Consider the following 45,123-nt stretch of genomic DNA (forward strand, 5'->3'; position numbering starts at 1 on the left):
GGATTCGATTGTATTACCGATCAGCATATACTGTCCTCCTCCAAGAAGCTTTGGAATAACGAAAGAGGAAATAGCCAGAAGAAATACCATCATGATCCCATTTACAACGCCTGGAAGGGAAAGCTTCCAGATCACTTTCCAGAAAGTCTGAATCTTGTTGGCGCCCAGATCATAAGCAGCCTCGATCAGTGATTTATCCATTTTGGTCAGAGATGTATGGATAGGAATGATCATAAATGGCATAAAGTTACATACCAGGCCTACCATAACGGAAAAATCTGTGTACATCATAGACACCGGCCCAAGCCCTATCATGGAAAGCAGATGATTGATGATCCCGTTGTCGGAAAGCAGATTCATCCATGCATACGTGCGGAGAAGCATATTGATCCACATAGGAATGGTTACAAGAAGGATCAGCATACTCTGCACTTTTTCCGGGAATTTTGAAATCATGTAAGCCAGTGGATATCCCAGCACCAGGCAAATAACTGTAGTTAGTAAACCAAGCCAGAAGGATTTCAGGATCACATTCAGGTATGTTGCTTCCAGGAATTTTGCAAAGTTTCCCCAAGTAAAAGGTAACAGTAAGGACTTCATTTCCTTCTTTTGTGACAGCGTACAGGGCAATCAGAAAAAGCGGTATCAGTAAAATGACCACTGCCCAGATAAAATACGGTATGATCAATCTTTTTTAAACTGTTTCATCAGTATGCCCCCATCCTGTACATGACATGAATATCCTCAGGACCGAATTTCAGCCCTACTTCCCGTCCTGCTTCTGCGTAATCGGTCGTCTGCACCTTATAGATCCTCTGCTCGGTTTCTACCAGGATCTCATAATGCACACCTTTAAAGGTAATGTTTTTCACAACTCCTGTGATCTTTGCATCCTGTGGTTCCACAATATCCAGATCCTCCGGACGAAGGACTACTTCGATCTCTTCATTGTCTTCAAACCCTTTATCTACACACTCAAACTGGAATCCATCAAATTCCACCAGATAATCACGGATCATAATTCCTTCAATAATGTTTGATTCGCCAATAAAGCCTGCAACGAAACGGTTTTCCGGCTCGTTGTAAATGTCTGTGGGCTGAGCCGATCTGCTGGATCTCTCCATTATTCATAACTACCACTGTATCTGACATCAAGAAAGAGCCTCTTCCTGATCATGGGTAACATAGATAAAGGTGATCCCCACTTCCTGCTGGATCTTTTTCAGCTCGATCTGCATCTGCTTGCGGATCTTCGCATCAAGAGCACCTAAAGGCTCGTCCAGAAGCAGCACCTTAGGTTCATTTACCAGTGCCCTGGCAATGGCCACCCTTTGCTGCTGACCGCCGGACAGAAGGGTTACGTCCCTTTTTTCAAATCCTTCCAGACCTACCATTTTCAGCATTTTGCCTACTTTCTGATCGATCACGGATTTTTCCACCTTTTTCAGATTTAATCCAAAGGCTATATTTTCAGCTACATTGAGATGGGGAAACAGGGCATACTTCTGGAAAACTGTATTTACCTCCCTTTTGTAGGGCGGAAGCTTGGAAATCTCAATTCCGTCAAACAGTACTTCCCCGCCACTTGGCTCCTCAAACCCTGCTATGATACGCAAAGTGGTTGTTTTTCCACACCCGCTGGGTCCTAAAAGGGTGAGAAACTCATTTTCATAAATATCCAGGTTGATGCCTCGCAGTACCTGCTGGTCATCAAAATTTTTCGTAAGATTCTTAAGCTGGATCAGTTTGTTCATACTCTTTTCTCCTCAGTAAATGTAAATACTTGGTTCCATAGCAGGAATTCCTGCTGAAATTTCTTTATTACCGGTTCTTTTTCCTGCGTATGCTGCGGATCAGGCTGTACAGAAGCAGCACTATAACAGTAAAAGCAAGCATAATGGTACAAAGGGCATTTACCTCCGGTGTAACCCCTGTTTTTATCTGGGTATACACCTTGATGGGCAAAGTAGACAGCTTAGGACCATTAATAAAAATACTGATAACTACATCATCCATGGACATAGCAAACGCAAGCAAAGATCCGGATACAACTGCCGGCATGATCAAAGGCAGTGTAATATCAAAGAATGCCCGCATGGAGGATGCCCCCAGATCCCTGGCAGCCTCTTCCAGGGACGGATCCATCCCCACAAGTCTTGCTTTCACCTCCATTAGTATATAAGGCACACAAAATACAGTATGGCCGATCAGAAGGGTAAGCATGCCAAATGGCAGGTTCAGCATGTAAAAGAATGCCATCAGGACCATACCAAGAATGATCTCAGGGATCATCAACGGCAAAATGGAAATGTACTCCAGAATGCCTTTGGACTTCAGATGCAGCCTGGAAAGCCCTACAGCCCCGAATGTACCGATCACTGCAGATACAAAACAGCTGGCCACACCCAGGACCAGGCTGTTCACCAGCGCCTGAAGCATGGCACTGTCCCCCAGCAGTTCCTGATACCATTTCAGGGAGAATCCGGTAAATCTTACCGGAAGCTTTGCCTCATTAAATGAAAAAACGATCACTACCCCAATAGGCAGATACATCAGCAAAAATATAATAACAAGATAAAGATTTGCAAATTTTGAATTCTTTTTCATCCTACTCCCTCCAAACTCTTCGCATTTGTAAGCTTTCGGTATAACCAGATCATTAAAGTTGTAAGAATCATCATGACCACTGCCAGCGTAGCTGCAAACGGCCAGTTATTTCCTCTTGTCATCTGATCCTGGATCAGGCTTCCTACAAGCACGATCTTATTTCCACCCAAAATGTCTGCTATAAAGAACAGCCCCATAGAGGGTACGAAAGTAAGGATCACTCCCGACAACAGGCCTGGCAGGGTAAGCCTCCAGGTGATCGTCCAGAATGCTTTGATCCTTCCTGCGCCCAGATCTCTGGCTGCTTCTACCAATGACCAATCCATCTTTTCTGCACTGGAATACACAGACAGGATCATAAAAGGAAGAAGCACGTATACCATACCTACTACAATGGCTGGATAGCTGTACAGAAGCTTTAATGGCTTGTCAATGATCCCCAGCTTTTTCAATATAAAATTCAAAATTCCTTTTTTCTGAAGGATAATGATCCATCCATACAGACGAATCAAAGAATTCACCCAAAAAGGAAGCATCAGGATCAGCATGGCCTTTTTCTTTTTTCCTGCAGGCAGCTTTGCCATAAAATAACCAAAGGGATAGCCTACCAGTCCAATGATCAGAGTACTTGTCACAGCCAGCTTAAAAGACTGTACAAAGGTATTCAGATATACCGGTTCCAGGATCTTTTTATAATTATCAAGGGTAAATATCCATTCTACCCCATGTACGGCTCCAGGTGTAGCAAAGCTTAACGCAACCATATAGATCAAGGGACATGCTACAAACAGGATGGTAAAGATATATAATGGCAGGATCATGCCTACAGAATGGCTTTTCACCTTGTGTTTCTTTTTCTCAGTATTATAATTGCTCATCCTGATCCTCCCTGTCTACGATCACTCCGTCTCCAGGTTCAAAGCTCCAGCCAACCTTCTGTCCGATCTTAACATCTGCATCAATTCCGTATCTGCTGGCTGTAATCTCACTTCCATCCGGCAATTCAAGAAGCATACGCAGCTGACCGCCTGCAAAAGACTTTTCTTTCACAGTAGCTGTCAGGCTTCCTGTCCCACTTTCATCCACATGAATGCTTTCGCTGCGAAGTGCAAAAGTAACCTTTTCTCCTTTTTCCAGGGATATGCCTTCTGCTGTCACCAGCAGCTTCTGTCCTCCTGTAAGCAGTACCGCCTGTGTCCCTTCCATTCCCTGACAGATTCCTTCCAGGATATTGGCGTTTCCTACGAAATCTGCCACATAACTGGTTTTGGGATGATTGTAGATCTGATCCGGTGTACCGATCTGTTCAAAATGTCCTTCCCGCATCACAGCGATCCGGTCGGACATGTTAATGGCCTCTTCCTGGTCGTGGGTAATATAGATAAACGTAATACCCAGCTTTTTCTGAAGACGTTTCAGTTCTGTCTGCATAGCCCGACGAAGCTTCAGATCCAATGCCCCTAAAGGCTCATCCAAAAGCAGCACCTGTGGATTATTGATCAGCGCCCTGGCGATGGCCACCCTTTGTCTCTGTCCGCCGGAAAGCTGATCCGGTTTCCGTTTTTCAAAACCGGAAAGCTGTACCAGTTCCAACATGTCTGATACTCTTTTCTTTATTTCCTGCTTTGGTACTTTTTTCAGCTTCAGTCCATAGCCTACATTATCAGCTACAGTCATGTGAGGAAACAGGGCATAGTTCTGGAAAATGGTATTTACACCTCTCTGGTTTGGCTCCAGGTCTGTAACATCTTTGCCATCCAGATATACATTTCCGCTATCCGGTGCTTCCAGTCCTGCTATGATCCTTAATGTGGTAGTCTTTCCACATCCGGACGCTCCAAGCAATGTGATAAACTCACCTTTTTCAATGGAAAGGCTGATCCCTCTTAACACGTCTTCGTCCTTGCCGAAGCTTTTGGTAATATTTTTTAATTCCAGAGAATAAACTGACATGTAACTTTTTCCTTTCTTCTATAGTAAGCTGTCCGCCTTTGCAAACAAGTCTTTTTAGACAAAAAAAGATACGGCACCTGCTGCCAGTTATGAAACAGCTATGGTATCCGTATACTTTCTGCATCTATATTTAATTGTACGCCAAGCGAGAGCAGGTCCGTCCTGCTCCATCCAGTCTGCACGTACGCCAGTGCTTCCAAGGCATGTATCAATTGCAGATTCCAGAGTACGCAAAAAAGCCGCTGCTTTTGCTGCGGTTCTCTCGTCATAATAAAAAGCGTATCCTGCTGCGTACTGATTCATCTCTTTTATCACCTTTCATTGTGGCGTAACTGCTCATGTGTAACCTGTGCCTTTTGTTCTTAACCGGCACATGCTGCGTAATTTTCATAATACTATCATAGTTTTTTCTTTTTGGGAATATGTTTTATAAAAAAATCCTGCATCGTCATCATCGACGCAGGATCTTCTTATAAGCTGGAAATGAGACTCGAACTCACGACCCCTTCATTACGAGTGAAGTGCTCTACCGACTGAGCTATTCCAGCATGTTGTTCTTACAACTCTTGTAATTACTGGGATTCTAGTAAATATGCGGTGTTCCGAGCATATTATAACTGTCAGACAATTCCCTGATAGTCTTTCTTTCTACCTTAGTTTCTTTTTTAAACTAGGGTAGAAACTATGGTAAAAACTATGGTAAAAAGTAAATCACAATTTCTACCCTAGTTTTTTGTATAATAGTCACAGTAGAATTATAAAACAAATCTAGGTAACTGTCATCCCAAACTGCTGTTTAGTTTAAATGCTTTTGTCTTGTTTGTCAAGTTGTTTTTTACTTGAGTTTCCGTACTGTTTTTTATGTTTTTTATTATGGAAAAAACGGACTATGTATACCTTATTTATTTTTATAAAAAGCTCATAATCATATCCTTCGCTTCTTCCCATATATCCTCTGGACATTTTTCCTTATATTGTGCATTGCGTGCTCTTACGTCCAACATTTTTGCCTGATCACACAATATAACACCTGTGGTTTCTGTTCTGTCATCTAATGGGATGTGAAATGGATGTTCTTTATTCGTATTTGTAATTGGACAAACAAGAATCAAGGAACTGTGGTTGTTCAGAACATCATTGCTTAAAACAAGGGCTGGTCTTCGTCCCATTTGCTCATGCCCCTGTTGTGGATTAAAATCCATTACAATAATGTCACCCTGGTTAATCTTTACCAAATTTCATCACCTTTTGGAAATCCTGTATCTACCTCTTGAATACGATCTACATAGATTTCTTCAATAGGTTTTTTATAGAATGCCTCCAGCCTTTCTGTCAGATTAGAGTATTTCGGCTTATTGATTTTTTCAATAATCATTTTTCCGTTATCTATACTTATTCCAACTTCGTCATTTTCCTTTAAGTTCATTCTGTTAATAATTTCTTTTGATAATCTTATACCCTGGCTATTTCCCCATCTTCTTATCGCCGTTTGAAATGTTAACACATTTTTATCTGTAGTTACTGTTATATTTGCCATATTCTTTCCTCCTAGCAGGAAGTATATACAACGGATATACTCTTATGTTTAGTATATACACGGTATATCCCTGTGTCAATAGAAATATTATGATTTTGATAACAAAACGCCAAAATCCTGATTACACAGAATGTTCCATGCTTTGCACACACAGTTGACTTTTTTCTTTATTCTCAATATAATCCAATTACAGAATATCATGCATATTGTTTGACAATACCGCGAAATATTCACCACCAAATCAATCAAACAACGAGGTACCTTATGAAAAAGAAATCATCAATACCCCACGCTCCCAAAAAGAAACTGTCCAAATGGGTCAAGATCCCTCTTGGCGTCCTGGCTTCGATCCTGGTCATCCTTCTGGCTTATGTAATCTATCTTTACGCAGCCTACCACAGAATCCCTGACAACCAGGAACTGACTGTTGAAGCTCCTAAAGAACAGGCACAGGCAGCATCCCTGACCACAGGCCAGACCTATTCTGCCCTTACCTACAATGTTGGCTTTGGCGCTTATTCCCCTGATTTCAGCTTTTTTATGGATGGCGGTAAGTCCTCCTGGGCTAAAAGCAAGGAAAATGTCCAGGCAAACATCAACGGTGCCGGAAATTTTGCTGCATCCAAGGACCCTGACTTTATCCTCTTCCAGGAAGTAGATCTTAATTCTACAAGAAGCTACCATGTAAACCAATACGATATCCTGAAAGGCACATTTTCTGATTATTATTCCGTATTCGCCCAGAATTATGATTCACCCTTTCTTTTTTACCCGCTGACTCAGCCCCATGGCAAAAGCCAATCCGGTATCACCCTGTTTTCCAGATACCCGGTGACTTCCTCTTTAAGAAGAAGCTTTCCCATTGCTACAACCTTTAAGAAATTTTTTGATCTTGACAGGTGTTACAGCATTTCCAGGGTTCCGGTAGACAATGACAAGGAACTGGTGGTCTTTAACCTGCACATGTCTGCCTATGGAAACGATGACCAGATCCGCCAGGGACAGATCCGGATGCTGTGCCAGGACATGGAAAAAGAATATCAGGCCGGCAATTATGTACTATGCGGCGGAGATTTCAATCATGACCTGAAAGCCTCTGCGGATGATACTAGTGAGCACCATTCCTGGGCCTATCCTTTCCCAAGAGAAGAACTGCCGGAGCATTTTACCTTTGGTATGGATCTTTTATCTCAGCAGGAAAAAGCTGACCTGTGGAACACTTCCAGAAACACGGACATTCCATACGACCCGGATGCAAGCTATACAGTTACTCTGGATGGGTTTATTTTCTCAGATAACATCACCATGAACTCTTATGAGGATCTGAATACAGGCTATTCCTATTCTGACCATGATCCTGTTTATATGGAATTTTCACTGAATTAATTTTCCGGTTTTAGCAGTAACACCCCCGCTATTGTAAGGATCAAAAGTGAAAACCAAAAAAATCTTCTTCCCCATTTAAGAAACCTTGCTGTAGATTCCTGCTCCTTTTGGACTTCTGCACTTTCACTGTAGGAAATTCTCTCTCCACGGACAAGAAGACGGTGGGAATTAATTCCATATGGTGTACATGTTACAAGCGTCACATAATCTTTGTCTTTCCGGATTTTCAGCAGATTGATCCGATCCGGAAGGACCGTTTCTATCTGGTCTACCTGATAGGCAAGTTTTTCTCCCAGAACATTCAGAAAAAAAACATCTCCTGTTTTCATCTGATCCAGATCTGTAAACAGAACCCTGGATGCAAGTCCGGTATGGGCAGCAATAACTGCATGGCTTCCCATACCCCCTACCGGGAGGGAACTTCCATACAGATGTCCAGCCCCCTGCCGGATCCAGAAGTTCTTCATATTTCTCATACTCCTGATTCTCTGATTCTGTGTCCTCCTTTTCCTGAAATCCATCCTTCAGTTCCTGTCCCTGTTCACAGATTGTTTTATTGTAGGCAGAAGCTTCCGCAATAAGCTGCTCTTTTTTACTGTCAGACATTTCTTCCACTGCCTGGTCATAGCTGTAGATCACCTTGCTTTCGTTTTTCTGGTTTATCCACTGGCTCACATAAGGATAATTCAAAATACCCAAACCTACCAGCGTCAAAAAAAGGCACTACAATTACAAATCCTGTAACTGTAATGCCTTCTGTATTTTAACTTATAAATCCTTTATGATAATTTTTTCTTTATTGCTGTTGTCTTCTTTGCAGTCGGTTTTGTATCAGTTATTTTTGCTGTTGTCTTTTTTGCAGCTGGTTTTGTATTAGCTGATTTTACTGTTGTCTTCTTTGCAGTCGGTTTTGTATCAGCTGTTTTTGCTGTTGCCTTCTTTGCAGTCGGTTTTGTATCAGCTGCTTTTGCTGTTGCCTTTTTTGCAGCTGTAGTCTTTGATTCAGTTTTCTTTACTGCAGCTGTTTTTGCTTGGGTTTCCTTCTTCACAGGCTTCTTTTCTTCTTCAGGCGTGCAGGTCATGATCACTACACTAAGGGCTGGAAGGGTAAGCTTGATAGAATAATCCCTTTCATCACATTCCTCTTTTTTGGCACGTTTCATCCTAGGATTTGTTTTGCCCTCTCCGCCGTACTTCTTGTCATCGCTGTTAAAGATCTCTTTATATTTTCCGGCAAAGGGGACACCAGTCTGATAATCCTTATATGGAATTCCTGCAAAATTGCATACAGCCAGCAATGTTTCCTCAGACTTGTCGGTTTTACGGATAAAGGTAATCACATTCTCATCATATTTCATCAGCTGGATCCACTCAAATCCATCATAATCATTATCCATACGATACAGAGCAGGATGCTGTGTATAAACCTGATTGAGATCCCTGACACATGCCCGAAGTGCAGATGACATATCCGGATCCGGAGCATTCATCTTGCATCCCGGATGAAGCATCATGTAAGCATATGCCTCACGGACCTGTGCTTCCTTCTCCTGGTCAGAGCCTGGCAGGCGGTTCTTAAAGTCCTCCAGATCTCCCACATCCCGCAGACCAAGAGTAAGGATATAATGCTCAGAATATGCGTAAACACTGGAAAGAGTCAGCTGGTCATGACAATTCTTCCTACCTACCGGCGGTACAGCAAGATAATACAGGAAATCCCTTGTCCATCCACCGCTCCATTTATAATCAAATCCCAGATGATCGTTCTCCACACTATCCGTCAGCTCAGGCCATAATCCATCCTCCTGGGCAATAAGCAGCACACCTGGATTTCTCTTTCTTGTAATGGAATTCAGATGCTTCAGGAACTCAATTGCAGCAAGGTTCTCATTGGAACCGTACATATTTGGCTGCCACTCTCCTGGCTTCCGTCCAAAATCCAGATACAGCATAGCATCCACATCGTCCAGGCGAAGCCCATCCACATGATAATCTTCCATCCAGAAGCATGCATTGGAGATCAGGAAATCCTTCACCATAGGGCTTTCGTAATTGTAAAGCAGCGTGCCCCATATAAGGACGGACTGCTGCAGCAGGATCCTTTAATTCGTAAAGAGGTGTGCCATCAAAATTCTCCAGTCCGCCCTCATATCTGGGGAACTGGGGCAGGAGTCCAATCCAGGATCACACCAATGCCTTTCTGATGCAAGGCATCCACCAGCTTCTGAAAATCCTCAGGAGTGCCAAACCTGGAGGTAGGTGCAAAATAGGAAGAGGTAGAATATCCGTCTGTCTGATCCTCCATATATTCCATAACCGGATGAAGTTCTACATGGGTATAGCCAAGATCTGATACAAAATCCACCAGCTCTCCAGCTGTTTTCCATTTGGTCAGACTTGTCTCATAAATCGAAACCGGCTGGTCACGATCTGCATATTTCTTTCTGTCTGCCATCCATGCCTGGTCATTCCATACAAAATCATCTACTTTTGCTACCACAGATCCGCAGGCTCTTGGCTGCTCTGCTCTGTTGGCATATGGATCTGCCTTCAGATGTGTCCCTTTACCCTTAACCAGAATCTCAGATTCATGGACATCTCCCGGCTGAACCCCCGGAACAAACAATTCAAAAATACCAGACATGGGCATCCTGTGGATAGGAAGCCTGCGGCCATCCCAGTGATTAAAATCTCCTACTACGCTGACACGTACAGCATTAGGTGCCCATACTGCAAAGCTGGTGCCCTCTATACCATCCTTTACCACCGGATGCGCCCCCTAATTTCTCATAAGCGTTGTAATATACGCCTGCTACAAAAGCCTTTTCATCCTCTTCTGTAAGCGTTCCCGGAAAAAGCATACGCATCATAGAAAACTTCTGTTTTTCCCTCTGTCTTTACACGGAACTGATAGGTGGGGATCTTCCGTCCTGGTATCATTGCAGCAAAATATCCTGCCTCATCCTCCTGTTCCATAGGATATTCTTTGGTTCCAACAAGAACGGCGGCTTCCTCTGCCTCCGGGAAAAAGCCCTGGATCAATATTCCATCCGGTGTAAGTCTTGGGCTCATCACATCCTTAGGAGATGCCTCCTCTGCATATACAATCGCCTCGATCCTCGGCCAGTCCATATAACTATATGCTTTCTCGTTCATATTCTTCGCTCCTTCGCTATATTCATTTCTGAGTATTATTCTACAGGGATATCTCTCTGCTGGAAAATCTGTTTCTATACATAATTTTACCATCTTTGCTGCCAAAAATAAAGGAAGAAAAAAGAAGGAATTTATTTGACAAAGAAACACCTCTGGGATACACTGTTTACAGTTTGTAGCTATTCAGTAAATACCCTTGTGGGATACTTACTATTGAGCAGTTACTGCAGTTTCCCAAATGGTTGAAACTGACTATTTTGAACTTAGGAGGTTCTTTATGGAAAACAGACTTTATGATGTAACATCTTTAGGAGAGCTGCTGATCGATTTCACAGAAAACGGCATCAGCCCCCAGGGGAATCCTCTTCTGGAAGCCAACCCGGGTGGTGCTCCCTGTAATGTACTTGCCATGCTGGAACGCCTTGGCAAGAAAACAGCCTTCATTGGAAAAGTAGGAAAAGACATGTTTGGTGACCAGCTTCGCAAGGCCGTGGAAGAAGTTGGCATTAACACTGATAATCTTATAACCGATGAAGAAGTACATACCACACTGGCATTTGTCCACACCTATCCGGATGGAGACAGGGATTTTTCTTTTTACCGTAATCCAGGCGCAGACATGATGTTGAAAAAAGAAGAGATTTCCAGTGAACTGATCGCAAACTCCCGTATTTTTCATTTTGGCACCCTTTCCTCCACTCATGAAGGTGTAAGGGAAGCTACACGATATGCCATCGATCTTGCAAAAAAAGCTGGCTGTATCATTTCTTTTGACCCTAACCTGCGTCCTCCTCTGTGGAAATCCCTGGATGATGCAAAGCGTGAGATTGAATATGGTCTGACCAAGTGCGATGTACTGAAGATTTCTGATAATGAAGTCGAATTTCTTTTTGGCACTACCGATTATGACAAGGGTGCAGCCCTGATCCGTGAGAAATACAATATTCCTCTTGTATGTATCACCCTTGGCAAGGAAGGCAGCCGTGTTTATTACAAAGACCTTCGTGTAGAAGTGGCTCCTTTCCTTCAGGAGAACACCATTGAGACTACAGGAGCAGGAGATACCTTCTGTGCAAGTATGCTGAATTATGTGCTGGAGCATGGACTTACAGACCTTACAGAAGAAGATCTTACTGCAATGCTTACCTTTGCCAACGGGGCAGCCTCTCTCATTACCACCAAAAAGGGAGCTTTAAGAGTAATGCCTAGCCGTGAAGAAGTACTGGAATTTATTGCTTCATCAGGCCGCTAAGCTTTTTAAATTTCAATTATAGCCGTCAAAAGGGCGCGTGAAGAATGATCTCTCATTTTCACACGCCCTTATTTTAAGTTCTGATCTGATATTCGTCAGATAAAATATTCAATAGTTTTTTCAGGTGTAAGCTCTGTCTCTGAATTGAAAAGAAGAACTGCTTCCCTGTCTGCTTTCGGTCCCAGTGCATAGGTAGAACATCCCTGACAATTAAAATACTTTGCAGGAACCAGGCGGTTATATTCACATGGATGATCCTCCACCATCAGGATATCGTCCTCTTCATACGTATTTTCATCCTCATAATAAGGATCAAACATATAGATCAGACCGTCTTTTTCTCCTGTAAGAAGTACATAATGCTCCACTTCATAAAACAGGCGCAATACTACTACCCCTCCTCTGTGAAGTGCATCATTGATCCTGCTTTCTGATCCGATATAAACACAGCTGCCGGAAAGGTACCTGGTACGGATGGAAAGATTCCCGATCCGTCCAAACTGACAGATCCAGTTGCTTAAGAAAAGCATAGCCATTCTGGAGGTACCGCTTTTCCCAGGCTCGCCTCCTTCTCCATAACAATCCAGACAATACAGCATAATATTTCTTGCGATTTCCGGCGGAATATCCTCCCTGTCAAAAAGACAGCTGATGGCATTCATCATTGTGGTAGGCCCGCAATCATATTCAGTCATCTGATAACGAAGAGGTGTTTTCATAACTCTGTTTCCCTTTCTGACACAAGTGCAGCCACAAGTGCAGCACCTGTCTTAAGATCTTTCTCATATGTATATTCCAAAGTGGAATGACACTGATACATGCCACAGGAGATCACAATCCCCGAAATCCCGTGTAATGCAAAATTATTATTATCACTGCCGCCAAAGGTTTGGGTCAATGTGCAAGGCAGAGACAGCCTTTCGCAGGCTCTTTCAAACCGTTTCACAACCGGCGCTTCCCTGTCAGTTTCATAAGCATGAAGGTTTACTTCATGCTCCATAGAAAAGCTTCCTCCCTTTTCCCTGACTGCTTTTTCAAAGGAAGCCCTTACCTCTTCCAGCAGTTCCAAGGCTTTTTGATGGCTGTAGCTGCGGATCTCCCCTTTGCAGGTACATTCCTCGGGCACAATATTCACCAGCTTCCCACCTGCTACCGTACCAATGTTAAAAGTGGTATCATCTCCAATATGTCCCATGGGAAGGCCAGCGATCACCTGGCTCATGATCTGAATGGCATGTATTCCTTTTTCAGGATTAAAGCCTGCATGGGCTGCTTTTCCCTTTACTGTAACAGAAAAAGAGATAAGGGAAGGGGCACGCAGGGCTGCTGCTCCGGGAGTCCCGCTTAAGTCCAGCACATAAGCCTCTTTTGCTCTTAACTTTGTAAAATCCAGCTGATCTGTTCCCCTTAATGAATACCTCTTCAGCAATAGGAAAAACCACCTCAATATCCCTGTGAGGAATCTGTTTTTCCTTAAGGATCCGCACGGCTTCCAGGATCTCCACAAGTCCGCATACATCATCAGCCCCCAGGATGGTATCCCCGGAAGAAGTGATCTTGCCGTTCTCATGAAATACAGCACGCTTTTCAAGTCCTGGTTCCACAGTATCCATGTGCGCACAAAGGAGAATCGCCCCACCAGGCAGACTCCCCTTTAAAAATCCATATAAATTCCACGGTACTGCTTCCATAAGCAGCACCGGCCTGATCCTCCTGCACTTCAAAACCAAGCTGCAGAAGCTTTTCTTTCAGTACATCCGCAATTTTTCTTTCCCGGTAGCTGACTGCATCAATCTGATAGTCATGCAATGAATTCGTCCACTATCCGGGATCTGCATTCCTTTGTATCCATGGATTATTTTACAACCCTTACCCTTGAAACGCCTTCAATGCTTTCCAGTGCTTCCAGCGCTTCCTGGGAAGCTGCACTTTCCAGGTCGATCAGGGTATATGCATACTCGCCCTTACTCTTATTGGTCATATCAGCAATATTCAGTCCTTCACTTCCAAGGATCTTAGTTACCTGGCTGATCATATTCGGGATATTTTTATGGGTAATAGCAATTCTGCCTACTGCCACACAGGTGCCCATATCACAATTAGGGAAGTTCACAGAGTTTTTGATATTTCCGTTTTCGAGGAAATCACGTACTTCCTTCACTGCCATCACTGCACAGTTCTCCTCAGACTCCTCTGTGGAAGCTCCCAGGTGAGGAGTGACCAGGATACCTTCGTGGCCTGCTACTGTATGGTTTGCAAAATCTGTCACATATTTCTTTACTTTTCCGCTGTCAAGTGCTGCGATCAGTGCATCCTCATCTACCAGCAGGTCCCTTGCAAAGTTCAGGATCACAACTCCGTCTTTCATCTTTGCAAGCGCTTCCTGGTTGATCATTCTGGTAGTTGCATCCAGAAGCGGAACGTGAATGGTAATATAATCACACTGACTGTAGATCTCATCCAGTGTTTTGCTGTGATGAATGGTTCTGGACAGATTCCAGGCTGCATCAATAGACAGATAAGGATCATATCCATAAACTTCCATACCAAGGCCTGTGGCTGCATTTGCTACCATGCTGCCAATCGCTCCAAGTCCGATGATACCCAGCTTTTTGCCCATGATCTCGCAGCCTGCAAACTGTTTTTTCTGCTTCTCAGCCAGCTTATCGATATCCTCTTTATCTTTTTCTTTCTGGACCCACTCAATACCGCCTACAATGTCACGGGATGCAAGAAGCATACCTGCCAGAACCAGTTCTTTTACACCATTTGCATTGGCGCCTGGTGTATTAAAAACAACGATTCCTTTTTCTGCACATTCCTTTACCGGGATATTATTTACTCCGGCTCCTGCTCTTGCGATCACGGAAACTGTGGAAGGAAGCTGCATATCATGCATTTTGGCACTGCGGACCAGAATTGCATTGCAGTCCTTAAGTGTATCGGATTTACGGTAATTCTCATCAAAAATATCCAGGCCTTTGCTGGCAATCGGATTCAGGCAATGAAACTGATACATTATTTATTTTCCTCCTCAAACTTCTTCATGAACGCAACCAGAGCCTCTACCCCGGCCTTAGGCATTGCATTATAAATGCTGGCACGCATACCGCCTACGGTTCTGTGGCCTTTTAAGTTTACCAGGCCTGCTGCTGTCGCCTCTTTTACAAACTTAGCATCCATTTCCTTATCTCCGGTAACAAAAGGAACATTCATAAGGGAACGGTCCTCTGGCACAACTGTACCTTTAAACAGAGAACTGCTGTCAAGGAAGTCATAAAGAATCTTTGCTTTTTCCTCGTTACGTCTCTTCATTTCCTCAAGTCCGCCCATGGCTTTCAGCCATTTAAATACTTTTCCGCATACATAAATGCAATAAGCATTAGGAGTATTATATAAAGATCCTGCATCTGCATGTGTTTTGTATGTAAGCATGGTAGGTGTTCCCGGAAGTACATCCTCTGAGATCAGATCCTCACGGATGATCACGATCACCATACCTGCAGGTCCGATATTCTTCTGTACACCACCATAGATCAGTCCGTATTTGCTAACATCTACCGGCTCTGACAGGAAGCAGGAGGAAACATCTGCCACCAGTGTTTTCCCTTTTGTGTTTGGAAGCTTTTTGTATTTTGTTCCATAGATGGTATTGTTTTCGCAAATATATACATAATCTGCATCCGGACTGATAGGAAGATCACTGCAATCCGGAATGTAGGAAAAGGTTTTATCCTCGGAAGATGCAATCTTGTTGGCTTTTCCATATTTCTGTGCTTCCTGATATGCTTTTTTAGCCCACTGTCCTGTAACGATATAATCTGCCACTTTGTTTTTCATCAGATTCATAGGAATCATGGCAAACTGCTGGGAAGCACCTCCCTGAAGAAACAGTACCTTATAATTATCAGGAATATTCATCAAATCACGTAAGTCTTTTTCTGCTGTGTCAATAATCTCCTGAAAGGCAGCACTCCTGTGGCTCATTTCCATTACGGACATGCCGGTTCCATTATAGTCTAACATCTCATCAGCAACTTCTTTCAGAACCTCTTCCGGAAGAACTGCCGGACCAGCGGAAAAATTAAATACTCTGCTCATTTTCTTTCATATCCTCCTCGTCAAATACATCATCCAGGCTTGCTCCTGCGGGAACCATTGGATATACACTTAAATTCTGGTCGATCCAGCAGTCAAGGACTACTGTTCCCTGGCTGGAAAGAGCTTCTTTAAGTGCCGGCTCCACTTCTTCTGTCCTGGTAACTCTGATTGCCTTTGCTCCCATTGCTTCTGAAAGCTTTACGAAATCCACCGCATCATCCAGAATGGTCTGGGAATATCTTTGTCCGTAGAACAGTGTCTGCCACTGGCGCACCATCCCAAGAACATGGTTATTTAACACAATCTGCACCAGTGGCTTTTTGCACCGTACAGCTGTGGCAATCTCATTCATATTCATGCGGAAGCATCCATCTCCCGCAATATTCACAACAGTTTTATCCGGGCATCCCATACGTGCACCAATGGCTGCCCCAAGGCCATAGCCCATAGTCCCAAGGCCTCCGGATGTAAGGAATGTCCTTGGTTCTTTAAATTTGAAATACTGTGCTGCCCACATCTGATGCTGCCCAACATCAGTGGAGATAATTGCATCTCCACCAGTCAGTTCATAAAGCTTCTGAATCACATAAGGGCCTGTCAGCTGGGTATGATCATAATTCAGCGGATACTTTTCTTTCATTTCCATGATATGTGCCACCCACTGGGAATGATCCATTTTTTCCTGCTTTTCAAGGATCTGCTTAAGAACCATTTTCAGATCTCCTGTTACACAGGCATCCACCTGAATATTCTTGTTGATCTCTGCTGCATCAATATCGATTTGAAGGATCTTTGCATTTGGTGCAAAGGTCTGTGTATTTCCGGTTACACGATCACTGAATCTTGTGCCAAGAGCAATCAAAAGATCACATTCGCACATAGCATAATTGGATGTTTTGGTGCCATGCATTCCAACCGGTCCTGTGTAAAGATCGTCCTCGCCTGAAAAAGCACCCTTTCCCATCAGACTGTCGCATACAGGTGCCTGGATCCTGTGGGCAAGCTCTCTTACTTCCTGCCATGCATCAGAGATCACAGCACCACCGCCAACAAATAAAAAAGGCTTCTTAGACTGGCTGATCATCTGAACGGCCTGATCTACATCTTCTTTGCGGATGGTATTTGTCACTGGTTCCGGTTTTGTGATCTTATGCTGGATATAATCGCAGGATGCTGCTGTTACGTCCTTTGGAACGTCCACAAGGACAGGTCCCGGGCGCCCGCTGCCTGCGATTTCAAAAGCTTTACGAATGGTATCTGCAAGCTTTGTCACATCTTTTACAATGTAGCTGTGTTTTGTTACCGGCATAACGAATCCCGGCTATATCCACCTCCTGGAAGGAATCCTTTCCAAGGAGGGCTGTCCCTACGTTGCAGGTAATGGCCACCACCGGCACAGAATCCATCTGTGCAGTTGCAATACCTGTTAGCAGAGATTGGTAGCTCCTGGTCCGGATGTGGCCAGGCATACACCTACCTTGCCGGTAGCACGGGCATAACCATCTGCTGCATGGGACGCTCCCTGCTCATGGGAGGTAGAGTATGTGTCTGATCTTATTGCTGTATTTGTACAAGGCGTCGTACACATTCAGGATGGCTCCGCCAGGATAACCGAACACAGTGTCCACACCCTGTTCCAAAAGACATTCGATAATGATCTCAGCACCTGTAAGCTGCATGTTTGTTCCTCCTGCTGCCTTATCGTATTTCTCTTTATTTTGCCTTTGGCACTTCCAGAATGGCCCCTCTGTTGCCAGATGTTACCATTGCTGCATATCTTGCAAGATATCCGGTTGTAACCTTTGGCTCTCTTGGCTGCCATTTTGCTTTTCTCTTGCTTCCAGTTCCTCCTCTGATACTTTCAGGCTCAGGGAAAGCTCCGGAATATTGATGGAGATCATATCACCCTCTTCTACAAGAGCAATCGGTCCGCCTACTGCTGCTTCCGGTGATACATGTCCGATAGATGCACCTCTTGACGCACCGCTGAACCGTCCGTCTGTAATCAGTGCTACAGCATGAGCCAAGCCCCATACCTGCAATTGCAGAAGTAGGATTCAGCATCTCACGCATTCCCGGGCCGCCTTTTGGTCCTTCATAACGGATCACAACCACATCACCTGCATTGATCTTTCCACCTTTGATGGCAGCAATGGCATCTTCTTCACAGTCAAATACTCTTGCCGGACCTTCATGTACCATCATCTCAGGTGCAACTGCAGAACGCTTTACAACACTGCCATCCGGTGCAAGATTTCCCTTTAATACAGCAAGTCCTGCCGGTCTGGCTGTGCGGATTGTCGATGGGACGGATCACCTGTGGATTCAGATTGATGCAATCCTTAATATTCTCCCCTACCGTCTTTCCTGTAACAGTCATACATTCTGTGTGAAGAAGTCCTTTTTTATTCAATTCGTTCATTACAGCATATACGCCGCCAGCTTCATTCAGGTCTTCCATATAGGTTGGGCCTGCAGGAGCCAAGATGGCACAGGTTCGGAGTTTTCTCACTGATTTCATTTGCAAAACTGATATCAAAGTCCCAACCGATCTCATGGGCGATGGCCGGCAGATGAAGCATGCTGTTTGTAGAGCATCCAAGTGCCATATCCACAGTCAAAGCATTCAGTAATGCCTCTTTTGTCATAATATCTCTGGGGCGGATATTTTTCCTGTACATTTCCATAACCTGCATACCTGCATGCTTTGCAAGACGGATACGTTCAGAATATACAGCAGGGATCGTACCGTTGCCTTTAAGTCCCATGCCAAGAACCTCTGTCAGACAGTTCATGCTGTTGGCTGTATACATACCGGAACAAGATCCACAGGTAGGACATGTTTTGTTCTCATATTCTGTAAGGCCTTCCTCGTCCAGCTTGCCTGCTGCATAAGCACCTACAGCCTCAAACATGCTGGAAAGGCTTGTTTTGTGTCCATTGATATGACCGGCCAGCATAGGTCCTCCGCTGACAAATACAGTAGGAACATTGATCCTGGCTGCTGCCATCAAAAGTCCCGGTACATTCTTATCGCAGTTTGGCACCATAACCAGTGCATCAAACTGATGTGCAAGGGCCATGGACTCTGTAGAATCTGCGATCAGGTCTCTGGTCACAAGGGAATATTTCATTCCAATATGTCCCATAGCAATCCCATCACAGACAGCAATTGCCGGGAAAACAACCGGTGTACCGCCAGCCATTGCTACTCCCTGCTTTACAGCAGCTACGATCTTATCAAGATTCATATGTCCAGGAACGATCTCATTGTAGGAACTAACAATACCTACCAATGGTCTTTCCATTTCTTCCTTAGTCATTCCAAGTGCATTAAACAGTGAACGGTGAGGTGCCTGCTGGGACCCCTTCTTTACTGCATCGCTTCTCATATCTGTTCTCTCCTTTATCTTAACGGATCACCGGATCTCTTTTGCGATCAGGTCGCCCATTTCTTTTGTTCCAACAAGGATACAGCCCTTTGACATAATGTCTCCTGTACGATATCCGTCTGTAAGTACCTTTTGTACTGCTGCCTCTCTGCATCTGCTTCTTTGTCCAGATCCAGGGAATAGCGCAGCATCATAGCTGCAGACAGGATCGTTGCAATAGGATTGGCTTTATTCTGGCCTGCAATGTCAGGTGCTGATCCATGGCTTGGCTCATAAAGACCAAACTTTGTCTCATTTAAGCTGGCTGAAGAAAGCATTCCGATAGAACCTGTCACCATACTGGCCTCATCAGAAAGGATATCTCCAAACATATTCTCTGTAAGGATCACATCAAACTGCTTAGGATCACGTACCAGCTGCATTGCACAGTTGTCTACCAGCATATGCTCCAGCGTTACCTCCGGATAATCCCTGGCAACCTCCTCCACAACACTTCTCCACAGTCTGGAAGAATCCAGTACATTTGCCTTATCTACGCTTGTTACTTTCTTGCGGCGCTTCATAGCAATATCAAAAGCTTTGATAGCGATCCTGCGGATCTCATTTTCATTGTAGGAAAGGGTATCTACTGCTGTCTTTACCCCATTTTCTTCGGTAGTTTTTCTTGCTCCGAAATAAAGGCCTCCTGTCAGTTCCCTTACAATGATCATATCAAATCCATCCCCGATGATCTGCTCTTTAAGCGGGCAGGCATCTTTCAGTTCATTGTAAAGATATGCAGGTCTTAAATTGGCAAACAGATTCAGTGCCTTACGGATCGCAAGAAGTCCAGCCTCCGGCCGTTTGGATGGTTCAAGCTTGTACCAGGGTGATGTCTTTGCATCTCCGCCAATAGAACCCATCAGAACTGCGTCTGATGCTTTTGCTGTTGCAATGGCTTCTTCTGTAAGAGGCACACCGTGTACATCAATGGATGCTCCCCCAAGAAGCACCTTAGAATACGAAAAAGTATGTCCGTAAACTTCGCATACTTTATCCAGAACCTTTCTTGCCTCAGAGACGATTTCCGGTCCTATCCCGTCTCCGGAATCAGCGAAATGTTATAATTCATAATAATTTCCTCTCTTACTCTCCTGCCTCAGACAGGTAATTGTCATTATAATAACGCACTTTTCAACAGATTTCAACCTATTAAAGCATAAAAGACAACAGACTGTTAAAGTGTAAAAGTCAACAGACTCTAAAAACACAAAACACAACAGACTGCTGCAGAGCAAAAGGCGACAGACTCACCAGGAGCTGCCGCCTTCTAATTTCATACTTATTCTGCCTGCTCGGCCTTCTCAACCTCAGCAATAGCCTGCTTTCTCATTGGAATACGACAGTTCTTGTTATTACCGAATTCTACGATCACATCCTCGTCTGTCATATCAATGATCACGCCATAAAAGCCGCCGGTTGTTACCACACTGTCTCCTACTGCCATGTCATTGAGCATAGCCTGGATTCTCTTCTGCTCCTTTTTCTGTGGTCTTACCATCAGAAAATACATAATTCCGAAAAGGACTACCAGCCATACGATAGTAAAACCAAGTCCCATTCCACTGCTCTGGTCCATTTAAAAATACCTCCTGTGCGTTTGTTATAACGGGTCCCAGACCCAGGCACCCTGCTTCTTCTTAATTCATACCGAAGCCTAAAGTATATCATACACAAAATACATAGTTTCATCAAGTTATTTTTTCAAAGATAAATAAATCATCCTCTTTTACTATTGATCCTGCCCTCTTCAAAACCTTCCAGACGCATTTTCTTATATTCTGCCAAAATTCCAGGCGTCCAGTGCATCCCGTATCTCTTCCATAAGGTGATTATAAAAATAAAGATTGTGTAATACGCAAAGCCGCATGCCAAGCATCTCTTTTGCTTTCAGAAGATGTCGGATATAAGCTCTGCTGTAATGACGGCAGGCCGGACACTGACATCCTTCTTCAATTGGCCGTGGATCCATCTCGTATTTTTTTCCGAATTAAACATATTCATCTTGCCATGGTTTGTATATACATGGCCATGACGGCCGTTCCTGCTGGGATATACGCAGTCAAAGAAATCAATGCCTCTTTCCACACCTTCCAGGATATTGGCCGGTGTACCTACGCCCATAAGATAAGTAGGCTTATCCTGCGGAAGATGAGGAACCACTTCGTCCAGAATATGATACATCTGCTCATGGGTTTCTCCTACTGCCAGTCCGCCTACTGCATAACCATCCAGATCCATCTGAGAGATGGCATCCGCATGATTCTTACGGATGTCTTCATAAATAGCACCCTGGTTGATGCCAAATAACAGCTGTTCTTTATTGATCGTGTCATCAAGACTGTTCAGGCGCTGCATTTCTTCTTTGCATCTTGCAAGCCATCTGGTGGTCCGGTCTACAGAACGCTGTACATAACCTCTGTCTGCTACGCTGCTTGGACACTCGTCAAAAGCCATGGCAATAGTAGAGCCCAGATTGGATTGGATCTGCATGCTTTCTTCAGGTCCCATAAAAATCTTATGTCCGTCAATATGAGATTGGAAATATACCCCTTCTTCTTTGATCTTACGCAGTCCTGCCAGGGAAAACACCTGGAATCCACCGGAGTCTGTAAGGATAGGCCGATCCCAGACCATAAACTTATGAAGGCCTCCAAATTCTTTGATCAGCTTGTCTCCTGTACGTACATGAAGGTGATAAGTATTGGACAGCTCTACCTGTGTGCCGATCTCTTTCAGGTCCATGGTGGATACAGCCCCTTTGATCGCTCCTACCGTACCTACATTCATAAAGACCGGTGTCTGGATGGTGCCATGAACAGTTTTAAATTCTGCCCTCTTCAGCCCCGGCCTTCGGTTTTTAAGATTTTGTATTCAGCCATATGCTGCTCCCTTTTTCCTAATATTGTTAGGGACAAAAGTCCCACCTATCTGGCAATTATATCCTGAATACATAAAAAAAACAAGAATTACTTATTTTCCTCCAGCCTGTTCTGTAATTGCTTGCACCTGGCCTTTCAAAAAGGTATAATAGCCTGCAGAAAATCCACCAGAAAGAGGTCAGATATATGCAGATTACAGCACCTGATTTTTATAAAAAATTTTCCTGTATCGCCGGAGAATGTCCGGCTACCTGTTGTGCCGGATGGCAGATAGTGATTGATGAAAAAAGCCTGACACGGTATTCCCGCCATAAAGGTCCATTTGCAAACCGATTGAAAAATGATATTAACTGGAAAGAACATGTCTTCCGTCAATACCATCACAGATGTGCTTTTTTAAATGAAGAAAACCTGTGTGACATTTACGCTGAAGCCGGTCCGGATATGCTGTGTGATACCTGCCGCAAGTATCCCAGACATATTGAAGAATTTGAAGGGCTTCGTGAATTATCTCTTTCCCTCTCCTGTCCAGAAGCCGCCAGGCTGCTTCTTTCCAGGCAGGAGCCCATTTCCTTTATCACAAAAGAAAAACCATCTTCAGAAGAAACGTATGATTCTTTTGATTATCTTCTTTTTACTGAGCTGATGGATACCCGTGATCAGATGTTTTCCATTTTACAGGACAGAAATATTCCACTAAATGCCCGTTTTCTGAAGCTTCTGGCTATGGGACATGATTTTCAGCTGTGCCTTGACAGAAATGAACTGTACCGCTGGGAAGGCATTCGCAGGAAACATATCCAAACCGGAACCGGTCCGGATTTTCTAAAAAAAGTAAATAAGTGGTCAGATGACAGCAAAAGCGTACCGGAACTGATCCGTGATTTCTGGAGCGTTCTGATACCTGAGATGGAAGTGCTGTCACCTTCCTGGCACAACTTTTTAAAAGAAAACCTGGCCTTCCACACACAGTGTAACGATCAGGAAATCATGCAATTATATAATAGCTTCCATGCTGCCATGCCAGAATGGAAGATTCAGTCTGAACAGCTGGTACTTTACTGGCTATATACCTATTTTTGCGGTGCAGCCTACGATGACCAGATTTTCGCCAAAGTAAAGCTTGCCCTTGTCTGTACTCTGATGATCCAGGACTTAAGCGTAGGTATGTATCAGAAATCCAGGCAACCCCTTACTCTTAAGGATCAGATCCGGATCTGTTATCTTTTTTCCAGAGAACTGGAGCATTCAGACCCGAACCTGAACAAAATGGAGGAGCTGTTGGACCAACACCCTGCTTTTTCCTTTGGAAAGCTTTTAAAAGTCATTTGCTGATCCATGATTTCCATTACCATATTTCCGCCTTTCCCTGCCGCTGTTTTTGTGAAAGTTGTCCGTTGCGTATTTTTTACTCATATCGTATAATAATACGAAACGCTTTTTTACAAAGTAACCGTATGATCACACAAACTCCGCTGATGAGGGCTATCCCGTTCATCAGCCTTTGATATTTTTTACGAAAAACGAGGAGGCTTATATTAATTTTATGAGTAAATACACCTTGGGAATTGACATTGGATCTACCACTGTCAAGATTGCGATCCTTGATGAAAACGAAACCTTGTTGTTTGCAGATTACGAACGTCATTTTGCCAATATCCAGGAAACACTTGCAGACCTTTTACAGAAGGCTTATGACAAGCTTGGAGAGCTGACTCTCCATCCGGTGATCACTGGTTCCGGCGGTCTGACACTGGCCAACCATCTGGAGATTCCATTCGTCCAGGAGGTCATTGCAGTTTCCACTGCTCTTCAGAAGATCGCGTCTCAGACAGACGTTGCCATTGAGCTTGGCGGCGAGGATGCCAAGATCATTTATTTTGAAGGCGGCAATATTGGAAACAGCGTATGAACGGGATCTGTGCAGGAGGTACAGGATCCTTTATTGATCAGATGGCTTCCCTTCTGCAGACAGATGCTACAGGCCTGAATGAATATGCCAGGAATTACAAAGCCCTTTATCCTATCGCTGCCAGATGCGGTGTTTTTGCAAAAACAGACATCCAGCCTTTGATTAATGAAGGTGCTACCAAAGAAGATCTTTCTGCTTCCATTTTTCAGGCAGTGGTAAACCAGACCATTTCCGGTCTTGCCTGCGGAAAGCCGATCCGTGGACATGTAGCTTTCCTTGGCGGACCTCTCCATTTTCTTTCTGAACTGCGTGAGGCCTTCATCCGTACTCTGAAGCTGGATGATGAACATGCCATCCTGCCTGAAAACTCCCACCTTTTCGCAGCCATGGGATCTGCTATGAATGCAAAGGAGGATACTTCCGTATCCCTTACCCAATTAAAGGACCGACTCCATGGATCCATACATATGGACTTTGAGGTAGAACGTATGGAGCCTCTTTTTGCTACACAGGAAGACTACCATACCTTCAATCAGCGCCAAAGTGCTTACCAGGTCCAAAAAGGCGATCTGTCCTCTTATAAAGGCAATTGTTACCTGGGTATCGATGCAGGTTCTACCACCACTAAGACTGCACTTGTAGGTGAGGACGGCACTCTTCTTTATTCTTTCTACAGCAATAATAACGGCAGCCCGCTAAAAACAGCCATCCGTTCTATCCAGGAGATTTATTCTCTTTTGCCGAAGGATGCACACATTGCCTACTCATGCTCTACCGGTTACGGAGAAGCTCTTATTAAAGCAGCCCTGATTCTGGATGAAGGTGAAGTAGAAACTGTTTCCCATTATTATGCAGCTGCTTTCTTTGATCCGGAGGTTGACTGTATCCTGGACATCGGCGGGCAGGACATGAAATGTATCAAGATCCGCAACCATACTGTGGACAGCGTACAGCTGAATGAAGCATGCTCCTCAGGCTGCGGTTCCTTTATTGAAACCTTTGCCAAATCCCTAAACTATTCTGTACAGGATTTTGCAAAAGCTGCTCTTTTTGCTGAACATCCCATTGACCTTGGTACAAGATGTACTGTTTTCATGAATTCCAAAGTAAAACAGGCTCAGAAGGAAGGCGCATCTGTTGCTGATATTTCTGCAGGTCTTGCCTACTCTGTTATCAAAAACGCACTTTATAAGGTTATTAAGGTTTCCGATGCAACAGAGCTTGGACGCCATATCGTAGTACAGGGAGGTACCTTCTATAATGATGCTGTACTTCGCAGCTTTGAACGTATTGCAGACTGCGAAGCCATCCGACCGGATATCGCTGGTATTATGGGTGCCTTTGGTGCAGCCCTCATTGCCAGGGAGCGTTATCAGGAAGGCAAAGAAACCACCATGCTTTCCATCCAGAAGATCAACGAACTAAAATATACTACAGCTATGGCCAACTGCCATGGATGTACCAACAACTGCCGTCTGACTATCAACAAATTCAGTGGCGGCCGTCAGTTCGTAAGCGGCAACCGCTGTGAGCGTGGTATCGGCAAAGAAAAGAACAAAGACCACATTCCAAACCTTTATGAATATAAATACAAACGGATCTTTTCCTATGCACCATTATCTGCTGACAAGGCAGAGCGTGGCCAGGTAGGTATTCCCCGTGTGCTGAATATGTTTGAGAATTATCCTTTCTGGTTTACTTTCTTTACACAGCTAAAGTACCAGGTAGTGCTTTCTCCTACTTCCACGCGTAAGATCTATGAGCTTGGTATTGAATCTATCCCCAGTGAATCAGAATGCTATCCAGCAAAGCTAGCCCATGGCCATGTAAGCTGGTTACTGAAAAATGGTGTAAAATTCATTTTCTACCCGTGTATTCCTTACGAGAGGAACGAATTCCCGGACGCAGTCAACCACTACAACTGTCCCATCGTTACCTCTTATGCTGAAAATATCAAAAACAATGTGGATGAGCTTCATGATCCTTCCATTAAATTCATGAACCCATTCCTTTCCCTGACCTCTGAAGAGATCGTTACCAAACGTCTGACAGAGATCTTCAAGGATATTCCTGCAAATGAAATAAAAGCTGCAGCACATGCAGCCTGGGAGGAAATGGCTGCTGTCCGTGAGGATGTGCGCCGCAAAGGGGAAGAAACACTGAAATATATGGAAGAAACAGGCCGCAGAGGCATCGTTCTTGCAGGCCGTCCATAGCCATATCGACCCGGAGATCCACCATGGCATCCCGGACCTGATCAACAGCTATGGTGTAGCTGTACTCACAGAAGACTCTGTATCCCACCTGGTTCCTGTAGAACGTCCTATCCGTGTGAACGACCAGTGGATGTATCACTCCCGCCTGTATGCAGCTGCCAATTTTGTAAAGACAAGAGATGACCTGGATCTGATCCAGCTGAATTCCTTTGGATGCGGACTGGATGCAGTTACCACAGATGAAGTATATGAGATTCTTGATAAGAGTGACAAGATCTACACCTGTCTGAAGATTGATGAGGTCAATAACCTGGGAGCAGCAAGGATCCGTGTCCGCTCTCTCCTGGCAGCACTTCGTGCAAAGGATGCACAGAAAAAGCCCCGCCAGATTCAGCCTTCTTCTATTGAAAAGGTAGTATTTACAAAAGAAATGCGCAAGGATTACACCATTCTTTGCCCGCAGATGTCACCAGTACATTTTTCACTTCTTCAGGCTGCCTTTAATGCCAACGGCTATCATCTGGAGATCCTTCCAAATGACAATAAGCATGCTGTGGATGTAGGCCTGAAATATGTAAATAATGATGCCTGCTACCCTTCCCTGATCGTAGTAGGCCAGATCATGGATGCCCTTCTTTCCGGCAAATATGACCTGAATAAAACAGCCGTAGTCATGACCCAGACCGGTGGCGGCTGCCGTGCTTCCAATTACATTGCCTTCATCCGCAGGGCACTGAAAAAAGCCGGCATGGAACAGATCCCGGTTATTTCCCTGAACTTAAGCGGTTTGGAAAGCAATCCCGGCTTCAAACTTACATATCCCCTTGTAAAAGCCGTGGTTTATGCTGCTGTATTCGGTGATATCCTGATGAAATGCATTTACAGGATGCGTCCATATGAGCTGGAAAAGGGAATCGTAAACAGAAAGCACAAAATATGGGAACAGCGAGTGATTGCCTTTGTATCCGGAAGTTCTTTAAGTCACAGTCAGTTCAAGAAAATGTGCAGGGAAATGGTTCATGATTTTGATACCATCCCCATCAGTGACGAAAAGAAACCAAGAGTAGGTATTGTAGGTGAGATTCTGGTCAAATTCCTTCCTGCTGCCAATAATCATCTGGCTGACCTTCTGGAGTCCGAAGGTGCGGAGCCAGTTGTTCCGGATCTGATCGACTTTATGAGCTACTGCTTCTATAACCAGAATTTCAAAGCAGACAACCTTGGTTTTAAGAAATCCAAAGCTTTCTGGGGCAACGTAGGAATAAAGGCTATCGACTGGATGCGTAAAGCTGCTAATGAAGCCCTTGCCCAGAGCCGGCATTTCCATCCTACTGCAGATATCCGTGATCTTGCCCGGATGGCAGAGCCTATCGTTTCTGCTGGTAACCAGACCGGTGAAGGCTGGTTCCTTACAGGAGAGATGATGGAGCTGATCCACGGCGATGTTCCGAATATTGTCTGCATCCAGCCTTTCGGCTGTCTGCCCAACCATATCGTAGGAAAGGGTGTTATCAAAGAGATCCGCAGAGAGCATCCGGAAGCAAATATTGTTGCTATTGACTATGATCCTGGTGCCAGTGAAGTAAACCAGCTGAACCGCATCAAGCTGATGCTTTCCACAGCCCAGAAAAACCTGAAAAAACAACAGGAAAAAGAAGCTTGAAAAAACCAGGAGCCGCCCGTGTGGGTGGCTCCTGGTTTTTTGCTGCAATTCTTTATTGCCTGTCTATCTTTATCCTGTTTTTCTATTATACCAGTCTGAATTTCACAGCCAGCTTTTTCAAATAGCGTCCTCCCGGCATCATGGCAAACTCTGCATCAGAGGGATGACTTACTTTCAGATAAAATACAAAATACACTGCCATACCTGCAAGTACACCCAATCCAAGACTGATCACATTGGAATGAACTACAGCATATACCAGGTAATAAACTCCACCTGCTGTGACTGCCATAGGTACGCTTGCCAGCAGCGGATACAGATAGGCTTTTCTCCATGGATTCTTATAACCCATGTACTGCTTCATCGCCCGTTCATTTAAAATACACATTACAATGGCATACACGATCATTGCGATCACAATGGTATATACACCAAGATTTGTAACAAACATCAGCACAGCCATCACGATCATATCTGCCACAAGAGCAATGGCTGCATGGAACATAGGAATATTCGGCTTTCCGATTCCCTGAAGCACGCCATTGGAAATATTGGAATTGCCATTCAGGATGATTGTGATCACGCCAAGGATCATCAGCTCCCCTGCCACACCATTGGTCCTTGGGAACAAAAGTCTTGTGATAGGCCCTGCAAGCACTGCCAGCCCAACAGAACAGGGAATAGAAATAAACATACTCAGCCAGGTGGCCTTATCAATCTTCTCTCTTGCTCCATTCATATCACGCATTGCATAATGAGCGGATACCTCAGGGATCATGGAAGTCGGTGCTGTACTTGCCAGAGTAAGAGGAATATTGATCAAAGTCATGTAAAAGCTGTACTCTGCATACATAGTCTGAATAGTATGATCGTCCAATCCCTTCAGCCCTTCAATGCCAGAATACATATAACTGTTAATGGTTCCGTTTACATTGTAAATAAACGCACTGAGCACAATAGGCATTACCACAAGGATAATATTCCGCATCACATCCCCTGTGCTGCTGCTTTCGGAAGCATGATCCTTCTGAATCCTTTTATTGATGGTTCTCCGGTTAAGCTGATAAACAAGAAGCATAAAAATCAGTGCAGAAAGCACACCTGCACCTGTACCCATCGTAGCACCTGCAGCTCCCCAGGACTGAACAACCGCCTCACTTTGTCCGCTGAAATGACTGATCATAACTCTTGACATCGCAAGAGCCATCACAGCCACAAAAATCTGTTCAATGATCTGTGAAAGGGAAGTAGGCATCATATTCCTGTAGGCCTGAAAATATCCTCTGAATACGCCAAGAATACCGGACAGAAAAATAGTAGGTGCCAGCATGCGAAGAGGAAGTCTTGCACCGGACATGGAATCAGGAACCAGTATAGGAGCCCCAAAGTAACATAATAGTGCAACAGCTCCGCCTGCCAGAGATACATAGATCAAAGCGCATTTAAAAACCTTTTGTGCGTCCTTATATCGTTTAAATGCAATCTTTTCAGCCATGATCTTTGATACAGCCTGCGGAATACTAAAAGATGCAATCATCAGCAGAATAAAATAAATATTCTGTGCGTAAGAAAACATTGCATAGCTGTTGCTTCCCAGAGTACTGGACAAAGGGCTTTTATACAGCATTCCAATAATCTTGGAGATCAGTGCTGCCACCATAAGAAAAGATGCATTTTTTACAAGTGTATTATCGTTCTTTTTACCCATAGTATCAATATTCCTTTAAATTTATTCCCCGGCAGAAACATTCTCGATCTGCCAGTCAATGGGGGGAAGTCCGTTTTTCTCAAGAAATTCATTGGTCTTACTGAAATGGCCGCATCCGAAAAAGCCTCTGGACGCAGACAGTGGACTGGGATGGGGAGCAGTCAAAACCAGCTGCTTTGGATTATCAAGCATAGACTGCTTGGTCTGTGCAGGTCTGCCCCATAGCAGATACACAATCGGTCTGTCCTGCTCATTCAGTGTACGGATCACTGCATCCGTAAATTGCTCCCATCCAATCCCTCTGTGAGAATTAGCCTGATGAGCACGTACTGTAAGTACTGTATTCAAAAGCAATACCCCTTGTCTGGCCCACTTTTCCAAACATCCATTATCCGGAATATAACATCCGCAGTCATTGTGCAGTTCTTTATAAATGTTGACCAGAGATGGGGGGATATCTACGTCCTTTCGCACAGAAAAGCAAAGTCCATTGGCCTGACCATCATTATGGTATGGATCCTGCCCCAGAATCACCACCTTCACCTGATCCAGCGGCGTAAAGTCAAAGGCATTAAACATATCCTGCGGTGGTGGAAATATTTTCCTTGTCTGGTATTCATTCATTACAGTCTTGTATAGCTTAGCATAATACGGCTGATGAAATTCATCTTTCAGTGCTTCCAGCCATGCGCCTGAAATTGCCCCCATTTTCCTACCTCTCTCCCATAGTTTTTCACAAAAATCTTTTTCTATAAGTTTGTTTCTTTTTATTTAATCTGTTTATTAAATTTGTCTTTTTTCCTTCTGTCTATTTACCGTCTCACGGAAATCCCACGATCTGCCAGATAATCCTTTACCTGACGGATCTCCAGTTCTTTATAATGGAACAGCGAAGCAGCAAGTGCTGCGTCTGCACCGCCTTCAGTTAAAGCATCATAAAAATGCTCCAGTGTACCTGCACCACCTGATGCGATCACAGGAATAGATACGGCCTGTGATATAGCCTTTGTAAGCTCTATATCGTATCCTGCCTTTGTACCATCACAATCCATACTGGTAAGAAGGATCTCCCCTGCTCCCAGTTCCTGAGCCTTTTTTGCCCACCATACAGCATCAATCCCTGTATCCAGCCTGCCACCATGCTTATAAATATTCCATCCTCCATCTGGACGGCGCTTTGCATCTATGGCAAGCACTACACACTGACTGCCAAACTTCTGTGCTGCTTCCCGGATCAGTTCCGGACGGTCAATGGCAGCAGAATTAACCGAAATCTTATCTGCTCCTTCCCGAAGAAGCTTCCTGAAATCCTCAACTGTACGAATACCGCCTCCTACAGTAAAAGGAATAAATACGCTTGCTGCTACCTGACGTACCATATCTACCACTGTATCACGGTCCTCACAGGAGGCTGTAATATCAAGAAATACCAATTCGTCTGCTCCCGCCGCATCATAGGCTTTCGCAATCTCCACCGGATCTCCTGCATCCCGCAGATCAACAAAATTTACTCCTTTTACAACACGACCTTTATTAACATCCAGACAGGGAATAATTCTTTTTGTAAACATACGTCAGTCCTCCCTTCCAATCTGTGCAAAATTCTTAAGGATCTCAAGACCCCAGCGGCTGCTTTTCTCCGGATGGAACTGGCATGCAAATACATTATCCTTCTCTACAGAAGCATGGATACAGGTACTGTAATCGGTTACAGCCTTTACGATTTCCGGCTCATCAGCCTGCAGATAATAGGAATGGACAAAATATACGTATGTATCCTCCGGGATTCCTTTAAAAAGCCGTCCTTCATGCTGAAGATGAAGGGAATTCCATCCCATATGCGGGATCTTCAATCCCGGACATGGTGGGATACGTAGGATCTTCCCTTTCAGGATTCCAAGACCTGGCACCCCCGGTGTCTCCTCACTGCTTTCAAATAATAGCTGCAGTCCAAGACAGATTCCAAGGAAAGGGGTCTTCTCCTGCACAATCTGTCGGATCACAGGAACCAGCTCATAACGATTAAGATTCTCCATTGCATCTCCAAAGCTGCCCACTCCCGGCAGTATCACTTTGTCAGCATTCAATAATGTGTCTGGATCTCTGGATACCACCGTCTCCTGTCCCAGATAATGCAATGCCTTTTCTACACTGCGTATGTTGCCAGCGTCATAGTCAATAATACCAATCATAATATTTTCTCCTCGATTTCAGTCAATTCTGTTACAAGCCACCGTTGGTTATTATCAAAAAATTAACTGTTCCGTATCTTCACAGCTATAAGAACCATTTATTCGTTGAATATCATAACACATGAAAAACACTTTGTCGATATTATCCACGCAGTACAAATACTTAGATATTATACCAACTGTGCAATTAATTTCGGTGAATTCTTGGCGAAAGGCATCTGCAACAAATAAAGAACTATTTTGGCATGTTCATGACTTTCACCGATTAGAAATGTACGCCGCCAGGCGCACTAAAAAGGGTTTGTGCAAATATGTACAAACCCTAAATAAACATCATTCTATTTTATCTATGTTTTTATATTCTTTATTTTGCTTTTTGGTCAACACCTTATGAAATGAAAGCACTGATCCAGTCAAATCTAATCCAATCGCATATTTAATTAATTTTAAGAATAAAAATACAATAAGTAAAGGGATAACACATGATGTAACAATAAGGATGGCCAGTGACTGCGTAACGGTATTTAAAAAGTTTTCTCCTTTATCAACAATTCCGGTAACTGCATTTGAAATAGCATCGGTAACCTTAGATATAACTCCGGTAATAAAATTGGAATCTTCTTCAGCTGCTTCATTTGTGGCATCCTCCGTTTCATCTTTAATATTTTGAGCTTCCTGAATGGTATCTTCCAATGAAAAACTATAAATATCTTCAATTTGGTCTGCAATATGTATTCCAGTAGGAACTATAGCAAGTAACAAAATGCCAATAAGAAAAATATTAACAAATTTCAGCCTAAGTGAAGGTATTTTTTTCCAAAAGCCAATTGCTAATAAAATAAAGGCAAAAGGAATTATAAAATAAAAAACAATTTTTCCAATTATAGTAAGGAGATATTTTTCTAAAAACAGTGCAACCATAACGACAAATAAACCTGTGTTCAAATCCATCAAATGATCAGCAACCGTCGTCCCGGTATCTCCTGGAAGTGCTGTTATGGCAGATGATACACCAACCGTTAATGCAGAAAGTTCAACAACACCTTTTGACTTCTTATCAAGTGATGAAATTGTTTTTTCATAAGTCTTTGGATTACCAGCTTTTGGTGCTAAATAAAGCATTGAAAACAGTATAGCAATCATACAGAATACGATACCAATGATGTGCGTGACCTTACGGATTTCTCATGTGTTTATCTCCCCCGACAATGTATTTACGAATATTATACTATTATAATCTTATTATATCAATTAAATATTTACTTAGTAAAGTCAATTAGGTTTCAATATCTTTTTGAGTATCCTCAATCAACTCATCTATCATGAATTTGACTTTTTCGTATTCACCTTTCTCCATTAGGTTCTTAATCCGAACAAATTCCCTTAAAAGTTTTCTGCTAAATGCAACAAATTCCCTGTTATCTTCCATATAGTAACCTCCTTTTTTCAAAAATCTGTAATATGATTTGGATATATTATACCCAAATCATATTACACAGATTGTTGCCTGCTTTACACTCCTACGCTGTTCTAACACCACACCCGATATTTGCATACCGCAGGATTAACATCCCGCTTTTATGCTTATATCGAAATGGTGCATATTTAGAAAACTATTCATCTTCCGAGTCAGGTGCCCAAAAACTTTTTTCTTCATTTTCAATGATAACCGGTCCTGTAGTTTTGAGGATTTCTCCTTCTTTCAAATTTAGTGTGATTACATCTTGTGATTTTTGGTCTTCTTCATAATCAAACAATTTATCCATAATACTTTTCTCATTATCCATATCTTCACTGTTTTTATATAATATGACATAAGCAAAATCTGTAGCCTCATAGCAGGTTAATCTGAAACTGGCAGCCTTTATATCCTTACCTACTTCATAAATTCCAGCCCCCAGTACATTATTCCCTCCTTTAGCGGCAATCTCCTCATTTACTTTATCTTTAAGTAAAACCAGATCTTCCAAGCTCATAGACTGCAGATCCGGGGCAGCAAAATTCTCTGTTGCTGCAACAGTTGTTGCCATCATACAAATCGAAATGGTGCTAATCATAATGACTCTTATACTTTTTCTCATCACGTATTCCTCCAAATATATATGTAGTAATTTCAAATGATTCCATATCTTACTGTAAGATTATCGGTTAATAACAGTTCTGATAATGTCTGCAAACTTTGCATGGGAAGACTGCCGATCTGCGATAGCTTCTTCCAGGGTCTTTTTGCCATATACATCCTTCACCTGTTCCACTGTCCAAATGTCCCCGAACTCTTCCATTGTTTCAATAAAAGTGTTAATTTCTTTGTTTGTCATATTTTTATCATCCTTTCCACTTTGATATAAAAATCTGTGACTCATTTTTAGTGATTCCGGCTTCGTTCATTTTTCGTGATTTATATCAGCCAGTAAACTTCATCCCTCCCTTTGTTGAACATCCTCAGTATATATCACCCTTTTTCATATTTGGGTTTTTGATTGCAACATACCCTGTGGAACCGTATTCCAGTATCTACACACATTCCATGGTATTCGCCCATAAAAAAAGGGCATCGCCCAGTCATCAAATCAGATGATTGATCGATACCCTGTATCACTAAATTATTTACATCACAACCAATGAAAAGCTCTCGTAAAGCGGACTCTCAACATATCCGCCAAAGAAATATCCCACATAATCAGAGCTTGGTTTCCGATAATACTTTGGTTTCACGGTAGTATGATAATCTACATTCAATGACATGGCATTTTTCAGAGAAACTTTTGCCCCATTCTTAATCTTTTTAGATGTATATTTATCACCGTTTCTATAAGTAACAGTGATAGAATCAATCTTATAATTCTTCGTTGTCTGAATCTGAACTTTCACTTTGCCTTTTTTGGGAACCTTGTTATAAAGTAACATCCAATATCCGCTTGTAAGAGAAGTCAGATCTTTGGAACCCAGTTTAAATGTCTTAAAAACTGGCTCATGAGCTTTGAAGATCACTTTGCAGGACAAACGATAGCTCTTTCCATTCTGCTTAACTGTAAAAGAAAGCTTTGTGCTTTCGCCGTCTTTAACATCATACTTGAAATTCCGAATAGATTTCTGAGTCTGCACTACATCAATCGCATTCAGTCCCTTTGCTCTGGTCGCTGTATAGTTCTTATTGGATGACTTTACATTAGTAATGGTTGCATTTTTAGCAAGATTCTTAATAAAAATATAACCGTATCCGCCAATACGCTGCTGCGTATTGTTCATACATGCCCTGCAATACTGAAGTACCTGTGTTTTCGGGCAAACTGGCGCTTTTACTGCTGCTTCTGCCGATACCGGAACTGCCAGAATAACAAGAAGACAGGCCAGTAGGCTGCATAAAAACTTTTTCATCTTTTTCATTTTACTTTTCCTCCTGATTTTTCTTTTTACATTTGTGCTTTGATGCTGCTGCTTTCCTCCTTCACCCCTTTTCTGCCGTCCATAAATAATGGATTCTTTATCTCTATTATATCTCGCATCATTAATATGTCAATCCAAGATTTCCAACGCATTCATTTTACTTATTTTAGTCTCCATCAGTGTAAGAACAGCCTGACATTTCTCATCGTGCCTGCCAAAATGATATACTTCCGCCAGATGCCCCAGCAGATCCAGCTGCCTTCTGGCATAAGCAGTAATTTCCAGATGTTTCTCACAGATCCCAATCGATTGCAGTAATAGACCTGCTGCCTCATCAAACTGCCCCCATTCCAGGAAAATATTGGCTGCAATACTGAAATATTCATCGATTTTTGCCAATTCTGAAACACATATAATATCTGTTATTTCCGCTGCCTTCTCCAGATAACGCCTGGTTTTTTCTATATCCTCATCAAGATATGTATGGAACCATGCTAATGTTAAAGAATAGTTACGCACCTGCCTAGAATTTGTTTTTGCATAACTGTCCATCAGCTTTTTTATCTTTTTCAGAAGGAAACGTACCTGAGTCACAGATCCCGTCCCACTACGTATTAAAATACAAGCCTTACCAAGCATACAGTCGACCAGCAAAATACCTGCATCTTCTTCTCTGGAAAATCGAAAGATAGGAATGGCTTTATTTAAAGCATCCATGATCAATCCAACAAGTTTTTTTTCTTCGTCCGTAACTGCATAATATGCTCCATCCAGCAGCGTATCATAATACCCGTCCACAATACAGTAGTATCTGCCCCAGGCATATATGTTCCTACATCCTGTAAGTTTGGCCCGCACCTGACGAATGATCTTTCTTGCTTTCTCAAATTGTTTGCTTTCATATAGCACCTCAAGAAATCTTTCGCAGATGATCAAAAACTCCTTTTCATGGCCTTTATCACATAAAGTTAAAAATCCTTCTGAATTTTCCTGTATAAAGGCTTCATTTTCATAAGGGATATCCCTGAGCGTTACATATAAAAGCTTTTGATATGGAGTAGCTGCATAGATTTCTGATTCTCTTTTCATTTCTTCAAGAACACTCATAGCCAGATTTAAATATACCATCTTGCTTGTCTTTGTTTCTATTTTTCTGTAAAGGTAAGCAAGAATCTGAAATGCCCATTTCTTTGCTGCTTCGGAAAGCTTCCAATCAGAAACAAATTCCTGGATCACCGGATGCATAGTTAATACTGTATCCTCAATATAAAGCCAGCCCTGATGATACAGCACACGGATGCTTTCTTTATTTGTCATTTCCAGCATTGTGCACAGCTGATCAATAGGAATTCCCATTCTTCCAAAAAAAGAAAGAATTTTCAAAAGCGCCCTTTCAAAAGTCTTAAGACCTGTGGTTTCAAACAATCCTGCAAGCACCTGCTTGATCGTATTATGATACAGTATGCTGTCCTTCTGATAATCGATCTTTTCCGGTGCTATACAGGAAAAACCGTTTTTTCTAACAATTTCCGCTGATTTTTCTACTGACAGATGATATACCGGACTGCCGATCTGCTTTCCCAAAAGTTCCAGGATCAATGTATGTCCATGAACACAATCAATAATGTCCGCTGCGCTTTGCTGTTCTACTTCACTGAAAGAACGTCCTGCATTCTTTGCCAAAAGTGCCATAAGATCTTCTTGTTCACGAAGCGGTCCTACTTCCAATGCTTCATATCCTGCACAAAGAGCTTTGTCCCTGGTGATAAAAATCAAGTTCCATCCCAACTGCAGCAGCCTGGCAAAATCCTCCGTCTCTTCTCCGGTATAATTGTCGATCACAAGCACACACTTCTTATGGATCCCCAGTTCCCGCAAAAGACCAAGCTTTCTGTTAAAATATTCCCTGTCTGTTTCCTTTTCGTCCTTTCGGACGGAATTAAGCTGCACTGAATAATCATCAATGATCATTTTCTGAATAGATCCGGGATAATCAAGGTAAAGAACCGTATCCAGTTTTTCCTTGCACTTCTTTACACAATAACGTACTAGAGTGCTTTTCCCTATACCGCCCATTCCTACAACAAAAACTGCTTTCTTTTCCTGATCCAGCAATTTTTCTGTAATCCAGCAGGTTTCCTTGCTTCTGCCTTAAAAATAAAGCAGGATCACTGATCTTTGAACTCAATACATACAGGTCAGCTGTTTCTGCAAGTGACGCCAAACTCAGAAAGCCTTTCCACAACGGTTTCCATATTTGAAAACCGGTTCAGATAATAATCAGCAAGCGTATGGTGGAAAAAGTCTGTCAATCGAAAATAAAGAAAGGGTATCCTGATAATGATGTCCACATAGCCTGGATCTGGAAAAATCATATTCAGCACTGGACTCGCAGTCAAAAGCATTTGGCACCCGATGGAAGATCATGTAAAATAAAAGAGCTCCGATCCCATATACATCCGTGTGTCTGCCGATCTGCCGGTAATTTTCTGTCTCCTGCTCCAATGCAGCATATCCTCTGGTATATGAAATTTTATCATCCATATCATATCCTTCAGAAATAGAAACTACTGTATCAAAGTCAAACAGCTGGATCAATTCTGTAGTTTCCTCAAGAGTAAATATATTCCCAGGCTTTATATCCAGATAAAGAAAGCCCTTATTATGGATCTTTCTGATTGTATCTGCAACACTTTTTACTACTGCAATGCTATCCTTTACAGTTTCATAGCTTTCGTAAGACAATTCCTTTCCCTGGGAAAAAGCAGAAACAATATACAATGTGTTATTTGCCTCAAAAATATCGTATGTATTCACAGTCAGATTTGTCAGTCCATCCGTACAGAAAAACTCATTTCCAAGCTGATATGCACGGATCATTTTCTGTTTGCATTTTTCAAAAAGAACTTTCTCTGATTCAGGTACAAACAAATTTCCACTTTTTTCCCGTTTCAAGATACACTTAAAAGGATAGCATTCCTTAATGCGTACTTTCTTCCTGACTCCCAGACTGTCTCTGTAAAAAGCATTATAAACAATACTTGCACCCGCCACGGCCAAGCTCGCCCTGTGATGATGCATTCATATTTATCATTAAATCTAAGTACTGACGCTTTCTTCAGTGCAACTCTGGAATCCATTTATACACATCCCTGTCTTATTTTCTGTTACAATGATTTTACCACACAGAATCTGCTGTTCGGGTTTCTCACTGCAATCATGCCTCTGCTTCTTCTTTATCCAGGTAAACCTCTCTCCATAAAAAAGCGAAAGGCATTCCATTGGATACTCATCCTGTGCTGCAAACAAGAAAATCCAGTCATAGGGATTTCCCTCATATAAGTCAGGATACCTGGATTCTGACAGCACTTTTATTAATATCACACACAGATTTCCCTCCTACATCATTTGTCTCGGACCGGTATTCAAAATCTTTACATTTCAAAAACTTTTTTGTCCAGAAAGGTGTAAAATGCCAGTAAGATGATCGTCTTTCTTACAACTTCATCCGACTGCCATTCTCCTTTCATGATCCTTTCCAGCCCCTGCCTATCAGGAAAAGCATTTCTGGCAATGGGATGGATCAGGCTATTATTTTTGAGAATCGGCTTAAATGTCCGGTCTCCTTTCATTGCAAAAAGCCTGGAATCATCCTCCCAGTCAAAATCGATCATACCGAAAGATCTGCTGGTAAATATCCCATACAGAGCGCTGTTTGTATACTTTATATTTCTCCGGATATCGTCGGCATGCTTCTCTATATGCCATTCCCTTTTCTCCTGTAATCTTCTCCCACAGCTCTTTAATACAATCTCTCGCAGAAGCATTATTATATCCGAACTGTTCTTTATTGCTGCGCAGATAAGCAAGCAGCTCTTCCTGTGTCTGAAAACGGTTCAGTTCATGAATAATTGATGCTGTATACAAAATCTCCTCACCTGGAGAAATACTGTTTTTCCCACTTTCCGGTTCAGCCTTCCTGATCAATTCCTGTGCATCCCCATATTCCAAACCATGTCTGATACAATAATAGTAAACTGCCTCGGGAATACTATGGCAGTCAATCCCTCTTTGCAGATAAACTCTGCGAAAAAAATCCTCAGTCTCATTAAACGTTAAATGAAAAGCAAAGCAAAACTGAAAAGCAATTTCTCTTTTATCTGCCTGTGTATGGCTGCAATACCAGCTTTTAGGGCCACGGGTATCCAGCGGGATCCCTGCTTCATTAAATTTTGCTTTTAAAAATCTGATTTTTCCATCTATATCCGAAAGTTCCCCTGTATAACCATGATGTAAAATAAAATCATCCAAAGCCACATCAAAAGTTCTGAAGGACTGTACAACATGAATCAGTTTCTCTTTATAATCGCTATCCTCCGGCGAGATTTTCTGCCCCTGTCCTGCAAGGGATTGTGCATATTTGTCCATATACTTATCCTCTTCCTTCTCCATGTGAATATGTAATTGTTTAGCAGCTGTTTCGTACCTTCACAGTTATCTTCTGAATAGTTACATTGTTTACAATACAAATTCCTTTGCTCCCGTATCCTGAATATTTTAACCCTGCAATTTATCCCTTTCGTGTCCCAGATCATCAGGTAAACATGGAAATCCAGATCATCCTGGGCAGTAGTAAAGGGCTCTTCCCGCAATATATCCACCTGGATATTCCGATCTCTGATGCTCATATTCCTTTTTATTTGTTCAGCTTTTTCCAGCAATTCTTTTAGTTTTTTATCTGCCTCTGCCCCAAAAGAGCGGTCAGGATAAGTACCGGCCGCATGTTTTATTTTCTCTGTAAGAAGCCGTACCACTGCCTGATGCTTTCTTTTATGAAGCGCCCCTGCTACCATCCTGGCCATAGAAGGATAAGGCAAGCGCTTATACAACTTGAGAAGCCTGAGCAGGGAGGCATCCTGCGTTTCCTCTGACAGGTTATCCATCACTTTAAATGCAGCCTCTGATGGCATCCAGGGATTTTCTCGCGGAACAATGTATTGCTCCGGTACAGCCGGATAGCAGCAATAATTCAAAGGAGGGAATTCTGCCAGATGTGCCAGACAGATTTCTTCCTCTGTGCAGAATTCTTCTCCCAGATACTCCAGCTTATCCCTTATAATGGCAATCCTGTACTCCAGCTGCCTGAGATATTCATATCCCTTCACCCCAGAAATGCCCAATCTCTCCGTAATTATACAAATGTACTTCCAGTTCCAGCTTCCGGAAAAACAGGGTAACTACGTTTTTTCCCTGCCATACTGACAATACATATCCCTGATCTTCCCTACTCAGAGAATAATCCAGTTCTCCTTCATAGTCTTTCTGATATAAGCCAGTAATTCCTGCATTCACAAAAACAAGAAAGCTTTCCACTGCATCATTCATCAGATAAACCAGCCGCAGCCGATCTGTATTTTCATTTTCCGGAATCAGAAGCTCGAATTGCTGCTGTTCCAACAGATCCTGAAGCAATTCAATTGTATCCTTCATAAATATCGTCTTCTCCTTTTTTATGAGAAAATTCCCGTAGATTTACACAAGAATTCCTCGTCATAAAAGCGGCCAGCATTCAATTATGCCGACCGCCTTTAAGTCCATAACTGTTCAGGCTCTCCTCACATACTGCCTGCTAAACAGCTACATTAATTCATAAACTTCTTAAGTTCATCCAGGAAAGTACTTACATCCTTAAATTCTCTGTATACAGAAGCAAAACGCACATATGCCACTGCATCCAGATCCTTCAAATGTTCCATAACGATCTCACCGATCCTGGTACTGGAAATCTCCTTATCCTCTGTATTAAAAATGGAAGCCTCAATGGAATCCATCATAGCTTCTATCTTGCCAATAGGGATAGGCCGCTTATAGCAGGCACGTAATACCCCTCCCTGGATCTTGGCTCTGCTGTACTGCTCCCTGTTCTGATCCTTCTTGATCACAGTCAGCGGTATATTCTCCACCTTTTCATAGGTGGTGAATCTTCTGCCGCAGGAATCACAAAGGCGGCGGCGGCGAATGCCATTAATATCCTCTACAGGTCTGGAATCAACTACTCTGGTATTGTCCTGATTACAATATGGACATCTCACAGGTGCTCCCCCTCTCTCCTCTGATATGTAATTTTCCTTCGTTGTATACATATATTACGTACATCTTAAACAATAACACTTTTTTCTGTTCTTTCCTGAATTATACTTTATTTTCAAGAATTCTGTCAATATATATATCCGTAACTGATAATTAGGTTCATGAGGTTCATGATTAGATTCATAACCCTTTCATTTCTGCATATGTTGTAAGAAAAAGTGATTTTATATGCGTATCTGTGAATTAAAACAAAAAGAGATCATCAACACCTGTACCTGTAAAAGCCTGGGCTGTGCCACAGATGTGGAATTTGACTGCTGCTCCAGCCGGCTGACTGCACTTGTTGTGCCTGGTCCCTGCAGATTCTGTGTTTTTTTCGGTCATGAAAGCGAATATGTGATCCCCTGGGAATGTATCCGCCAGATTGGCGAAGACATTATCCTGGTGGAAATACAGGAAGACAAATGCCTGCGTAAACAGTAATTTCTTACTCTGCCTTGCCCTCTTTTGTCAAGGTCTTATATTTTTTATATTTTTTCGGAAAAAGTATATTTATCCTCCTTGGTGGAATCATCTGTAGTAACCAAAGACAATAAGGAGGATGCATAAATGGCACTTAACAAAGTAGAAATTTGCGGGGTCAATACAGCGAAGCTTCCGGTACTTACGTCAGAAGAAAAAGAAGAGCTTTTCCATCGGATCAAGGATGGGGATGCTGCTGCCAGAGAGCGTTACATCAAAGGCAACCTGCGCCTTGTACTCAGTGTGATCCGCAGATTCCAGAACAGCAACGAAAATCCTGATGATCTTTTTCAGATTGGCTGCATTGGTCTGATCAAAGCCATTGACAACTTTGACACCTCCCTGCAGGTAAAATTTTCCACTTATGCAGTGCCTATGATCATAGGGGAAATCCGCAGATATCTTCGTGATAACAACAGCATCCGGGTCAGCCGTTCCCTTCGTGATATTGCCTACAAGGCTATCTATGCCAAAGAAAATTATGTGAAGCAGAATTTGAAGGAGCCTACCATTACAGAAATTGCCAGAGAGATCGGAATAGATAAAGAAACCATTGTCTATGCGCTGGATGCCATCCAGAATCCGGTAAGCCTGTTCGAGCCTGTTTATACGGAAGGCGGAGATACCCTTTACGTTATGGATCAGATCAGTGATAAAAAAAATAAAGAAGAGCACTGGGTAGAAAATCTGGCTCTTCAGGAAGCCATGGATCGTCTGGGAACCAGAGAACGGCATATTATCAACCTTCGTTTTTTTGAAGGAAAAACCCAAATGGAGGTAGCTGAAGAAGTGGGCATTTCCCAGGCGCAGGTCAGCCGCCTGGAAAAAAGTGCCTTAAAAATAATGAAAAATTATTTAAGATAAGATATGCATTCCCAGGGTATCCGGGCCTGCAGTTTTACCATCTGTCGTGTATAAGGATGTATGAAGCAAAGCTCTCCTGCATGAAGCATCAGCCGCTTGGCCCCATCTTCTTTACCATAAATCTTATCGCCAAGCAGCGGATGTGCTGTTGCAGAAAAATGCACACGGATCTGGTGGGTGCGTCCTGTTTTCAGATGACAGCTTACACAAGAGACATATTCCTCTGAAAGCTTTTTCTCCCAGAGCAAGGAATATAAGGTTTCTGCAGGCAGCCCTTCCCCTTTTGGAAATACACACATCTGATTTTTACATCCTGGTTTCTTGCCTAAAGGTAAAGTAATCTGTCCTGATTCCTGTTCCATCCTGCCGTGCACAAGAGCATAATAAGTCTTTACCAGCTGCCCTTCCTGCCTTTGCTTCCAAAGTCTCTGGGCAGTTACAGGATCAAGGGCAAAAAGAACGATCCCGGAAGTATCCAGATCCAGTCTGCCGATCTGACGCACAGTAATATTTCTTCCTTTTTGAAGAAAATACCGGACCACCTGATTTCCCAGATGATCCGTATAATGTCCCCTGCCCTTGTGGCAGGCAAGCCCTGACGGTTTGTTCACTGCCAGCAGATATTCATCCTCATAAAGGATCTCCGGATCCGGAAAATCCGTTAATTCCATATTCTTTTCTTTCTCAAAGGTTCCTCCTGCAACAATCTCTCTTGCAGCTTCTTCTCTTGCAGCTTTTTCTCCGGCTGAAGCCTGTTCCAAACTATCTGCTTCCCTGAAATTCACTTCCAGAAGCTGCCCCGGCTTACCTGAATCTGTAACACGGCACTTTTCTCCATCCAGGCAGATCCCGGACGGCAGGAATTTCTGTCTGCTGATCTGCTTCTTTGTAAAGCCTGCTTCTTTTAAAAGCTGACCTGCACTTTTCCCGGCATCCCCTTCTGTAAGCACATAAGACCATCCGCTCAAAGGGTTTCTACCCCAAACAGGCGGCAGATCTCACCCAGCGGATCTGACTTTGTATCTGCTGCAGGCACATATGCCTTGAACTGCTTCCAGTAAAATCCTGCTACAGGCAGAAGATACAGGATATTACGCACATATTCGTCCAGAACAATTGCATCCTTCAATAATAACCGATAGCTTTGTGCACAAGGACCAAGAAGATAGATCCTGCCCTTTACTTTATTAAGCTTCTCTTTTACCGCTTCATCCGGAGCAAGATCTGCATTCACCAATATGCTTCCATCTTCCGGGTAAAGCATAAGCTTAACATCCATGCTGCTATTCTTATCTTTCACACTATCGCATACCAGGTATTTCCTGCCATCCATTTCTACCAGCTCTCCATTTGTCTGCTGCTGTTGGATCATTACAGGAAGAGGCCTTACCTTTCCCTGATTCTCCATTCCATAACCGCCTGTGCCTGGAATGACAGCCGGATAAAAGATCTGGTCAAATAAGGACAGGCCTTTGATCCATTTGCCTGAATCCTTTTCTTTTCATACAGGCAGAAAATCCAGATCCACCAGGATCTTTTCTTTTGCAGGGCAGGTCATTGCCATATAATACTGCTGATATCCCTGACTTCCCAGTACCAGGCAGATATCAAAGGTCTGGCTTCCCCAGATCCTCTGCCACTCCCGTTCCATCAGCAGATCCATATGTTCCTTCGCAGGAGCACAGCTTTTGTACACATCCGGATTCTTTTCCATGCATCGGTAAGGAAGTCCTCTTCGTCCATGGTCATACGGCCTCTGTACATTACCCGGGCAAGTGTATCATCTCCGGAAACAAAATCCCTGAATTCTTCTTCATCTGCTGTCCAGGAAGAAAGGACCACAGTATCCATATCTTTTTCCTGAATCTTCTGAAGCAACTGTCTGGTTATAAATTTATGTTCTCTGCTGTCCTTCCAGCTGGTAAGCACCAGAAGCTTTTTTCTCGCTCTTTCACGAAGAGACAGCACAGATACTTTCTGTGAGCCATCTTCTTTTCCAAGCAAAAGCTCTGTCAGTTCTCCTGCTGCATGTTCCGGATCCTGGCAGACCACCAGCTTTCCTTCATAAATCTGAGAAAGCCTGGTGTCCTCTTGAAGTCCTCTTAAGGCTGCCTTCTCGTCCTGTGCAAGAATATAATCTGCTTTTAATATTTCCCTTGTAAGCACAGATAGCCCTTCTACATCCATCCGGTTATCCTTTTCCCAAAGCTGGGAGCCTGCATAAAAATATTTCTGTCCTTTTCTTTTTACAAAAGCAACAGGAA

The 45,123-nt window shown here is 43.0% G+C and carries 42 protein-coding genes, 1 tRNA gene and 7 pseudogenes; 6 read left to right on the top strand and 44 right to left on the bottom strand.

The features are described from left to right. The 9 genes and pseudogenes from R1Y93_RS04495 to R1Y93_RS04535 all read right to left on the bottom strand — a co-directional run. A partial coding sequence (locus tag R1Y93_RS04495) for an ABC transporter permease (RefSeq protein WP_500821772.1) occupies positions 1-600 on the bottom strand: 600 nt, incomplete at its 3' end. A 107-nt stretch (positions 601-707) separates the two neighbouring features. Beyond that, a pseudogene (gene potA / locus R1Y93_RS04500) lies at positions 708-1,754 on the bottom strand (spermidine/putrescine ABC transporter ATP-binding protein). 67 nt (positions 1,755-1,821) lie between these two features. Then, entirely contained in the window at positions 1,822-2,607 is a 786-nt protein-coding gene (locus R1Y93_RS04505) for an ABC transporter permease (protein ID WP_500821774.1), read from the bottom strand. Continuing rightward, positions 2,604-3,485, bottom strand: a complete 882-nt coding sequence (locus R1Y93_RS04510; RefSeq protein WP_500821775.1) for an ABC transporter permease — start codon at positions 3,483-3,485, stop codon at positions 2,604-2,606. Before R1Y93_RS04510 ends, R1Y93_RS04505 begins: the two co-directional genes overlap by 4 nt. Then, a complete protein-coding gene (locus R1Y93_RS04515; protein WP_500821776.1) occupies positions 3,472-4,560 on the bottom strand; it encodes an ABC transporter ATP-binding protein in 1,089 nt (362 codons plus the stop codon). Before R1Y93_RS04515 ends, R1Y93_RS04510 begins: the two co-directional genes overlap by 14 nt. 87 nt (positions 4,561-4,647) lie before the next feature. Continuing rightward, positions 4,648-4,863: a hypothetical protein gene (locus R1Y93_RS04520; RefSeq protein ID WP_500821778.1), complete on the bottom strand. Its 216-nt coding sequence runs from the start codon at positions 4,861-4,863 to the stop codon at positions 4,648-4,650. 172 nt (positions 4,864-5,035) lie between these two features. Beyond that, positions 5,036-5,108: transfer RNA gene (locus R1Y93_RS04525), tRNA-Thr, on the bottom strand. 360 nt (positions 5,109-5,468) lie between these two features. Further along, positions 5,469-5,795, bottom strand: a complete 327-nt coding sequence (locus tag R1Y93_RS04530) for a type II toxin-antitoxin system PemK/MazF family toxin (protein ID WP_500821779.1) — start codon at positions 5,793-5,795, stop codon at positions 5,469-5,471. After that, positions 5,789-6,097, bottom strand: coding sequence for an AbrB/MazE/SpoVT family DNA-binding domain-containing protein (locus tag R1Y93_RS04535; RefSeq protein ID WP_500821781.1), 309 nt, complete (start codon positions 6,095-6,097; stop codon positions 5,789-5,791). The genes R1Y93_RS04530 and R1Y93_RS04535 overlap by 7 nt, the downstream gene beginning before the upstream one ends. 264 nt (positions 6,098-6,361) lie before the next feature. Here R1Y93_RS04535 and R1Y93_RS04540 point away from each other — a divergent pair, with 264 nt between their 5' ends. Next, positions 6,362-7,483 (top strand): endonuclease/exonuclease/phosphatase family protein, encoded by a 1,122-nt coding sequence (locus R1Y93_RS04540; protein WP_500821783.1) that lies wholly within the window; start codon positions 6,362-6,364, stop codon positions 7,481-7,483. On the opposite strand, the gene R1Y93_RS04545 is transcribed toward R1Y93_RS04540, so the two are convergent. From R1Y93_RS04545 to R1Y93_RS04560, 4 genes are all read right to left on the bottom strand, one after another. After that, on the bottom strand, positions 7,480-7,950 hold the full coding sequence (locus tag R1Y93_RS04545; protein ID WP_500821784.1) for a class C sortase: 471 nt from the start codon (positions 7,948-7,950) through the stop codon (positions 7,480-7,482). The genes R1Y93_RS04540 and R1Y93_RS04545 overlap by 4 nt on opposite strands. A 312-nt stretch (positions 7,951-8,262) precedes the next feature. After that, positions 8,263-9,522: an alpha amylase C-terminal domain-containing protein gene (locus tag R1Y93_RS04550; protein ID WP_500821785.1), complete on the bottom strand. Its 1,260-nt coding sequence runs from the start codon at positions 9,520-9,522 to the stop codon at positions 8,263-8,265. A 107-nt stretch (positions 9,523-9,629) separates the two neighbouring features. Then, on the bottom strand, positions 9,630-10,250 hold the full coding sequence (locus tag R1Y93_RS04555; RefSeq protein ID WP_500821786.1) for an alpha-amylase family glycosyl hydrolase: 621 nt from the start codon (positions 10,248-10,250) through the stop codon (positions 9,630-9,632). A 59-nt stretch (positions 10,251-10,309) separates the two neighbouring features. Beyond that, positions 10,310-10,639, bottom strand: a complete 330-nt coding sequence (locus tag R1Y93_RS04560) for a GlgB N-terminal domain-containing protein (protein WP_500821787.1) — start codon at positions 10,637-10,639, stop codon at positions 10,310-10,312. 277 nt (positions 10,640-10,916) lie between these two features. Between R1Y93_RS04560 and R1Y93_RS04565 the strand changes: the two genes are divergently transcribed. Then, complete coding sequence (locus R1Y93_RS04565; protein WP_500821788.1) at positions 10,917-11,891, top strand: carbohydrate kinase family protein; 975 nt, start codon at positions 10,917-10,919, stop codon at positions 11,889-11,891. Positions 11,892-11,986: 95 nt separating this feature from the next. Here the strand turns inward: R1Y93_RS04565 and R1Y93_RS04570 are convergent, their stop codons facing one another. From R1Y93_RS04570 to tgt, 11 genes and pseudogenes are all read right to left on the bottom strand, one after another. Beyond that, positions 11,987-12,610 carry a peptidase C39 gene (locus R1Y93_RS04570; protein WP_500821790.1) on the bottom strand — a complete coding sequence of 208 codons (624 nt, stop codon included), beginning with the start codon at positions 12,608-12,610 and terminating at the stop codon, positions 11,987-11,989. Beyond that, entirely contained in the window at positions 12,607-13,320 is a 714-nt protein-coding gene (locus tag R1Y93_RS04575; protein ID WP_500821791.1) for a M20/M25/M40 family metallo-hydrolase, read from the bottom strand. The genes R1Y93_RS04570 and R1Y93_RS04575 overlap by 4 nt, the downstream gene beginning before the upstream one ends. A 31-nt stretch (positions 13,321-13,351) precedes the next feature. Next, a pseudogene (locus R1Y93_RS04580) lies at positions 13,352-13,582 on the bottom strand (M20/M25/M40 family metallo-hydrolase); the annotation flags it as partial. Continuing rightward, positions 13,479-13,700 (bottom strand): hypothetical protein, encoded by a 222-nt coding sequence (locus R1Y93_RS04585; protein ID WP_500821824.1) that lies wholly within the window; start codon positions 13,698-13,700, stop codon positions 13,479-13,481. The gene R1Y93_RS04585 and the pseudogene R1Y93_RS04580, both read right to left, overlap by 104 nt. 46 nt (positions 13,701-13,746) lie before the next feature. Then, positions 13,747-14,910, bottom strand: coding sequence for a phosphoglycerate dehydrogenase (locus R1Y93_RS04590; protein WP_500821792.1), 1,164 nt, complete (start codon positions 14,908-14,910; stop codon positions 13,747-13,749). Continuing rightward, entirely contained in the window at positions 14,910-15,992 is a 1,083-nt protein-coding gene (gene serC, locus R1Y93_RS04595) for a 3-phosphoserine/phosphohydroxythreonine transaminase (protein ID WP_500821793.1), read from the bottom strand. The genes R1Y93_RS04590 and serC overlap by 1 nt, the downstream gene beginning before the upstream one ends. Next, positions 15,976-17,671: pseudogene (ilvB, locus tag R1Y93_RS04600) on the bottom strand (biosynthetic-type acetolactate synthase large subunit). Before ilvB ends, serC begins: the two are co-directional and overlap by 17 nt. Positions 17,672-17,705: 34 nt before the next feature. After that, positions 17,706-19,384, bottom strand: a pseudogene (gene ilvD, locus R1Y93_RS04605) (dihydroxy-acid dehydratase). A gap of 27 nt (positions 19,385-19,411) precedes the next feature. Then, positions 19,412-20,495, bottom strand: a pseudogene (gene leuB / locus R1Y93_RS04610) (3-isopropylmalate dehydrogenase). A gap of 210 nt (positions 20,496-20,705) precedes the next feature. Further along, on the bottom strand, positions 20,706-21,002 hold the full coding sequence (gene yajC / locus R1Y93_RS04615) for a preprotein translocase subunit YajC (RefSeq protein ID WP_158420237.1): 297 nt from the start codon (positions 21,000-21,002) through the stop codon (positions 20,706-20,708). A gap of 140 nt (positions 21,003-21,142) precedes the next feature. Then, positions 21,143-22,305: pseudogene (gene tgt / locus R1Y93_RS04620) on the bottom strand (tRNA guanosine(34) transglycosylase Tgt). A gap of 186 nt (positions 22,306-22,491) precedes the next feature. On the opposite strand from tgt, the gene fliB reads away from it, so the two are divergent. Together fliB and R1Y93_RS04630 are read left to right on the top strand one after the other, a co-directional pair. Continuing rightward, positions 22,492-23,640: a flagellin lysine-N-methylase gene (fliB, locus tag R1Y93_RS04625; protein ID WP_500821794.1), complete on the top strand. Its 1,149-nt coding sequence runs from the start codon at positions 22,492-22,494 to the stop codon at positions 23,638-23,640. Between the two features lie 211 nt (positions 23,641-23,851). Further along, positions 23,852-28,096 (top strand): annotated as a pseudogene (locus tag R1Y93_RS04630) (acyl-CoA dehydratase activase-related protein). An 85-nt stretch (positions 28,097-28,181) separates the two neighbouring features. Here R1Y93_RS04630 and R1Y93_RS04635 read toward each other — a convergent pair. From R1Y93_RS04635 to nrdR, 16 genes are all read right to left on the bottom strand, one after another. Then, on the bottom strand, positions 28,182-29,804 hold the full coding sequence (locus R1Y93_RS04635) for a putative polysaccharide biosynthesis protein (protein WP_500821795.1): 1,623 nt from the start codon (positions 29,802-29,804) through the stop codon (positions 28,182-28,184). Between the two features lie 21 nt (positions 29,805-29,825). After that, the gene (ung, locus tag R1Y93_RS04640; RefSeq protein WP_158420232.1) at positions 29,826-30,512 is read right to left on the bottom strand and encodes a uracil-DNA glycosylase; all 687 of its coding nucleotides are present in this window, start codon (positions 30,510-30,512) and stop codon (positions 29,826-29,828) included. A gap of 104 nt (positions 30,513-30,616) precedes the next feature. Next, positions 30,617-31,375 carry an imidazole glycerol phosphate synthase subunit HisF gene (hisF, locus tag R1Y93_RS04645; RefSeq protein WP_158420231.1) on the bottom strand — a complete coding sequence of 253 codons (759 nt, stop codon included), beginning with the start codon at positions 31,373-31,375 and terminating at the stop codon, positions 30,617-30,619. Between the two features lie 3 nt (positions 31,376-31,378). Continuing rightward, positions 31,379-31,996 carry an imidazole glycerol phosphate synthase subunit HisH gene (gene hisH, locus R1Y93_RS04650; RefSeq protein WP_500821797.1) on the bottom strand — a complete coding sequence of 206 codons (618 nt, stop codon included), beginning with the start codon at positions 31,994-31,996 and terminating at the stop codon, positions 31,379-31,381. 333 nt (positions 31,997-32,329) lie between these two features. Further along, positions 32,330-33,139, bottom strand: a complete 810-nt coding sequence (locus tag R1Y93_RS04655; RefSeq protein WP_500821798.1) for a hypothetical protein — start codon at positions 33,137-33,139, stop codon at positions 32,330-32,332. A gap of 133 nt (positions 33,140-33,272) precedes the next feature. Continuing rightward, positions 33,273-33,425, bottom strand: a complete 153-nt coding sequence (locus tag R1Y93_RS04660) for a hypothetical protein (protein ID WP_500821799.1) — start codon at positions 33,423-33,425, stop codon at positions 33,273-33,275. A gap of 184 nt (positions 33,426-33,609) precedes the next feature. After that, positions 33,610-34,077 carry a hypothetical protein gene (locus R1Y93_RS04665; protein ID WP_500821801.1) on the bottom strand — a complete coding sequence of 156 codons (468 nt, stop codon included), beginning with the start codon at positions 34,075-34,077 and terminating at the stop codon, positions 33,610-33,612. Between the two features lie 60 nt (positions 34,078-34,137). Next, positions 34,138-34,314: a hypothetical protein gene (locus R1Y93_RS04670; protein ID WP_500821803.1), complete on the bottom strand. Its 177-nt coding sequence runs from the start codon at positions 34,312-34,314 to the stop codon at positions 34,138-34,140. Between the two features lie 289 nt (positions 34,315-34,603). After that, complete coding sequence (locus tag R1Y93_RS04675) at positions 34,604-35,383, bottom strand: hypothetical protein (protein WP_500821804.1); 780 nt, start codon at positions 35,381-35,383, stop codon at positions 34,604-34,606. Between the two features lie 129 nt (positions 35,384-35,512). After that, the gene (locus R1Y93_RS04680; protein ID WP_500821805.1) at positions 35,513-37,498 is read right to left on the bottom strand and encodes an NB-ARC domain-containing protein; all 1,986 of its coding nucleotides are present in this window, start codon (positions 37,496-37,498) and stop codon (positions 35,513-35,515) included. Between the two features lie 165 nt (positions 37,499-37,663). After that, positions 37,664-38,437, bottom strand: a complete 774-nt coding sequence (locus tag R1Y93_RS04685) for a protein kinase domain-containing protein (protein ID WP_500821807.1) — start codon at positions 38,435-38,437, stop codon at positions 37,664-37,666. Between the two features lie 380 nt (positions 38,438-38,817). After that, a complete protein-coding gene (locus R1Y93_RS04690; protein WP_500821808.1) occupies positions 38,818-39,057 on the bottom strand; it encodes a hypothetical protein in 240 nt (79 codons plus the stop codon). Next, complete coding sequence (locus R1Y93_RS04695; protein ID WP_500821809.1) at positions 39,044-39,811, bottom strand: hypothetical protein; 768 nt, start codon at positions 39,809-39,811, stop codon at positions 39,044-39,046. The genes R1Y93_RS04690 and R1Y93_RS04695 overlap by 14 nt, the downstream gene beginning before the upstream one ends. Continuing rightward, positions 39,733-40,563 carry a DUF3878 family protein gene (locus tag R1Y93_RS04700; protein WP_500821811.1) on the bottom strand — a complete coding sequence of 277 codons (831 nt, stop codon included), beginning with the start codon at positions 40,561-40,563 and terminating at the stop codon, positions 39,733-39,735. Before R1Y93_RS04700 ends, R1Y93_RS04695 begins: the two co-directional genes overlap by 79 nt. Next, positions 40,535-40,873, bottom strand: coding sequence for a DUF3878 family protein (locus tag R1Y93_RS04705; protein WP_500821812.1), 339 nt, complete (start codon positions 40,871-40,873; stop codon positions 40,535-40,537). The genes R1Y93_RS04700 and R1Y93_RS04705 overlap by 29 nt, the downstream gene beginning before the upstream one ends. Positions 40,874-41,025: 152 nt before the next feature. Beyond that, a complete protein-coding gene (gene nrdR, locus R1Y93_RS04710; protein WP_500821814.1) occupies positions 41,026-41,475 on the bottom strand; it encodes a transcriptional regulator NrdR in 450 nt (149 codons plus the stop codon). Positions 41,476-41,701: 226 nt separating this feature from the next. Here nrdR and R1Y93_RS04715 point away from each other — a divergent pair, with 226 nt between their 5' ends. Next, complete coding sequence (locus tag R1Y93_RS04715) at positions 41,702-41,956, top strand: PRC-barrel domain-containing protein (RefSeq protein ID WP_500821815.1); 255 nt, start codon at positions 41,702-41,704, stop codon at positions 41,954-41,956. 126 nt (positions 41,957-42,082) lie between these two features. Then, on the top strand, positions 42,083-42,859 hold the full coding sequence (sigG, locus tag R1Y93_RS04720) for an RNA polymerase sporulation sigma factor SigG (RefSeq protein ID WP_500821816.1): 777 nt from the start codon (positions 42,083-42,085) through the stop codon (positions 42,857-42,859). On the opposite strand, the gene R1Y93_RS04725 is transcribed toward sigG, so the two are convergent. The 4 genes from R1Y93_RS04725 to R1Y93_RS04740 form a co-directional block, all read right to left on the bottom strand. Next, positions 42,847-43,827 (bottom strand): RluA family pseudouridine synthase, encoded by a 981-nt coding sequence (locus tag R1Y93_RS04725; protein WP_500821818.1) that lies wholly within the window; start codon positions 43,825-43,827, stop codon positions 42,847-42,849. The two genes, sigG and R1Y93_RS04725, sit on opposite strands and share 13 nt — an antisense overlap. Next, positions 43,824-44,267 carry a hypothetical protein gene (locus R1Y93_RS04730; RefSeq protein WP_500821819.1) on the bottom strand — a complete coding sequence of 148 codons (444 nt, stop codon included), beginning with the start codon at positions 44,265-44,267 and terminating at the stop codon, positions 43,824-43,826. Before R1Y93_RS04730 ends, R1Y93_RS04725 begins: the two co-directional genes overlap by 4 nt. Before the next feature lie 93 nt (positions 44,268-44,360). After that, positions 44,361-44,522, bottom strand: coding sequence for a hypothetical protein (locus R1Y93_RS04735; RefSeq protein ID WP_500821820.1), 162 nt, complete (start codon positions 44,520-44,522; stop codon positions 44,361-44,363). Beyond that, positions 44,510-45,123: hypothetical protein (locus R1Y93_RS04740; RefSeq protein WP_500821822.1), on the bottom strand; the 614-nt coding region annotated here is incomplete at its 5' end. The genes R1Y93_RS04740 and R1Y93_RS04735, both read right to left, overlap by 13 nt.

It is taken from the genome of Blautia sp. HA3515, assembly GCF_059933065.1.

What these genes read in the sequence shown, in the direction of transcription:
- hisH (WP_500821797.1), bottom strand. Translation starts at nt 31,996, where the DNA reads ATGATTGGTATTATTGACTATGACGCTGGCAACATACGCAGTGTAGAA.
- R1Y93_RS04570 (WP_500821790.1), bottom strand. Translation starts at nt 12,610, where the DNA reads ATGAAAACACCTCTTCGTTATCAGATGACTGAATATGATTGCGGGCCT.
- R1Y93_RS04565 (WP_500821788.1), top strand. Translation starts at nt 10,917, where the DNA reads ATGGAAAACAGACTTTATGATGTAACATCTTTAGGAGAGCTGCTGATC.
- fliB (WP_500821794.1), top strand. Translation starts at nt 22,492, where the DNA reads ATGCAGATTACAGCACCTGATTTTTATAAAAAATTTTCCTGTATCGCC.
- sigG (WP_500821816.1), top strand. Translation starts at nt 42,083, where the DNA reads ATGGCACTTAACAAAGTAGAAATTTGCGGGGTCAATACAGCGAAGCTT.
- R1Y93_RS04505 (WP_500821774.1), bottom strand. Translation starts at nt 2,607, where the DNA reads ATGAAAAAGAATTCAAAATTTGCAAATCTTTATCTTGTTATTATATTT.
- R1Y93_RS04655 (WP_500821798.1), bottom strand. Translation starts at nt 33,139, where the DNA reads ATGATTGCTATACTGTTTTCAATGCTTTATTTAGCACCAAAAGCTGGT.
- R1Y93_RS04535 (WP_500821781.1), bottom strand. Translation starts at nt 6,097, where the DNA reads ATGGCAAATATAACAGTAACTACAGATAAAAATGTGTTAACATTTCAA.
- R1Y93_RS04515 (WP_500821776.1), bottom strand. Translation starts at nt 4,560, where the DNA reads ATGTCAGTTTATTCTCTGGAATTAAAAAATATTACCAAAAGCTTCGGC.
- R1Y93_RS04520 (WP_500821778.1), bottom strand. Translation starts at nt 4,863, where the DNA reads ATGAATCAGTACGCAGCAGGATACGCTTTTTATTATGACGAGAGAACC.
- ung (WP_158420232.1), bottom strand. Translation starts at nt 30,512, where the DNA reads ATGGGGGCAATTTCAGGCGCATGGCTGGAAGCACTGAAAGATGAATTT.
- R1Y93_RS04660 (WP_500821799.1), bottom strand. Translation starts at nt 33,425, where the DNA reads ATGGAAGATAACAGGGAATTTGTTGCATTTAGCAGAAAACTTTTAAGG.
- R1Y93_RS04560 (WP_500821787.1), bottom strand. Translation starts at nt 10,639, where the DNA reads ATGAACGAGAAAGCATATAGTTATATGGACTGGCCGAGGATCGAGGCG.
- R1Y93_RS04675 (WP_500821804.1), bottom strand. Translation starts at nt 35,383, where the DNA reads ATGAAAAAGATGAAAAAGTTTTTATGCAGCCTACTGGCCTGTCTTCTT.
- R1Y93_RS04550 (WP_500821785.1), bottom strand. Translation starts at nt 9,522, where the DNA reads ATGGTGAAGGATTTCCTGATCTCCAATGCATGCTTCTGGATGGAAGAT.
- R1Y93_RS04590 (WP_500821792.1), bottom strand. Translation starts at nt 14,910, where the DNA reads ATGTATCAGTTTCATTGCCTGAATCCGATTGCCAGCAAAGGCCTGGAT.
- R1Y93_RS04540 (WP_500821783.1), top strand. Translation starts at nt 6,362, where the DNA reads ATGAAAAAGAAATCATCAATACCCCACGCTCCCAAAAAGAAACTGTCC.
- R1Y93_RS04670 (WP_500821803.1), bottom strand. Translation starts at nt 34,314, where the DNA reads ATGACAAACAAAGAAATTAACACTTTTATTGAAACAATGGAAGAGTTC.
- hisF (WP_158420231.1), bottom strand. Translation starts at nt 31,375, where the DNA reads ATGTTTACAAAAAGAATTATTCCCTGTCTGGATGTTAATAAAGGTCGT.
- R1Y93_RS04545 (WP_500821784.1), bottom strand. Translation starts at nt 7,950, where the DNA reads ATGAAGAACTTCTGGATCCGGCAGGGGGCTGGACATCTGTATGGAAGT.
- R1Y93_RS04695 (WP_500821809.1), bottom strand. Translation starts at nt 39,811, where the DNA reads ATGGACAAATATGCACAATCCCTTGCAGGACAGGGGCAGAAAATCTCG.
- R1Y93_RS04690 (WP_500821808.1), bottom strand. Translation starts at nt 39,057, where the DNA reads ATGATCGATTTTGACTGGGAGGATGATTCCAGGCTTTTTGCAATGAAA.
- R1Y93_RS04715 (WP_500821815.1), top strand. Translation starts at nt 41,702, where the DNA reads ATGCGTATCTGTGAATTAAAACAAAAAGAGATCATCAACACCTGTACC.
- R1Y93_RS04510 (WP_500821775.1), bottom strand. Translation starts at nt 3,485, where the DNA reads ATGAGCAATTATAATACTGAGAAAAAGAAACACAAGGTGAAAAGCCAT.
- serC (WP_500821793.1), bottom strand. Translation starts at nt 15,992, where the DNA reads ATGAGCAGAGTATTTAATTTTTCCGCTGGTCCGGCAGTTCTTCCGGAA.
- R1Y93_RS04665 (WP_500821801.1), bottom strand. Translation starts at nt 34,077, where the DNA reads ATGAGAAAAAGTATAAGAGTCATTATGATTAGCACCATTTCGATTTGT.
- R1Y93_RS04635 (WP_500821795.1), bottom strand. Translation starts at nt 29,804, where the DNA reads ATGGGTAAAAAGAACGATAATACACTTGTAAAAAATGCATCTTTTCTT.
- R1Y93_RS04735 (WP_500821820.1), bottom strand. Translation starts at nt 44,522, where the DNA reads ATGGATCTGCTGATGGAACGGGAGTGGCAGAGGATCTGGGGAAGCCAG.
- R1Y93_RS04705 (WP_500821812.1), bottom strand. Translation starts at nt 40,873, where the DNA reads ATGAAGGATACAATTGAATTGCTTCAGGATCTGTTGGAACAGCAGCAA.
- yajC (WP_158420237.1), bottom strand. Translation starts at nt 21,002, where the DNA reads ATGGACCAGAGCAGTGGAATGGGACTTGGTTTTACTATCGTATGGCTG.
- R1Y93_RS04730 (WP_500821819.1), bottom strand. Translation starts at nt 44,267, where the DNA reads ATGGAGAATCAGGGAAAGGTAAGGCCTCTTCCTGTAATGATCCAACAG.